The sequence below is a fragment of the Ideonella margarita genome (genome assembly GCF_038066635.1).
Classification (GTDB): Bacteria; Pseudomonadota; Gammaproteobacteria; order Burkholderiales; family Burkholderiaceae_C; genus Ideonella; species Ideonella margarita.
The window spans coordinates 57,321-113,626 of the sequence record NZ_JBBUTI010000014.1; the positions used below are offsets into that span (position 1 = coordinate 57,321).

Annotated in this window: 54 protein-coding genes (2 of these 54 cut by a window edge); 27 read left to right on the forward strand and 27 right to left on the reverse strand. The window is 66.1% G+C overall.

What is annotated here, in order from left to right; translation table 11 throughout:
* A protein-coding gene (gene pnp / locus AACH00_RS17630; RefSeq protein WP_341400488.1) for a polyribonucleotide nucleotidyltransferase crosses the window boundary here: on the reverse strand, positions 1-773 show its beginning. The gene continues 1,516 nt to the left of window position 1, outside the view; only the first 773 of its 2,289 coding nucleotides appear in the window; the start codon lies at positions 771-773; its stop codon lies beyond the left edge, outside the window.
* Positions 774-984: 211 nt separating this feature from the next.
* Complete coding sequence (gene rpsO, locus AACH00_RS17635; protein WP_423221956.1) at positions 985-1,248, reverse strand: 30S ribosomal protein S15; 264 nt, start codon at positions 1,246-1,248, stop codon at positions 985-987.
* A gap of 419 nt (positions 1,249-1,667) precedes the next feature.
* On the opposite strand from rpsO, the gene AACH00_RS17640 reads away from it, so the two are divergent.
* Complete coding sequence (locus AACH00_RS17640) at positions 1,668-2,549, forward strand: zinc metalloprotease (RefSeq protein WP_341400489.1); 882 nt, start codon at positions 1,668-1,670, stop codon at positions 2,547-2,549.
* Between the two features lie 69 nt (positions 2,550-2,618).
* Here the strand turns inward: AACH00_RS17640 and AACH00_RS17645 are convergent, their stop codons facing one another.
* Together AACH00_RS17645 and tsaD are read right to left on the reverse strand one after the other, a co-directional pair.
* Positions 2,619-3,932, reverse strand: a complete 1,314-nt coding sequence (locus AACH00_RS17645; protein WP_423221958.1) for a branched-chain amino acid ABC transporter substrate-binding protein — start codon at positions 3,930-3,932, stop codon at positions 2,619-2,621.
* Positions 3,933-3,985: 53 nt separating this feature from the next.
* Complete coding sequence (gene tsaD / locus AACH00_RS17650; protein ID WP_341400491.1) at positions 3,986-5,017, reverse strand: tRNA (adenosine(37)-N6)-threonylcarbamoyltransferase complex transferase subunit TsaD; 1,032 nt, start codon at positions 5,015-5,017, stop codon at positions 3,986-3,988.
* A 249-nt stretch (positions 5,018-5,266) separates the two neighbouring features.
* Between tsaD and AACH00_RS17655 the strand changes: the two genes are divergently transcribed.
* Positions 5,267-5,488, forward strand: a complete 222-nt coding sequence (locus tag AACH00_RS17655; RefSeq protein WP_341400492.1) for a hypothetical protein — start codon at positions 5,267-5,269, stop codon at positions 5,486-5,488.
* 27 nt (positions 5,489-5,515) lie between these two features.
* On the opposite strand, the gene fdx is transcribed toward AACH00_RS17655, so the two are convergent.
* The 10 genes from fdx to uvrB form a co-directional block, all read right to left on the reverse strand.
* A complete protein-coding gene (fdx, locus tag AACH00_RS17660; protein WP_341400493.1) occupies positions 5,516-5,854 on the reverse strand; it encodes an ISC system 2Fe-2S type ferredoxin in 339 nt (112 codons plus the stop codon).
* Positions 5,855-5,874: 20 nt separating this feature from the next.
* Positions 5,875-7,731, reverse strand: coding sequence for a Fe-S protein assembly chaperone HscA (hscA, locus tag AACH00_RS17665; RefSeq protein ID WP_341400494.1), 1,857 nt, complete (start codon positions 7,729-7,731; stop codon positions 5,875-5,877).
* Between the two features lie 7 nt (positions 7,732-7,738).
* Positions 7,739-8,257, reverse strand: coding sequence for a Fe-S protein assembly co-chaperone HscB (gene hscB, locus AACH00_RS17670; RefSeq protein ID WP_341400495.1), 519 nt, complete (start codon positions 8,255-8,257; stop codon positions 7,739-7,741).
* Positions 8,254-8,748, reverse strand: coding sequence for a GNAT family N-acetyltransferase (locus AACH00_RS17675; protein ID WP_341400496.1), 495 nt, complete (start codon positions 8,746-8,748; stop codon positions 8,254-8,256). The genes hscB and AACH00_RS17675 overlap by 4 nt, the downstream gene beginning before the upstream one ends.
* Before the next feature lie 96 nt (positions 8,749-8,844).
* Positions 8,845-9,168 (reverse strand): iron-sulfur cluster assembly protein IscA, encoded by a 324-nt coding sequence (iscA, locus tag AACH00_RS17680; protein WP_341400497.1) that lies wholly within the window; start codon positions 9,166-9,168, stop codon positions 8,845-8,847.
* Positions 9,169-9,171: 3 nt separating this feature from the next.
* The gene (gene iscU, locus AACH00_RS17685; RefSeq protein WP_341400498.1) at positions 9,172-9,579 is read right to left on the reverse strand and encodes a Fe-S cluster assembly scaffold IscU; all 408 of its coding nucleotides are present in this window, start codon (positions 9,577-9,579) and stop codon (positions 9,172-9,174) included.
* Positions 9,580-9,603: 24 nt separating this feature from the next.
* On the reverse strand, positions 9,604-10,824 hold the full coding sequence (locus AACH00_RS17690; protein ID WP_341400499.1) for an IscS subfamily cysteine desulfurase: 1,221 nt from the start codon (positions 10,822-10,824) through the stop codon (positions 9,604-9,606).
* 69 nt (positions 10,825-10,893) lie between these two features.
* Complete coding sequence (iscR, locus tag AACH00_RS17695) at positions 10,894-11,427, reverse strand: Fe-S cluster assembly transcriptional regulator IscR (protein WP_341400500.1); 534 nt, start codon at positions 11,425-11,427, stop codon at positions 10,894-10,896.
* Positions 11,428-11,640: 213 nt separating this feature from the next.
* The gene (locus tag AACH00_RS17700) at positions 11,641-12,129 is read right to left on the reverse strand and encodes a low molecular weight protein-tyrosine-phosphatase (RefSeq protein ID WP_341400501.1); all 489 of its coding nucleotides are present in this window, start codon (positions 12,127-12,129) and stop codon (positions 11,641-11,643) included.
* Complete coding sequence (uvrB, locus tag AACH00_RS17705) at positions 12,129-14,249, reverse strand: excinuclease ABC subunit UvrB (RefSeq protein WP_341400502.1); 2,121 nt, start codon at positions 14,247-14,249, stop codon at positions 12,129-12,131. The genes AACH00_RS17700 and uvrB overlap by 1 nt, the downstream gene beginning before the upstream one ends.
* Before the next feature lie 148 nt (positions 14,250-14,397).
* Here uvrB and AACH00_RS17710 point away from each other — a divergent pair, with 148 nt between their 5' ends.
* The 10 genes from AACH00_RS17710 to AACH00_RS17755 all read left to right on the forward strand — a co-directional run bounded on the left by AACH00_RS17710 (position 14,398) and on the right by AACH00_RS17755 (position 22,967).
* Positions 14,398-15,594: an amino acid aminotransferase gene (locus AACH00_RS17710; RefSeq protein WP_341400503.1), complete on the forward strand. Its 1,197-nt coding sequence runs from the start codon at positions 14,398-14,400 to the stop codon at positions 15,592-15,594.
* 203 nt (positions 15,595-15,797) lie between these two features.
* Positions 15,798-17,147 (forward strand): polyhydroxyalkanoate depolymerase, encoded by a 1,350-nt coding sequence (locus AACH00_RS17715; protein WP_341400504.1) that lies wholly within the window; start codon positions 15,798-15,800, stop codon positions 17,145-17,147.
* Between the two features lie 100 nt (positions 17,148-17,247).
* Complete coding sequence (rsxB, locus tag AACH00_RS17720) at positions 17,248-17,940, forward strand: electron transport complex subunit RsxB (RefSeq protein WP_341400543.1); 693 nt, start codon at positions 17,248-17,250, stop codon at positions 17,938-17,940.
* The gene (gene nth / locus AACH00_RS17725; RefSeq protein ID WP_341400505.1) at positions 17,937-18,575 is read left to right on the forward strand and encodes an endonuclease III; all 639 of its coding nucleotides are present in this window, start codon (positions 17,937-17,939) and stop codon (positions 18,573-18,575) included. Before rsxB ends, nth begins: the two co-directional genes overlap by 4 nt.
* Before the next feature lie 149 nt (positions 18,576-18,724).
* Complete coding sequence (locus AACH00_RS17730; protein ID WP_341400506.1) at positions 18,725-19,156, forward strand: hypothetical protein; 432 nt, start codon at positions 18,725-18,727, stop codon at positions 19,154-19,156.
* Complete coding sequence (locus AACH00_RS17735; RefSeq protein WP_341400507.1) at positions 19,149-19,601, forward strand: hypothetical protein; 453 nt, start codon at positions 19,149-19,151, stop codon at positions 19,599-19,601. Before AACH00_RS17730 ends, AACH00_RS17735 begins: the two co-directional genes overlap by 8 nt.
* A gap of 30 nt (positions 19,602-19,631) precedes the next feature.
* Positions 19,632-20,639, forward strand: coding sequence for a D-2-hydroxyacid dehydrogenase family protein (locus AACH00_RS17740; RefSeq protein WP_341400508.1), 1,008 nt, complete (start codon positions 19,632-19,634; stop codon positions 20,637-20,639).
* Positions 20,636-21,856, forward strand: a complete 1,221-nt coding sequence (locus AACH00_RS17745) for an MFS transporter (protein ID WP_341400509.1) — start codon at positions 20,636-20,638, stop codon at positions 21,854-21,856. Before AACH00_RS17740 ends, AACH00_RS17745 begins: the two co-directional genes overlap by 4 nt.
* A complete protein-coding gene (locus tag AACH00_RS17750) occupies positions 21,853-22,443 on the forward strand; it encodes a chromate transporter (RefSeq protein WP_341400510.1) in 591 nt (196 codons plus the stop codon). Before AACH00_RS17745 ends, AACH00_RS17750 begins: the two co-directional genes overlap by 4 nt.
* Positions 22,440-22,967, forward strand: a complete 528-nt coding sequence (locus AACH00_RS17755) for a chromate transporter (protein ID WP_341400511.1) — start codon at positions 22,440-22,442, stop codon at positions 22,965-22,967. The genes AACH00_RS17750 and AACH00_RS17755 overlap by 4 nt, the downstream gene beginning before the upstream one ends.
* 9 nt (positions 22,968-22,976) lie before the next feature.
* Here the strand turns inward: AACH00_RS17755 and AACH00_RS17760 are convergent, their stop codons facing one another.
* From AACH00_RS17760 to AACH00_RS17775, 4 genes are all read right to left on the reverse strand, one after another.
* The gene (locus AACH00_RS17760) at positions 22,977-23,303 is read right to left on the reverse strand and encodes a hypothetical protein (RefSeq protein ID WP_341400544.1); all 327 of its coding nucleotides are present in this window, start codon (positions 23,301-23,303) and stop codon (positions 22,977-22,979) included.
* An 8-nt stretch (positions 23,304-23,311) separates the two neighbouring features.
* Positions 23,312-23,953, reverse strand: coding sequence for a uracil phosphoribosyltransferase (gene upp, locus AACH00_RS17765; protein WP_341400512.1), 642 nt, complete (start codon positions 23,951-23,953; stop codon positions 23,312-23,314).
* A 61-nt stretch (positions 23,954-24,014) separates the two neighbouring features.
* On the reverse strand, positions 24,015-24,764 hold the full coding sequence (gene rlmB, locus AACH00_RS17770) for a 23S rRNA (guanosine(2251)-2'-O)-methyltransferase RlmB (RefSeq protein ID WP_341400513.1): 750 nt from the start codon (positions 24,762-24,764) through the stop codon (positions 24,015-24,017).
* Between the two features lie 111 nt (positions 24,765-24,875).
* Positions 24,876-25,679 (reverse strand): heparan-alpha-glucosaminide N-acetyltransferase, encoded by an 804-nt coding sequence (locus tag AACH00_RS17775; protein WP_341400514.1) that lies wholly within the window; start codon positions 25,677-25,679, stop codon positions 24,876-24,878.
* Between the two features lie 84 nt (positions 25,680-25,763).
* Between AACH00_RS17775 and AACH00_RS17780 the strand changes: the two genes are divergently transcribed.
* The 5 genes from AACH00_RS17780 (at position 25,764) to AACH00_RS17800 (ending at position 32,501) form a co-directional block, all read left to right on the forward strand.
* The gene (locus AACH00_RS17780; protein ID WP_341400515.1) at positions 25,764-26,699 is read left to right on the forward strand and encodes a DUF2167 domain-containing protein; all 936 of its coding nucleotides are present in this window, start codon (positions 25,764-25,766) and stop codon (positions 26,697-26,699) included.
* Between the two features lie 15 nt (positions 26,700-26,714).
* The gene (locus AACH00_RS17785) at positions 26,715-27,440 is read left to right on the forward strand and encodes a site-2 protease family protein (RefSeq protein WP_341400516.1); all 726 of its coding nucleotides are present in this window, start codon (positions 26,715-26,717) and stop codon (positions 27,438-27,440) included.
* A 106-nt stretch (positions 27,441-27,546) separates the two neighbouring features.
* On the forward strand, positions 27,547-28,035 hold the full coding sequence (locus AACH00_RS17790) for a thioesterase family protein (RefSeq protein WP_341400517.1): 489 nt from the start codon (positions 27,547-27,549) through the stop codon (positions 28,033-28,035).
* A gap of 92 nt (positions 28,036-28,127) precedes the next feature.
* Positions 28,128-30,473, forward strand: coding sequence for a molybdopterin-dependent oxidoreductase (locus tag AACH00_RS17795; protein ID WP_341400518.1), 2,346 nt, complete (start codon positions 28,128-28,130; stop codon positions 30,471-30,473).
* Between the two features lie 144 nt (positions 30,474-30,617).
* Positions 30,618-32,501 carry an ATP-binding protein gene (locus AACH00_RS17800; protein WP_341400519.1) on the forward strand — a complete coding sequence of 628 codons (1,884 nt, stop codon included), beginning with the start codon at positions 30,618-30,620 and terminating at the stop codon, positions 32,499-32,501.
* Positions 32,502-32,508: 7 nt separating this feature from the next.
* Here the strand turns inward: AACH00_RS17800 and AACH00_RS17805 are convergent, their stop codons facing one another.
* Both AACH00_RS17805 and AACH00_RS17810 read right to left on the reverse strand, forming a co-directional pair.
* Entirely contained in the window at positions 32,509-33,585 is a 1,077-nt protein-coding gene (locus AACH00_RS17805) for an NAD(P)H-dependent flavin oxidoreductase (RefSeq protein WP_341400520.1), read from the reverse strand.
* 43 nt (positions 33,586-33,628) lie between these two features.
* Positions 33,629-33,865: a SlyX family protein gene (locus AACH00_RS17810; protein WP_341400521.1), complete on the reverse strand. Its 237-nt coding sequence runs from the start codon at positions 33,863-33,865 to the stop codon at positions 33,629-33,631.
* Between the two features lie 137 nt (positions 33,866-34,002).
* On the opposite strand from AACH00_RS17810, the gene AACH00_RS17815 reads away from it, so the two are divergent.
* A complete protein-coding gene (locus AACH00_RS17815) occupies positions 34,003-36,036 on the forward strand; it encodes an oxidoreductase (protein WP_341400522.1) in 2,034 nt (677 codons plus the stop codon).
* Positions 36,037-36,929: 893 nt separating this feature from the next.
* Here AACH00_RS17815 and purL read toward each other — a convergent pair.
* A complete protein-coding gene (gene purL, locus AACH00_RS17820) occupies positions 36,930-40,940 on the reverse strand; it encodes a phosphoribosylformylglycinamidine synthase (protein ID WP_341400523.1) in 4,011 nt (1,336 codons plus the stop codon).
* Between the two features lie 192 nt (positions 40,941-41,132).
* Between purL and map the strand changes: the two genes are divergently transcribed.
* The 6 genes from map (at position 41,133) to AACH00_RS17850 (ending at position 47,429) form a co-directional block, all read left to right on the forward strand.
* Positions 41,133-41,936, forward strand: a complete 804-nt coding sequence (map, locus tag AACH00_RS17825; RefSeq protein WP_341400524.1) for a type I methionyl aminopeptidase — start codon at positions 41,133-41,135, stop codon at positions 41,934-41,936.
* 9 nt (positions 41,937-41,945) lie between these two features.
* On the forward strand, positions 41,946-44,564 hold the full coding sequence (locus tag AACH00_RS17830; RefSeq protein ID WP_341400525.1) for a [protein-PII] uridylyltransferase: 2,619 nt from the start codon (positions 41,946-41,948) through the stop codon (positions 44,562-44,564).
* Positions 44,561-45,616 (forward strand): tRNA 2-selenouridine(34) synthase MnmH, encoded by a 1,056-nt coding sequence (gene mnmH, locus AACH00_RS17835; RefSeq protein WP_341400526.1) that lies wholly within the window; start codon positions 44,561-44,563, stop codon positions 45,614-45,616. The genes AACH00_RS17830 and mnmH overlap by 4 nt, the downstream gene beginning before the upstream one ends.
* A gap of 164 nt (positions 45,617-45,780) precedes the next feature.
* Positions 45,781-46,578: a DUF2189 domain-containing protein gene (locus tag AACH00_RS17840; protein WP_341400527.1), complete on the forward strand. Its 798-nt coding sequence runs from the start codon at positions 45,781-45,783 to the stop codon at positions 46,576-46,578.
* Complete coding sequence (locus AACH00_RS17845; RefSeq protein ID WP_341400528.1) at positions 46,579-46,797, forward strand: DUF2788 domain-containing protein; 219 nt, start codon at positions 46,579-46,581, stop codon at positions 46,795-46,797. It begins immediately after the preceding gene.
* The gene (locus AACH00_RS17850; protein ID WP_341400529.1) at positions 46,794-47,429 is read left to right on the forward strand and encodes a YitT family protein; all 636 of its coding nucleotides are present in this window, start codon (positions 46,794-46,796) and stop codon (positions 47,427-47,429) included. The genes AACH00_RS17845 and AACH00_RS17850 overlap by 4 nt, the downstream gene beginning before the upstream one ends.
* Before the next feature lie 88 nt (positions 47,430-47,517).
* Here the strand turns inward: AACH00_RS17850 and phbB are convergent, their stop codons facing one another.
* The 3 genes from phbB to phaC all read right to left on the reverse strand — a co-directional run bounded on the left by phbB (position 47,518) and on the right by phaC (position 51,277).
* The gene (gene phbB / locus AACH00_RS17855) at positions 47,518-48,255 is read right to left on the reverse strand and encodes an acetoacetyl-CoA reductase (protein ID WP_341400530.1); all 738 of its coding nucleotides are present in this window, start codon (positions 48,253-48,255) and stop codon (positions 47,518-47,520) included.
* Between the two features lie 101 nt (positions 48,256-48,356).
* Positions 48,357-49,535 (reverse strand): acetyl-CoA C-acetyltransferase, encoded by a 1,179-nt coding sequence (locus AACH00_RS17860; protein ID WP_341400531.1) that lies wholly within the window; start codon positions 49,533-49,535, stop codon positions 48,357-48,359.
* 77 nt (positions 49,536-49,612) lie between these two features.
* Complete coding sequence (gene phaC, locus AACH00_RS17865; protein WP_423221959.1) at positions 49,613-51,277, reverse strand: class I poly(R)-hydroxyalkanoic acid synthase; 1,665 nt, start codon at positions 51,275-51,277, stop codon at positions 49,613-49,615.
* A 170-nt stretch (positions 51,278-51,447) separates the two neighbouring features.
* Here phaC and AACH00_RS17870 point away from each other — a divergent pair, with 170 nt between their 5' ends.
* Complete coding sequence (locus AACH00_RS17870; protein WP_341400532.1) at positions 51,448-51,702, forward strand: hypothetical protein; 255 nt, start codon at positions 51,448-51,450, stop codon at positions 51,700-51,702.
* A 25-nt stretch (positions 51,703-51,727) separates the two neighbouring features.
* Here the strand turns inward: AACH00_RS17870 and pgeF are convergent, their stop codons facing one another.
* The 3 genes from pgeF to AACH00_RS17885 are packed head-to-tail and all read right to left on the reverse strand — an operon-like array spanning position 51,728 to position 53,872.
* Complete coding sequence (gene pgeF / locus AACH00_RS17875) at positions 51,728-52,537, reverse strand: peptidoglycan editing factor PgeF (protein ID WP_341400533.1); 810 nt, start codon at positions 52,535-52,537, stop codon at positions 51,728-51,730.
* Positions 52,524-53,159, reverse strand: coding sequence for a maleylacetoacetate isomerase (maiA, locus tag AACH00_RS17880; RefSeq protein ID WP_341400546.1), 636 nt, complete (start codon positions 53,157-53,159; stop codon positions 52,524-52,526). Before maiA ends, pgeF begins: the two co-directional genes overlap by 14 nt.
* Positions 53,160-53,170: 11 nt before the next feature.
* Positions 53,171-53,872, reverse strand: a complete 702-nt coding sequence (locus tag AACH00_RS17885) for a fumarylacetoacetate hydrolase family protein (protein WP_341400534.1) — start codon at positions 53,870-53,872, stop codon at positions 53,171-53,173.
* 68 nt (positions 53,873-53,940) lie between these two features.
* Here AACH00_RS17885 and AACH00_RS17890 point away from each other — a divergent pair, with 68 nt between their 5' ends.
* Entirely contained in the window at positions 53,941-54,486 is a 546-nt protein-coding gene (locus AACH00_RS17890; protein ID WP_341400535.1) for an NUDIX hydrolase, read from the forward strand.
* Positions 54,487-54,531: 45 nt separating this feature from the next.
* Positions 54,532-56,306, forward strand: partial view of a type I secretion system permease/ATPase gene (locus AACH00_RS17895; protein WP_341400536.1) — the 5' portion only. The gene runs 454 nt beyond the window's last position; 1,775 of the gene's 2,229 nt are visible here — the first part of the coding sequence; its start codon is at positions 54,532-54,534; the stop codon falls past the right edge of the window.

Genomic DNA, 56,306 nt, shown 5'->3' on the forward strand with positions numbered 1-56,306 from the left:
GCGCGCAGCGGCTCTTCGGCCAGGGCGTTGACCTTGGCGATGAAGGCTTCGTCCTTGGCCGGGGCCTGCCAAGACCACACCGGCTTGCCGGCGTCGCGCACCAGCTCATGGATGGCGTTGATGGCGATCTTGCCTTGGTCGTGACCGAACACCACGGCGCCGAGCATCAGCTCTTCCGACAGCTGGTCAGCTTCGGACTCGACCATCAGCACGGCGGCTTCGGTACCGGCCACAACCAGGTCCATCTTGGAGTCGACCAGCTGGGTCTTGCCCGGGTTCAGCACGTACTCGCCGTTGATGTAGCCCACGCGAGCTGCACCGATCGGGCCGTTGAACGGAATGCCCGAGATGGACAGCGCTGCGGAGGTGGCGATCATCGCGGCGATGTCGGCCTGCACTTCCGGGTTCAGGCTCATCACGTGGACGACGACCTGGACTTCGTTGAAGAAGCCTTCCGGGAACAGCGGACGGATCGGGCGGTCGATCAGGCGGCTGGTCAGGGTTTCGAGTTCGCTCGGACGGCCTTCGCGCTTGAAGAAGCTGCCCGGGATCTTGCCGGCAGCGTACGTCTTCTCGATGTAGTCGACGGTCAGCGGGAAGAAATCTTGACCCGGCTTCGGGTCGTTCTTGGCAACCACGGTGGCCAGCACCACGGTGTCGTCGATGTTGACCAGCACGGCGCCGGTCGATTGGCGGGCGATTTCACCCGTTTCCATCGTGACCTGATGCGCGCCCCATTGGAACGACTTGGTAACCTTGTTGAACATGCTCATGGATAGAGTCTCCGGTTGATTTGATGCACTCGCGGTGGCACCTTGTGACCGGGAGTCAACAGTTTCGGGCGGTATGCCATTCCAGCGATTGGCGTTCAGCCAAGCGGTGGAATGACACGACAGTACCCCGAATCCCGTGCACTCCAAAGACAAAGAGCCTGTACTGGTGGCTTGACGCTCCAGACAGGCTCTTCAGATCATGCTTGGCAGCTTACTTGCGCAGGCCCAGCTTCTGGATCAGGGAGGTGTAACGATCAGCGTCCTTGGCCTTCAGGTACGACAGCAGACGCTTGCGAGCGTTGACCATCTTCAGCAGACCGCGGCGGCCGTGGTGGTCCTTGGCGTGGGTCTTGAAGTGAGGGGTCAGCGAGTTGATGCGTGCCGTCAGCAGAGCCACCTGGACTTCGGGCGAGCCCGTGTCAGCGGCGCCGCGTGCGTGGGCCTGGACGATGTCAGCTTTGTTCAGTTCAGCCATGATGGCGATTTCCTTGGGTTCTGGAAGCCGCCACACGCGCCCAGCCTGTGCTGACGCGTCGCAACGGTTTCCGGTTTTACTTGCGATCGCGGGTGAAACCGACCCGCGTCGTGCCTGCTGTCGTCTTGCACGCGCAACTTGCGCGGCTCGACTAAAGCCTGGTGAGTATAGCCTGAACTGGAGCGGCCGTCACTTTGGCTGAACCGCCCGTCCGGCAACTTCAGGAGCTGCCACCCGATCCAGCGCGTTTGTTGCTGGCGAGCCGCACGAAGGCGGGGACCCTAATTCAAGGGAAAGCAGGTGGAAAAGCTCTCAAATTCCACTCATATACTCAAATTTCACCCCCACAAGGTTGCCGTCAACGGCTTGGTCAAACGCCGGGCTGTGCAACTCGACATGTTGAACCGAGGAGAGACTTGATGACGATGAAACTGAAATCGCTGGCGCTCGCAATCTGCGCGCTGGCCGCCGCCGGCAACGTGCTGGCCGCCAAAGACGACGTGCTGAGCCACCGCTGCCAGACGGTCAGCCCCGAGAAGGTCGACCGCACGCGCATCGACGACAACCTCACCACCTTCCTGCGCGCCAAGAAGGCACGTGGTCAGGCGACGCTGCGTGAAACCGGCACGGTCGAGATCCCGGTGTGGTTCCATGTGATCAACAAGGGCAAGACGCTGGCCAAGGGCAACCTGCCTGACACCCAGATCGCCGACCAGATCGCCGTGCTGAATTCGGCCTATGCCGCAACGCCCTTCCGCTTCACGCTGGCTGGCGTCGACCGCACCACCAACAAGGCCTGGTTCAAGATGAAGCCGGGCTCGGCTGCGGAAACCGAAGCCAAGACCGCACTGCGCAAGGGCGGCCCTGAGACCCTGAACCTGTACAGCGCGGCACCGAATGGCGGCCTTCTCGGCTGGGCCACGTTCCCGTCGAGCTACAAGAACAAGCCGACCGCCGATGGCGTCGTCGTGCTGTTCTCGAGCGTTCCCGGCGGCACCGCATCGCCTTACAACGAAGGCGACACCGGCACCCACGAAGTGGGCCACTGGCTGGGTCTGTACCACACGTTCCAGGGCGGCTGCACCGCCCCTGGCGATGGCGTGGGCGACACCGCCTTCGAAGCTTCGCCGGCTTTCGGCTGCCCGGTGGGCCGCGACAGCTGCGCCACCCAGGCCGGCCTCGACCCGATCACGAACTTCATGGACTACACCGACGATTCGTGCATGAACGAGTTCACGGCAGAGCAGATCGCTCGCATGGACCAGATGCACCAGCAGTACCGCTCGCCCGTGCTGCCCTGATCTCTTCGGGTCAGCCATGTGAAAGGGCCGCCCATGGGCGGCCCTTTTTTCATGGTGAAGCGTTTGGAATCAATCCGGGCGCTGCATCTTGCAGCTCTGTGGCAAGGCCACCTCGGCCGCATCAAACCGGCGCACGCTGCGGAAGCCGTAGCCCGAGCCTTCGGCATCAAAGCGCACGCCGTCGCGCCCTGCCCGGTCCATCACGCTCACATACAGGGGCTGCAGGAACTGGTGGTCTTCGGCACGCATGCGGCCGCTGTGCACGCCACCCAGCACCTTGCCGTCGAACACCGCCTGCTCCATCGCCCGAGCCACCGCCGTTGCCTCGGTGCTGCGCGCACGCTCCATCGATGAGGCCAGCACCTCGATGATCGCCTGCATCCGGGCATGGAGGTAGTCCTCCTTCGGATCCGGAAAACGGGTGCGGAAGCTCTCGACGAAGCGGTCAGACGCGGCACCACCCGCATTCGGATGCCATTCGGCCACCGCCAGCACCGAACCGATGCCCGCATCACCAATCGTGGCCGGCACGCCGAGGGCATTGCCGTAGAAGGTGTAGAACTTGACGTTCAGGCCGAGGTCACGAACGGCCTTCACCAGCAGCGTCAGGTCATTGCCCCAGTTGCCGGTTATGACCGCCTGGGCACCACTGGCGCGGATCTTGGTGGCGTAGGGCAGGAAGTCTTTCACGCGGCCCATCGGGTGCAGTTCTTCCCCCACCACTTCAATATCCGGGCGCTTGGCCTGCAACATCTCGCGGCTGCGCTTGACGACCTGCTGACCAAAGCTGTAATCCTGCCCGATCAGGTAGACCTTCTTCAGGCGACTGTCGGCCTGCAGCACTTCGGTCAGGGCGTTCAGGCGCATGTCGGCGTGGGCGTCGAAACGGAAATGCCAGAAGCTGCATTTTTCGTTCGTCAGCGCAGGCTCCACCGCGGAGTAATTCAGGAACAGCGCGCGCTGGGCGGGCGACCGCTGGTTGTGCTTGTTCAAGGCATCGATCAGCGCGGCGGCGGTTGCGCTGCTGTTGCCCTGAAGCACATAGGCGATGCCTTGGTCAGTTGCCAGGCGGAGCTGGCCCAGCGCTTCTTCGGTATTGCCCTTGCTGTCCATGCGCACCAGTTGCAGCTGCCGCGCACCGCCCGGCAACTTCACGCCGCCGCGGGCGTTCACGCGCTCCACCGCCCACAGCAAGTTGCGAAACACCGCCTCACCCGCATTGGCAAACGGCCCTGAAAGGCCTTCGATCATGGCGAGGCGAATGGGCTCAGGCGCGTTGGCATTGGCTGAAGTGCTGGTTGAAGTGCTGGCAGAAGCACCGGCGGGCGGAGTCACGGCCATTGCGCACGTGGCATGAAGCGCGGCCACCAAACCAGCAGCCATCGCCCAACGGCGGGTCAGTTGAAACTTCATCACAGACACTTTCAGATCAGATTTCAGGCGCTGGCCAAATCCCAGCGCGGCTTCACTTCGAAGGTGTAGTCCAGCGCCGGCGAAGCCAGGCCCGCCTGGATGCGCATCGCGGCCGCCATGGCGATCATGGCGCCGTTGTCGGTGCACAGGTGCAGCTCCGGGTAGTGCACGCGACCGTGAAAGCGCGCCACCGCAACGTTGAGCTGCTCGCGAAGCGCACGGTTGGCACCCACGCCACCGGCCACCACCAGACGCTTGAGGCCGGTCGCCTTCATGGCGCGCAGCGACTTCTTGAGCACCACCTCCACGATAGCAGCCTGGGTGCTGGCCGCCAGATCAGCCTTCTGCTGGTCGGTGGGCTCCGGCCCCAGCTTGCGCAGCGCCGTGGCCACGGCCGTCTTCAGACCGGCGAACGAAAAATCAAGGTTCGGCTGATGCAGCAGCGGCCGCGGCAGATCAAACGCGGTGGGGTCGCCCTGCTCAGCCAGGCGCGCCAGCGCAGGCCCGCCCGGGTAGCCCAGTCCCAGCAGCTTGGCGGATTTGTCGAAGGCCTCGCCGGCGGCATCGTCGATCGTCTCGCCGAGCAGGGTATAGCTGCCAACGGCATCCACGCGCATCAGCTGCGTATGCCCACCCGATACAAGCAGTGCCACGAAAGGAAACTCTGGTGGATCGGGCGACAGGAACGGCGACAGCAAGTGCCCTTCGAGGTGATGCACACCCAGCGTGGGTTTGCCCAGCGCCGCAGCCAGTGCACACGCCACGCCTGCGCCCACCAGCAAGGCGCCAGCCAGGCCGGGGCCGCGGGTGAAGGCCACCACGTCCACGTCTTCAAGCCTGGCACCAGCCGCGTCCAAGGTTTCCCGGGTCAGCGGCAAGGCGCGGCGCACGTGGTCGCGCGAGGCCAGCTCGGGCACCACGCCGCCAAAAGCCTGGTGCATGCTGATCTGGCTGTGCAGCGCATGGGCGCGCAACACGGGTAGAGCCCCCTCCCGCGTCTGAACAAGCGCTACGCCGGTCTCGTCGCACGAGGATTCAAAGCCGAGGATGTTCATTGTCAGAGTGGCCTCGTGATACCGATGGAAACATGGACGGATGCTCCGCTGGCGCGCGCTGTGGCCGTTTGCGTACACGCACGACAAGATTTTGCCAACCCGGGTTTCAATGCGGGACGCCTCTGGATTCTCGGTGCAGAATGGCCCACAAATGTGCCAAAAAGCACACCAGCAGTTGATACGAATTCCATAAGGGGCGTTGGGGCCATGAAGGAATACAGGTTGAAGGCATGGCCGGAACTACCGGCCGTGTTCCGCCGCATTGTTTACCGACGCCTGCTCAGCGATTTGTCGCAGCGCGCGCTCTGTGAAGCAGAGATGCACCAGCGCAGTGGCTTGAGCAACGCCGATGTGCGTGCCCTGATCCACTTTCTCTCCGCCGAAGAACTGCTCGAGGTGACCGAGCGCCCCGAGGTCATCAGCCGGTGGCGTCTGCCCGCCCTGCTGCCCACCTGGCTGCGCCGGGCCTGAAGCCCGCACGCCCCAGGCGGCGTGTCTTCAGTGGTTTTCGCGAGCGTGGTTGATCGTGTACTTCGGGATCTCGATCGTCACGTCTTCATTGCTCAGCATCGCCTGACACGACAGGCGTGATGTTGGCGTCAGACCCCAGGCCTTGTCGAGCAGGTCTTCCTCGATCTCGTCGAGTTCACCCAGCGAATTGAAGCCTTGCTTGACCACGACGTGGCAGGTGGTGCAGGCCGCGCTCATCTCGCAGGCATGCTCGATGGCGATGCCGTTTTCCACCAGCGCCTCGCAGATCGAGGTGCCAGCCGGCGCTTCAATTTCATCGCCCTGGGGGCACAGTTCTGCGTGAGGCAGGATTCGGATCACAGGCATGGGTGTCAACTTTCAGATGTTCAGAGCGTGTCGAGGCTGCGGCCGGTCAGCGCGGCCTGGATGCCTCGGTTCATGCGGGCAGCCGCGAATGATTCCGTGCCCTTCGCCAGGGCTTCAACCGCGTCGTTGATGGCGTCGGCGGATTCGCCGGCAGCGGTGAGTTGCAGCTGCGTCAGCTGCGTGTGGATGGCGGCCAATTCGCCGTGCTCCAGCAGGTCGGCATCAGCCTGCAGGGCAGCGCGCGTGGCCAGGTCCATGCGCTGCGCCTCGACCCGGGCTTCGCGCAGCTTGCGCGCCTCCATGTCGGCTTCTGCGCTGGCAAAGCCGTCTTTCAACATGCGGGCGATGTCGTCATCGGCCAGGCCGTAACTGGGCTTGATCTGCACCGCAGCCTCGACGCCGGAGATCAACTCCTTGGCGGTGACGCCGAGCAAACCATCGGCATCAACCTGGAAGGTGACGCGGATGCGAGCGGCACCCGCCACCATCGGCGGAATGCCGCGCAACTCGAAGCGCGCGAGCGAGCGGCACTCGCTGACCAGCTCACGCTCGCCTTGCAGCACATGCACGGCCATCGCCGTCTGGCCGTCCTTGAAGGTGGTGAAGTCTTGCGCCTTGGCGACCGGGATGGTGGTGTTGCGCTCAATCACGCGCTCAACCAGTCCGCCCATCGTTTCCAGGCCCAGTGACAGCGGGATCACGTCGAGCAGCAGCAGCTCGCCGTCCACGGCATTGCCAGCCAGCGCATTGGCCTGGATGGCGGCGCCGATGGCCACCACCTCGTCCGGGTTCACATTGGTCAGCGGTTCGCGGCCAAAAAATTCACCCACGGCCAGGCGCACGGCCGGCATGCGGGTCGAGCCGCCCACCATCACCACACCCTGCACGTCGTCGCGGGTCACGCGGGCATCACGCAGGGCCTTGCGCACGGCCGACAGCGTGCGGTCCAGCAGCGGGCGGGTCAGTGCATCAAAACCGGCGCGGGTCACCGGCACACGCAATTCAGTGCCACCCACATGCGCGTGCAGCACCGTCTCGGGCTGGTCGGTCAGGGCTTCCTTGGCAGCGCGGGCGGCCACCAGCAGGCCGCGTTTGTCCTGCGGGCTGCTGATCACCACACCGGCCTGGGCCGCAGCCCAATCGGCCAGCGCGTGGTCGAAGTCGTCGCCGCCCAGTGCAGCATCACCGCCCGTGGCCACCACCTCGAACACGCCGCGCGCCAGGCGCAACAGCGAAATGTCGAAGGTGCCACCGCCGAGGTCATACACCGCGTACAGGCCTTCGCTGCCGTTCTCGAGGCCGTACGCCACCGCAGCGGCCGTCGGCTCATTGATCAGGCGCAGCACGTTCAGGCCCGCCAGCTGGGCGGCGTCCTTGGTGGCCTGGCGCTGTGCATCGTCGAAATAGGCCGGCACGGTGATCACGGCGCCGAAGACGTCATCATCAAACGTGTCTTCAGCCCGGAAGCGCAGCGTGGCGAGGATCTCGGCCGACACCTCCACCGGCGACTTCACGCCTTGCACCGTGTTGATCGCCACCATGCCTGGCTGATCAACGAATTGATAGGGCAAGCCGGCATGACCATGCACGTCAGCCAGTGCCCGCCCCATGAACCGCTTCACCGACACCAGCGTGTTCTCGGGGTCCTCCGCCTGCGCAGCCGCAGCGTCCCAGCCGATCTGGCGGCCCTGCCCTGCCAGGTAACGCACCACCGAAGGCAGCATCACGCGGGCTTGTGCATCGGGCAGGCACTCGGCCACACCGTGCCGCACCGAGGCCACCAGGGAGTTGGTGGTACCCAGGTCGATGCCGATCGCGATGCGACGTTGGTGCGGGTCCGGCGCCTGGCCGGGTTCTGAAATTTGAAGCAGTGCCATGGCGGATTCAGGTCTCGAAGGCATCCAGTCGACGTGCGAGGTCAGACCGGAAACGGTTCACGAACATCAGTGCGCGAACCTGTTGGGCGGCAGCTGCCGCGTTGTTGTGTTCGTCCAGCATCCGGCCGAGGTCGGCCTGCAACTGGCGCTCGAAGGCAGACACCTCGTCGTCCAGGGCCTCGACGGCGGGCAGTGTTCGAGCGTCGTCCAGCGCTTCGCGCCATTCCATCTGCTGGATCAGGAAGGCGGGCGGCATGGCGGTGTTGCTTTCGGCATCCACTGACGCCCCGCGCAACTCGCAGAGGTATTGTCCGCGGCTGAGCGGCTCTTTCAGGCGGCGGTAGGCCTCGTTCACCCGCACCGCCCACTGCATGGCCACACGTTGCGCAGCGGCACCTTCCGCAGCGAAGCGGTCGGGGTGAACCTTGCCCTGCAACTCGCGCCAGCGCGCGTCGAGCGCAGCACGGTCGAGTGCGAACTGCTGGGGCAGCCCGAAGAGCGTGAAGTCGTCGTCCTGGAGGTTCATGCCGACAAGTGCTTCTCAAGGAACAGGGAGAGGCCGTTGTCCGGATAGCCGCCAAAGGCCGCACGGCGCACATAGCCGCAGCGCTCATACAGGCGCACGGCTTCGAGCTGGTCCTTGCCGGTTTCCAGCGTGGCGAGGTGCACGCGGCGCTCAGCCAGGCGGTGTTCCAGCATCTGCAGCAGCTGCTCGGCGATGCGCTGGCCGCGTGCAGCCGGCTGAACGAACATGCGCTTGATCTCGCCGTAGGCCGCGCCGCCAGTGTCTACCTCGCCGGGCATGGTGCGCGACGCGCCACAGCCCACGATCACCCCGCCCTGCTCTGCCACCAGAAAATCGATGCCCGGCTGCAGCAGCGCCTGGACATCGAGGATGTGGTTGTCCTCGGGCGCGTAGAGGCTGGCAAGGTAGGCATCCAGCGCGCCCAGCATGGCCACCACCGCAGGGTGGTCAGCACGTTCGGGTCGGATCTGGACGGCAGGAAGCGACGACATGGCGGTTAGCTGTGAAATGCAAAGGGCGCGAGCCTGGTGCCCCGCGCCCTGTCGGCCCGCCTCAACGGGCGGCCGGTGTGGGTGTGACGTCTCGGCTCAGACGCGGAAAGATTCTCCGCAACCGCAGCGATCTTTCTCGCGCGGGTTGTGGAACTTGAAGCCTTCGTTCAGGCCTTCCCGCACGAAATCGAGCTCGGTACCGTCGAGGTAAGGCAGGCTCTTCGGGTCGATCAGGACCTTCACGCCCAGGTGTTCAAACACCACATCGTCAGGCGTCACGTCGTCGGCGTATTCCAGCTTGTACGCGAGACCCGAGCAACCCGTGGTCTTGACCCCCAGACGCACGCCCACCCCCTTGCCCCGGCGAGCCAGGTAGCGGGTGACATGGCGGGCAGCCGCCTCACTCAGGGTAACGGCCATGGGTCAGCCTGCCTTCGCCTGCTCGGTGGCGCCGTGGCGCGACTTGTAGTCATCCACGGCCGCCTTGATGGCGTCTTCAGCCAGGATGGAGCAGTGGATCTTCACCGGCGGCAGCGCCAGTTCTTCGGCGATGTGCGTGTTCTTGATGTCGAGCGCCTGGTCCAGGGTCTTGCCCTTGACCCACTCGGTCACCAGCGACGACGAGGCAATCGCCGAGCCGCAGCCGTAGGTCTTGAAGCGCGCGTCCTCGATCAGGCCGGTGGCCGGGTTGACCTTGATCTGCAGCTTCATCACGTCGCCGCAGGCCGGTGCGCCCACCATGCCGGTACCGACGTCGTCGTCGCCCTTTTCGAAGGCGCCGACGTTGCGGGGGTTTTCGTAGTGGTCAATGACCTTGTCGCTGTATGCCATGGTGTGTACTCCGAATTTTCGAGATCAGTGGGCGGCCCATTGGATGGTCGAGATGTCGATGCCATCCTTGAACATGTCCCACAGGGGCGAGAGTTCGCGCAGCTTGGCGACGCGGTCCTTCAGGGTCGCGATCGCATAGTCGATTTCCTCTTCGGTCGTGAAGCGGCCGATGGTCATGCGCAGGCTGGAGTGCGCCAGCTCGTCGCTGCGGCCCAGGGCGCGCAGCACATAGCTGGGTTCCAGGCTGGCCGAGGTGCAGGCGGAGCCGGAAGACACCGCCAGGCCCTTGACGCCCATGATCAGCGATTCACCTTCGACGAAGTTGAACGAGATGTTGAGGTTGTGCGGCACGCGGCGGGTGATGTCGCCGTTGATGAAGGTCTGCTCGATCTCCGACAGGCCCTTGACCAGACGATCGTGCAGTGCCTTGATGCGCACATGCTCATCGGCCATTTCAGCCTTGGCGATGCGGAAGGCTTCGCCCATGCCGACGATCTGGTGCGTGGCCAGCGAGCCCGAACGCATGCCGCGCTCATGGCCACCGCCGTGCATCTGGGCTTCCAGGCGCACACGCGGCTTGCGACGCACATACAGCGCGCCGATGCCCTTCGGACCGTACGTCTTGTGCGAGGCCAGGCTCATCAGGTCAACCGGCAGCTTGGACAGATCGATCGCGACCTTGCCCGTGGCTTGCGCTGCATCCACATGGAACAACACGCCACGTTCACGGCACAGGTTGCCCAGCGCTTCGATGTCTTGAATGACGCCGATCTCGTTGTTGACGAACAGCACCGACGCCAGGATGGTGTCGGGACGGATGGCCGCCTTGAACGACTCGAAATCCAGCAGGCCATCGGCTTGCACGTCGAGGTAGGTCACCTCGAAGCCCTGGCGCTCCAGCTCACGCATGCTGTCGAGCACAGCCTTGTGCTCGGTCTTCAGCGTGATGAGGTGCTTGCCCTTGCTCTGGTAGAAGTGCGCAGCGCCCTTGAGGGCCAGGTTGATCGACTCGGTGGCGCCGGAGGTCCAGACGATTTCACGCGGGTCAGCGCCCACCAGATCGGCCACTTGCACGCGGGCCTTCTCGACGGCTTCTTCGGCTTCCCAGCCCCAGGCATGGCTGCGCGATGCCGGATTGCCGAAGTGCTCACGCAGCCAGGGCACCATGGCGTCAACGACGCGCGGGTCGCACGGCGTGGTCGCGCCGTAGTCCATGTAGATCGGGAAGTGCGGGGTCATGTCCATGATGTGTTGCTCTCGAGGCCCAAAGCTGCGCCCAGCGGCGCCCTCGGGCCGTGTCCTCAAACGACAGGTTTACTTGGAAAAGGCGTTGCCGAGCGCGAACACCGAGTTCGGTGCCGTGATCTTGATCGGCTTGACCACCGGCGTGCTGGAGATGGCGCGCTTGACTGGCGCCTCCTCGATCGACACGCCCTTGGCCAGTTGGTCATCCACCAGCTTGCGCAGGGTGATGGAGTCCAGGTATTCGATCATCTTGGCGTTCAGGTTCGCCCAGAGTTCGTGGGTCATGCAGCGGCCGGCGTCGTCGCCCATGCAGTTTTCCTTGCCGCCGCAGCCGGTGGCGTCAATCGGCTCATCCACTGCCACGATGATGTCAGCGACGCTGATCTCATCGGCCTTGCGGCCCAGCGAATAACCGCCGCCGGGGCCGCGGGTGCTCTCCACCAGCTCGTGGCGACGCAATTTGCCGAACAGTTGTTCCAGGTAGGACAAGGAAATCTGCTGACGCTGGCTGATGGCGGCCAAAGCCACCGGCCCGTTGTTCGAGCGCAGGGCCAGATCAATCATCGCGGTGACCGCAAAGCGGCCTTTGGTCGTCAAACGCATGGGACTCTCCAGTCAACTCGGTGGACACCACCGCCGGAACCTACCGGCCATGGCCTACGTGTCGGGCTTGCTGAATTCAGCACCGGCCACTTGGCCGGGTTAACCCTCGGGCGTTCCCGAGTGAATTGCTCAATTATAGGCGAAGCCGAGTCTTTTAGTCGAGTATCCGCCAGGAAGGTTCCGTGGCGCTGACAAACAACGCGAAACGCACCACTAGAACTCTCGTTCCAGGAAGCCCTGACAGGCCACTTCCACCCGGTCGAGTACGTCCTCGAAGCCCGCCGCGCCGCCGTAATACGGGTCCGGCACTTCGCGTCCCATGTCGGGCGAGGCGTAGTCCATCAGCAGGCGAATGCGGGCCTGCCGGTCGGGTGGGCACTGGCGCTTGAGCTCGTCCAGATGGCCACGGTCCATGGCCAGCAGCACGTCAAACTCCTCGAAATCGGCTGCGCACACCTGCCGCGCCCGCCGCTTCGACAAGTCGTACCCCCGCTTCAGCGCATGGGACTGGCTGCGCCGGTCAGGGGCTTCGCCGACGTGATACGCACTCAAACCTGCGGAATCGACTTGCACACGGTGCGCCAGCCCGGCCTGCTCAGCCAGGCGCTGCAACACGCCCTCTGCAGTGGGCGACCGGCAAATGTTGCCGGTGCACACCATCAACACCTTCAGCACGGCCGGCGCCTTGAGCCGCCCGGTCATCAAGCGCCCCGCGTTCCGGTGAGCGGCACGACATTGCTGTCATGGCCGGCCGAGCCAAAGGCCTGCTCACGCAGCAAGGCCAGCTGGTCGCGAATGCGCGCGGCCTTCTCGAACTCCAGGCTGCGGGCGTGCTCCAGCATCTGCTTTTCGAGCGCCTTGATGCGCTTGCCCAGGTCCTTCTCGGACAAGGTCTCGACCTCGGCGGCCTGCTGAGCCAGGCGCAAGTCGTCCTTGCCTGACTTGTCGACGATGACCCCGTCGATCATCTCCTTGACCTTCTTGTGGATGCCGCGCGGCACGATGCCGTTGGCTTCATTGAAGGCGATCTGCTTGGCGCGGCGGCGGGCGGTTTCATCAATCGCCTTGCGCATGGAATCGGTGATGCGGTCACCATAAAGAATTGCCCGGCCGTTCACATTGCGGGCCGCGCGACCGATGGTCTGCACCAGGCTGCGCTCGGACCGCAGAAAGCCTTCCTTGTCGGCGTCCAGGATCGCCACGAGGGACACCTCGGGAATGTCCAGGCCCTCGCGCAGCAGGTTGATGCCAACCAGCACGTCGAAGGTGCCCAGCCGCAGGTCACGCAGGATTTCGACCCGCTCCACCGTGTCGATGTCGGAGTGCAGGTAGCGCACCTTCACGCCGTTCTCGGTCAGGTAGTCGGTCAGCTGCTCGGCCATGCGCTTGGTCAGCGTCGTGATCAACACGCGCTCACCCACCTCGGTGGTCAAGCGGATTTCCTGCAGCACGTCATCCACCTGGTGACCGGCCGGGCGCACTTCCACCAGCGGGTCAACCAGGCCGGTCGGACGCACCAGCTGCTCCACCACCTGGCCGGCGTGCGTCTTCTCGTAGTCGGCGGGCGTTGCCGAGACGAACACGCACTGGCGCATCTTGGTCTCGAACTCGGCGAACTTCAGCGGCCGGTTGTCCATCGCGCTCGGCAGGCGGAAACCGTATTCCACAAGCGTCGATTTGCGCGCGCGGTCACCGTTGTACATGCCGCCAAACTGGCCGATCAGCACATGGCTTTCGTCGAGGAACATCAGCGCGTCGCGCGGCATGTAGTCCACCATCGTGGGCGGCGGATCACCCGGAGCCGCACCCGACATGTGGCGCGTGTAGTTCTCGATGCCCTTGCAATGGCCCACCTCCTGCAGCATCTCGATGTCGAAGCGCGTGCGCTGCTCGATGCGCTGGGCTTCCACCAGCTTGCCGTCCTTCACGAACTGGTCGACCCGCTCGCGCAGCTCGGCCTTGATGCTTTCAAGCGCCGTCAGCACGCGTTCACGCGGCGTCACGTAATGGCTCGACGGGTAAATGGTGAAGCGCGGCACTTTCTGGCGCACGCGGCCGGTCAGCGGGTCGAGCAGCGAGAGTGTCTCCACCTCGTCGTCAAACAGCTCCAGGCGCACGGCCAGCTCGGAGTGCTCGGCAGGGAACACGTCGATGGTGTCGCCGCGCACCCGGAACGTGCCGCGCGAAAAGTCGGTTTCGTTGCGGGTGTACTGCATGCGGATGAGTTGCGCGATCACATCGCGCTGCCCCATCTTGTCGCCCACCCGCAGCATGAAGCGCATCTGGGTGTAATCCTCGGGCTTGCCGATGCCGTAGATGGCACTGACCGACGCCACGATGATGGTGTCGCGCCGCTCCAGCACGCTCTTGGTGGCCGAGAGCCGCATCTGTTCGATGTGCTCGTTGATCGCGCTGTCCTTCTCGATGAACAGGTCGCGCTGCGGCACATAGGCCTCGGGCTGGTAGTAGTCGTAGTAGCTGACGAAGTACTCCACGGCGTTCTTCGGAAAGAACTCGCGGAACTCCGAATACAACTGCGCCGCCAGGGTCTTGTTTGGCGCAAACACGATCGCCGGGCGCCCTGCCCTGGCGATGACATTGGCCATCGTGAAGGTCTTGCCCGAGCCCGTCACGCCCAGCAGGGTCTGGTAGGCCAGGCCGTCATCGATGCCCTCGACCAGCTGGTCGATCGCCGTGGGCTGATCACCTGCCGGCGGATAGGGCTGAAACAGCTGGAACGGTGAATCCGGAAAACTCACGAACTGGCCTTCGGCGGGTGCTGCCGCAGCCTCGTCCGTGTCCATCACTGTGAGATCTGACATGGGGTTATCCCTCGCGCCTCGTGGGCAATGCTTAAAATCCGCAGGCTCGGCCGCAATGCGCGCCGGGCGAACCTGACAGCGTAGCGCATCCTAGAGGATCGCGCCGACTGTCTCCCCGACTCGCACCAAGCACACACAGGACTTCCCCATGTCGCTCTTCGCCGCCGTCGAAATGGCCCCGCGTGACCCGATCCTCGGGCTCAACGAACAGTTCAACGCCGACCCCAACCCCGCCAAGGTCAACCTGGGCGTGGGCGTGTACACCGACGAGAACGGCAAGCTGCCGCTGCTGGCCTGCGTCAAGGCTGCCGAAGCCCAGCTGAACGAAGCTGCTCGCGCCCGTGGCTACCTGCCCATCGACGGCATCGCCGCGTATGACAAGGCCGTGCAAGGCCTGGTGTTCGGCGAAAGCAGCCCGCTGCTGGCGGCAGGCCGCGTGGCCACCGTGCAGGCCCTGGGCGGCACCGGCGGCCTGAAGGTCGGCGCGGACTTCCTGAAGAAGCTCAACCCGGGCGCCAAGGTGCTGATCAGCGACCCGAGCTGGGAAAACCACCGCGCGCTGTTCACCAACGCCGGCTTCACGGTGGAAACCTACCCGTACTACGACGCCGACAAGAAGGGCGTGAACTTCGACGCCATGCTGGCCTGCCTGAACGCAGCCGCCGCAGGCACCGTGGTCGTTCTGCACGCCTGCTGCCACAACCCGACCGGCTACGACATCACCGCGGCCCAGTGGGAACAGGTGATCGCCGCCGTCAAGTCGCGCAACCTGGTGGCCTTCCTCGACATGGCCTACCAGGGCTTCGGTGATGGCATCGCCGAAGACGGCGCCGTGATCGGCCAGTTCGTGGCTGCCGGCATCGACTTCTTCGTCTCGACCTCGTTCTCGAAGAGCTTCTCGCTCTACGGTGAGCGCGTCGGCGCCCTAAGCGTGGTCTGCGCCAGCAAGGAAGAAACCACCCGCGTGCTGAGCCAGCTGAAGATCGTCATCCGCACCAACTACTCCAACCCGCCGACGCATGGCGCCCAGGTCGTGGCCACCGTGCTGACGACCCCGGCCCTGCGCGCCCAGTGGGAAGAAGAGCTGGCCGGCATGCGCAACCGCATCAAGGCGATGCGCACGGCCCTGGTCGAGCGCCTGAAGCAAGCTGGCGTGACCAGCGACGTGAGCTTCATCACCACCCAGCGCGGCATGTTCAGCTATTCGGGTCTCAGCAAGCCCCAGATGGAGCGTCTGCGCAGCGAGTTCGGCGTGTACGGGGTTGATTCCGGCCGCATCTGCGTCGCCGCCTTGAACGAGAAGAACATCGGTTACGTGACCGAATCCATCGCCAAGGTGATGTGATGGCCCAGCCGGGCGGCGGCTGCGCTGGTCGCAGCCATCGCCCGGCCGAAGTTCTCAGGGTTGATGCTGTCAGCAGTCTCACGTACACCACAAAGTCATGTTGCAGTGCACAATGGCTGAAATCGTGTCAGCGCGTGATCAGCTTTTCAGGTGCATCATCGAACTGACTTGACCCCCGTCAAGCCCTTTCCGGAGTCTTCGCCATGCTGTATCAGCTCTATGAAACCCAACGCGCCCTGATGGCGCCGTTTTCCGAGTTCGCCAGCGCCACGGCCAAGCTGTACAGCCACCCGCTGTCGCCGTTCACGCACACCCCGATGGCCCAGCGCGTCTCCGCCGGCCTGGACCTGATGCACCGTCTGGCGAAGGACTACGAAAAACCGGAGTTCGGCATCAAGACCGTGCCGGTCAACGGCGTGAACGTGGCTGTTCAAGAGCAGGTCGCGATCGAGAAGCCCTTCTGCCGCCTGATCCGCTTCAAGCGTTTCACCGATGAAACCGAAGCCCTGGCCGACATGAAGAGCCAGCCGACCGTGCTGCTGGTCGCCCCGCTGTCGGGCCACCACTCCACGCTGCTGCGCGACACCGTGCGCATGCTGCTGCAGGACCACAAGGTCTACATCACCGACTGGACCGACGCACGCATGGTGCCGGAAGAGGTGGGTGCCTTCCACCTGAACGACTACGTGACCTATGTGCAGGAATTCATCCGGCACATCGGCCCGGAAGTGAACGTCATCTCGGTGTGCCAGCCGACGGTGCCGGTGCTGGCCGCCATTTCGGTGATGGCCACGCACGGCGAGTTCACGCCCCGCACGATGACGATGATGGGCGGCCCGATCGACGCCCGCAAGTCGCCGACCGCGGTGAACAACCTGGCGATGAACAAGAGCTACGAGTGGTTCGAGAACAACGTCATCTACCGTGTTCCGCAGAACTTCCCGGGCGCTGGCCGCACCGTGTATCCGGGCTTCCTGCAGCACACCGGCTTCGTGGCGATGAACCCCGACCGCCACATGACGTCGCACTACGACTACTTCCTGGACCTGGTGCGCGGTGACGACGACAGCGTCGACTCCCATCGCCAGTTCTACGACGAGTACAACGCCGTGCTCGACATGCCGTCCGAGTACTACCTCGAAACCATCAAGGCGGTGTTCCAGGACTTCGCGCTGGTCAACCGCACCTGGGACGTGAACGGCACCATCGTGGCGCCGGAAGACATCACCACCACGGCGCTGCTGACGGTGGAAGGCGAACTCGACGACATCTCTGGCGCCGGCCAGACACGCGCGGCGCACGGCCTGTGCACCGGCATTCCGAAGGAGCGCCAGTTCCATTACGACGTGGTCGGCGCCGGCCACTACGGCATCTTCTCGGGCCGTCGCTGGCGCGAGAAGGTGTACCCGGAAATCCGCGAGTTCATCCGCACCTACAACACCGACGAGCAGAAGATGGACCTCGGTGGCAAGGCGCCTGCCGTTGCCGTGAAGGCGGCCCCGCGCAAGGCTGCGCCCCGCAAGGCCGCTGCCCGCAAGACCGTCAAGTCTTGATGGACTAGCCCGCCGGCCCCTGCGCCGGCGGGATAATCAGGGCGTGACTGTTTCCGCCCCCTTCCCCCTGCCGCCCGAAGCTCCCCTGCCGGAGCTGACCCTGACCCCTGAAACGGCCGCCCTGGCCGCTCGGCTGGACGCGGCACTGCCCCAGACCCAGTGCACCCGCTGCGGCTACCCTGATTGCCAGGGCTATGCCCGCGCCATGGCGGCCGGCGCTGCCCCGATCAACCAGTGCCCACCCGGCGGCGCTGAAGGCATTCGCAGGCTGTCTGCATTGACCGGCCGCCCCGTCATTCCGCTCAACCCGGTGAATGGCCGTGAGGCGCCGCGTGCGGTGGCCGTGATCGACGAAAGCTGGTGCATCGGCTGCACCTTGTGCATCAAGGCCTGCCCGGTGGACACCATCGTCGGCGCGTCCAAGCTGATGCACACCGTGATCGAGGCCGACTGCACCGGCTGCGAGCTGTGCGTGCCCGCCTGCCCGGTCGATTGCATCAGCATGGTTTCGGTCACCGGTGAGGCCACCGGCTGGAACGCCTGGAGCCCGCTGCGCGCCGACGCCGCCCGCGAGCGTTACGCCTTCCACCGCATGCGCATTGAGCGCGACAAGCGCGACAACGATGAGCGCCTGGCTGCCAAGGCGGCGCACAAGCTGGCCGACCTGGAAAACCAGACCCTGCACACCGACCCGGCCATCATCGAGCGCAAGCGCGCGGTGATCGAAGCCGCCCTGCAGCGCGCCCGCGCCCAGCGCTCTGGCGCCGAGCCTGACGACGAGGTGGGCCAATGAAAGCCGCGGCCATCGAGCACTTCTTCGCCACCTTGCAAGCGGCCAACCCGCACCCGGAAACCGAGCTGCAGTTCACCAATGTGTTCGAACTGCTGGCCGCCGTGCTGCTGTCGGCACAGGCCACCGACGTGAGCGTCAACAAGGCCACCCGCGCCCTGTTCGCCCGTGCGCCCACACCAGAGAAGATGCTGGCGCTGGGTGTGGGCCAGGTGGAGCAGCACATCAAGACCATCGGCCTGTTCCGCACCAAGGCCAAGAACCTGGTGGCCACCTGCCAGATCCTGGTCGAGCAGCATGGCGGGCGCGTGCCGAATACCCGCGAGGCGCTGGAAGCCCTGCCCGGCGTTGGCCGCAAAACCGCGAATGTGGTGCTGAACGTGGCCTTCGGTGAGCCCACCATGGCCGTGGACACCCACATTTTCCGGGTCGGCAACCGCACCGGGCTGGCCCCAGGCAAGAACGTGGTCGAGGTGGAGCAGCAACTGCTCAAGCGCATCCCGAAGGCCTACATGGTGGATGCGCATCACTGGCTGATCCTGCACGGCCGCTACATCTGCCAGGCGCGCCAGCCGCGTTGCGCGGCCTGCCAGGTCAGCGCCTGGTGCGACTTCAAGCCGAAGACCAGCACCATCTGAGACTGGCCCCGGCCGGCAGGCCACCCACTCTCCATCCAGATCGCAGCACAAAACTGCGCTGCACCGGCCCTGCTTTTCGGGGCTTCGCAACCAAACGTGACGCCAACAATGGCCTCATGTTGCAAGCACTCCTGTCCGATGAAGCTCACATGAGCTCATCCCGCCTGATCCGCCGCCTCCTGCAAGGCCGTGGTCACAGCAGTGCCTTGCCTTCCCGCATTGATGTGCAGCCCCCAGCCCCCTGGCACGCCCCCGACTCGGTCTGGCGCAGTGTCTGGAACTGGCTGCACCACGACAAGCCGTCCTCGCCGAAGTCCCTGCGCACGCTGGATCTCGCCCGCGACGACTTCTGCAGCGCCCTCGAAGGACTGCCCTTCGACGACGCCATGGACCTGCGCCAGCGCGGGGCCCATGCACGCTCGCTGCGCGAGTTGTGGCATCTGCGCGCCGACCTCTACAACGTGGTGGCTCGCCACCGCAGCCAATCAGAAGCTGACCGCCGCCTGCAGGCGATCAACCGTCATTTTCCCCGCCGCGCCTCGGGCAACACGCCCACATCGCAGGACCTACGCCATGGATAAGCTGTCATTCCTCGCCGCCCCCCTGTCCGACGTCGACGCCGACATCGCCCAGATTGACCCAACCGCCGACTGGGCCGACAGCAGCCCCCATGGCGAACCGCAAGATCGCGCAGCGCGCCTGGCCGCACGTCGCGCCTTCGTCGACATGAAGCTGCTGTTCATGCGTGCAGTGGCTGATCTCGCCGGACCCAAAGGCCTGTGGCTGCAGCACCAGGTGCGGCAGGCCAACGACCCGAACGACCTGTGGGTGCTGCGTGGCGCACTGCTGGTGGCCCTGCATCAGCGCAGTGATCTCGCGGCCCGCAAGATGCGCGGCGAGATCTATCGCCAGCTCGACAGCGTCTTCCCGGACAGCCTGAGCGCAGGCCCGAGTTCGATGCCGCCGGTGCCCGAACCCTGGGCGCTGCCGGAATACCTGCAACCACAAGCTCGACTGCGTCGCTGAAAACCGTTCCGCCCGGTGCAAAATCCGGGTGTGAACATCATCATCCTCGACGACTATCAGGACGCGGTCCGCAAACTGCCCAGCGCGTCCAAGCTGAACGACCTCAACGCCAAGGTCTTCACCAACACGGTCAAGGGACTCGGACAACTGTCCGTGCGTCTTCGAGACGCCGAGGTGTTGGTCGCCATCCGCGAGCGCACCCACTTCAACCGGCAACTGCTGGAAAAGCTGCCCAAGCTGCGGCTCATCGCCCAGACAGGCCGCGTCGGCAACCACATCGACATTGACGCCTGCACAAGGCTCGGCATCGCCGTGGCCGAAGGCGTCGGATCACCCAATGCGCCAGCCGAGCTGACCTGGGCCCTGATCATGGCCGCCATGCGCCGCCTGCCGCAGTACATCGGCAACCTCAAGCACGGGGCCTGGCAGCAGTCGGGTCTGAAATCACAGTCGATGCCGCCCAACTTCGGCATTGGCATGCAGCTGCGCGGCAAGGTGCTGGGCATCTGGGGCTACGGCAAGATCGGCGCCATCGTCGCCGGCTACGGCAAGGCCTTCGGCATGGATGTGCGGGTGTGGGCCAGCGCGCCTTCACGCGCACGCGCCCTGGCCGATGGTTATTGCGTGTTCGAGAGCCGCGAAGAGCTGTTCACCCAGAGCGATGTGCTGAGTGTGCACCTGCGACTGGCCGATCACACCCGCCACCTGGTCACCCACGGCGATCTGTCGAGCATGAAGCCGACGGCCCTCTTCGTGAACACCTCGCGGGCCGAGCTGGTGGAAGACGCGGCCCTGGTCTCGGCGCTCAACCGCGGCCGGCCCGGCATGGCCGCGGTCGACGTGTTCGAGACCGAGCCGATCCTGCAGGGCCACCCCCTGCTGCGCCTGGAGAACGCCGTCTGCACGCCGCACATCGGCTACGTTGAGCAGGACAGCTACGAGATGTACTTCGGCGCGGCCTTCGACAACGTCGTGAATTTCGTCAACGGTACACCGACGAACATCGTCAACCCCGAAGCGCTGAAAGTGCTGCGGTGAGCCTGATCGCGGAGGCGCCCGCCGGCGCTCCGCCAGGGGCCGCCCGAGCCCTGCTGCTCGGCAATTTCGCCATCGGCTGCGGGGTGATGGTGGTGGCGGGCTCGCTCAACGACCTCACCCGCTCCCTTCAGGTCAGTGTGGCGGTGGCCGGCCAGCTGATAACCGCGGCCGCGCTGGCGATGTCGCTCGGCGCCCCGCTCTTGGCAGCCCTGCTGGCCGGGTTCGATCGGCGCAGGCTGTTGACCTTCGCCCTGCTCTGGTACGCCGTGGGGCATGCCATCAGCGCGCTGTCACCCGATTACGCCTGGCTGCTGCCGGTGCGGGCACTGACCATGCTGGCCGCCGCAGTGTTCACCCCGCAAGCCGCCGCCGCCATTGCCTGGCTGGCACCGCCGGCGGCGCGCGGCAAGGCCATCACCTACATCTTCCTGGGCTGGTCCGTGGCGTCGGTGTTCGGCATGCCGCTGCACAGCTTCATCGGTGAAGCGCTGGGCTGGCGCTATGCCTTCGCGCTGGTCAGCGCGCTCGCGCTGGCGGGTGCCTGGGCCGTCTGGCGTTCGGTGCCCGACGACATTCGCCCACCGCCCTTGCGGCTGGCCCAGTGGCGCGAGGTGCTGACCCACCCGGTGCTGATGGCCATGGTGGCGGTCACCGCCCTGTCGGGCTCGGGTCAGTTCACGCTTTTCGCCTATTTCGCGCCGATCTACCGCCAGGCCCTGGGCGCCACGCCGGTCGAGGTCAGCCTGCTGTTTTTCTGGTTCGGCGGCTTTGGCCTGCTGGGCAATGTGCTGCTGAGTCACCATGTTGATCGCTTTGGCGCCGGCCGTGCGGTGAACTGGCTGCTGGGCTTGATGGCGGTGTCGATCCTCTTCTGGCCGTTGGCCACCAGCGTCTGGATCATGCCGCTGGTGCTGCTGCCTTGGGCCTTCGCGGGCTTCGCCTCGAACTCGGCGCAGCAAGCCCGGCTGGGCAGCACGGCACCAGAACTGGCCCCGGCGCTGATGGCGCTCAACACCTCGGCCATCTACCTTGGCCAGGCCCTGGGGGCCGGCGGCGGCGGTGCCATGGTGGCCGCCAACCAGGCGCTGGGGCAGTCGCCTTATGCGGGCCTGCACTGGCCCGCGCTAGGCTGGATGCTGCTGGCGATTGCCCTGAGCTTGTGGGTGTCCCGGCAAGTGCGGCGCCAACGCGCAGCAGCCCACGAACAGCAGCCATGAACGCCGACCTGACGAAGCCCGCCCCCCGCTCCACCTTCGAGCTGTTCAAGGCCTTCACCCGCCTGGCCTTGATGGGCTTCGGCGGCGTGCTGCCGATTGCCCAGCGGGAACTGGTTGATCGCCTGCGTTGGCTGAGCCGTGAGGAGTTTGCCGAGCTCTTGTCGGTCGGCCAGGTGCTGCCCGGCCCCAACGTGGTGAATCTGTCCTTGATGGTGGGGGACCGGTTCTTCGGCCTGCGCGGTGCCCTGGCCGCAGTGGGTGGCATGTTGCTGATGCCTACCCTGCTGGTGCTGGTGCTGGCAGCGGCCTACCGCGGCCTCGCTGACGTGCCGGCCGTGGCGGGCGCCGTGCGCGGCATGGGCGCCGTCTCCGCCGGCCTGATCCTCGCCATGGGCTTGAAGCTGCTGCCGACGCTGACCCGCAACCCGCTCGGCCGGGTGCTGTGGGCGCCGCTGGCGCTGGTGGCCGCGCTGGGCGTAGGAGCCTTCCGCTGGCCGCTGATCACCGTGATCGCCGGCCTCGGCGGCTTGTCGTGGCTGCTGGCGTGGTGGCGACTTGGCGCATCCAGCAGCAAGGACCCGGCATGAACTGGGACGTGCTGTGGACGCTGTTCACCGACTGCCTGGCCATGTCGTTGCTGGCCATCGGCGGCGCCGTGGCCACGGTGCCGGAGCTGGAGCGTCGTGTCGTTCAGGCCCACCAGTGGCTGAGCAGTGCCGATTTCACCGCCTCCGTGGCGCTGGCCCAGGCCGCGCCGGGGCCGAACCTGCTGTTTGTCGCGGTGATTGGCTTCAACGTGCTCGGGCTGGCGGGCGCGGCAGCGGCCATGGCCGGCATGCTGCTGCCCAGTACGGTACTCACGCTGATGGTCACGCGCTGGGGCGCGCGGCGTCGCCAGAGCCGCACCGTGCAAGCCTTCGTGGCCGGCATGGCGCCGGTCACGCTGGGCCTGGTGGTGGCCAGCGGGTGGTTGCTGGCGCAGCCGGTCCGGGGCTCAGCCCTCGGGCTGGCGCTGGTGGCCGGCACGGTGCTGCTCACCTGGCGCACCCGCCTTCACCCCTTGTGGCTCATTCTGGCCGGCGCCGTTCTGGGGGCGCTGGGCCTGGTCTGACGGAACGCGTCAGTTCGGGTTCTCGAAGAACACGTAGTGCGTGTAGTCGCCGATCTCGAAGTAGACGCGCTTCTCGCCCGAATCCGCCTCGCCATTCATGTTGGCGTCCAGCACGCCGTAGCCGAAGCGGTAATGGCGCGGCAGGTTGTCGTCGGTGCCGAGTGCGGTCGAGAGCTTGTCGATCTTCAGGAAGCGCTTGACCACCTTGTCGCCGGCATAGACCTCCAGCACGCCGTTGGTGCCGGTCCAGTTCTGGATCTCGCGCTTGAGCTGGTTCTGCTTTTCCTGTGTGCAGGCAGCCAAAGCCACGGTGGCGACCAGCGCCAGCAAAGTCATCGTGCGCGTCACAGGGTGTCCTCGTCCTTGGTACCGAAGATCTTGTCGCCGGCATCGCCCAGGCCCGGGATGATGTAGCCCTGCTCGTTCAGGTGGCTGTCGATCGAGGCCGTCCAGCAACGCACATCCGGGTGGGCCTTGTCGAGGGCGGCAATGCCTTCAGGGGCGGCCACCAGCACGAGCGCGCGGATGTCCTTGCAGCCCCGGCGCTTGAGCAGATCGATGGTGGCGATCATCGAGCCAGCCGTGGCCAGCATGGGGTCGATGATGAGCGCGGTGCGCTGATCGAGGTGCGGCACGAACTTCTCGAAGTAGTTCACCGGCTGCAGAGTTTCGTGGTCACGGGCCAGGCCCACCACGCTGACCTTGGCGTTGGGCACCATGTCGAGCACGCCGTCCAGCATGCCCAGGCCTGCACGCAGGATGGGCACCACGGTGACCTTGCGACCCGCGATCTGCTCGATCTTGGTCGGGCCGCTCCAGCAGTCGATCGTCACTTCGGCCAGCGGGAAATCCGCCGTGGCTTCATAGGCCAGCAAGCGCGCCAGCTCGCCCGTCAGTTCACGGAACTTCTTGGTCGAGATATCGGTTTCGCGCAGCAGGCCCACCTTGTGGCGGACCAAGGGATGTGAAACGGCAAATACAGGCATCGGGGGGCACTCAAATCAGAATGCCCGAGTGTAGCGACCGAACGTGGCCGCTTGCCGCCCTTCAGCCCTTCGGCACGCGCTGGCGCAGCGCCTCATACAGGCACACACCCGCCGCCACCGACACGTTCAGGCTTTCCACCGCGCCAGCCATCGGAATGCTGATCAGCTCATCGCAGGTCTTGCGGGTGAGCTGGCGCATGCCGGCACCTTCGGCGCCCAGCACCAGGGCCACGGGGCCGCTCAGGTCGACGTCGTACAGCGTCTGCTCGGCATCGTCGCTGGTGCCGATGATGCGGATGCCACGCTCCTTCATCTCGCTCAAAGAGCGGGCGAGGTTCGTCACCATCAGGTAGGGCACGGTTTCCGCAGCGCCCGAGGCCACCTTGGCCACCGTGGCGTTCAAGCCCACCGCGTGGTCCTTCGGGGCCACCACGGCATGCGCACCGGCGCCATCGGCCACCCGCAGGCAGGCACCCAGGTTGTGGGGGTCGGTCACGCCGTCCAGCACCAGCACCAGCGGCGCGATCTGGCGGGCTTCAACGCCTTCAAGCAGTTCGTCCAGCGAATGGTGCTGCTTCAGCGCATTCACGCGGGCCACCACGCCCTGGTGACGCGGGCCACCCGAGAGCTTGCCCAGGCGCTCGTCATCGCTGTCGATGATCTTCATGCCGGCATCCCGGGCGCGCTCGGCAAACTGCCGCATGCGGGCGTCGCGGCGCGTGGCGTCGATGTGGATCTCGATGATGGATTCCGGCGCGGTTTTCAGGCGGACGGTGACGGCGTGGAAGCCGTAAAGAACTCGGGTGGACATGCGTGAAGGCCCTGGGCGGGGCAGGCAGACGGGCCACTGCACATGCAGTCGCCAACCCGCAAGCCTACCACTGGCGCCCCGGCGGCGGCCACCATCCAGCCAGGCACCAGCTCAGCCGCGCAGCTGCACCCACACGGTCAGCGCACCGATCAGCAAGGGCTGATGAACCATGTAGATGCTGAGCGACCAGCGCCCCACCACGGCCAGACGCTGCCCCAGGCGAGCCCAAGGCACCGGCGCGGTCAGCCAGGAACGACGGTGCGCCAGCAGCCACAGCCCCAGCGCCAGCCCCCACAGCACCGGTGCCAGCCAGGGCAAAACGGGCACATAGTCTTGGGTGAAGGGCAGCCGGGTGACGAGCCCTGTCCAGTTGCCCCACCGGCCATTGAACACCTCGCTGGCAGCGAAGCGTGGCGCCATCAGGGCAAGCGCCCCAGTACCCCAGAGCAGCGCCTGCATCTGCCAACTCCCGCCCGCCCAGCGGCGCAGCAAGGGCGGCACCAGCACACGCAGCAATAGCAGCATCACCGCAAGACCGTGCAGCACGCCGAAGCTGATCCAGCTCTCCGGAAACATGAACGCTGATCCGGCAGACACCAGCACCGCACAACCAGCCACCTGGCCCCAGCGGCGCCAGAAGCGCGACCAACCCAGGCCCGCCGACAAGGCCACCGCCTGCGACAGGCCGGCACACACCATGAACAGGCTGACGATGGCGGTGCGCTGCATCGTCCAGAAGGGATCAGACAGGAACCGCTGCGGCGGCGTCATCAGGCGGAAATGGTTCAGGTCGAAGCAGAAATGGAAAACCACCATCCACACCACCGCGACCGCGCGGAGCGCATCGAGGCGATCAAACCGGTCTTGGGGGCGCGCAGCCACAGCGGTGCGCAACTTGGTTTCAATGCGTGTCACCTTCTCAGGTTAGCGCATGAAGCGGCGCGTGCCGGTGTCAGAATCTTTTCAAAACAAAGGGCCCATCGGCCGAGGGAGCGTCACTTGTCATCACATCACTGCTTGATCAACGCGGGCTGCACGGGCTCAGCGCAAAACCGGACAACCGCCTTCAAGGCCCGCCTGCTGCTGGCCCTGGGCCTGCTGACGGCCTCACTGGCCTGGGCCGCACCGGCCGAAGCGCCCAACCCCGAAGCGGCCTGGGACGAGGCCCGCAAAGCCGCGAAGGCCGGCCCGGTTGAGCTGCCGATGGCCAAGCAGGCGGTGCTGAAGTTGCCCGCCGACCATGTGTTCATTCCGCAACCGCAGGCCACGAAGCTGCTGCAGGCGATGGGCAACCCGGGTGAAGACCCGCGCCTGCAGGGCGTGATCTTCCCGACCGGCGACCAAGGCTGGATGATGACGGTGCGCTTCGAGTCGTCGGGCTACATCAAGGACGACGACGCCAAGGAGTGGAACGCCGACGACCTGCTGAAAAGCTACCGGGAAGGCACCGAGGCGCAGAACGAGGAGCGCAGCAAGCTCGGCATGAAGCCGCTGGAAATCATCGGCTGGGCCGAGCGCCCGGCCTACGAAGCAGCCACGCACCGGCTGGTGTGGGCGATGGTCTCGCGCGAGAAGGGTGATGTCGGCTCCGAGCAGGGCGTGAACTACAACACCTACCTGCTGGGCCGCGAGGGCTACTTCAGCATGAACCTGGTGACCGAGCTGAAGAACCTGCCGGCCCACAAGCCCCAGGGCCAGGCAATGTTGACGGCCCTGGCCTTCGATGAGGGCAAGCGTTACGCCGACTTCAACGCCAACACCGACCGCGTGGCCGAATACGGCCTGGCCGCGCTGGTGCTGGGTGTGGGCGCGAAGAAGCTGGGCCTGCTGGCCGTGGCCGGTGCCTTCATCGCCAAGTTCGCGAAGGTGCTGCTGCTGGGCGCGGTGGGCCTGGGTGCGGTGGCCAAGCGCTGGTTCGGCCGCGACAAGGCCTGATCAGGAAGCGCCGACATGATCAAGTTGTTGATGCTGCTGTTGTCGGGCGCCAAGCTCGGCAAGCTGGCCGTGAGTGGCGGCAGCATGCTACTGGCCCTCGGCGTGTACGCGTGGGTGTACGGCTGGAAGTACGCGGCGGGCTTTGTGTGCCTGCTGCTGGTCCACGAGATGGGCCACTTCTGGGCGGCGCGGCAGCGGGGCCTGAACGTGGGTCTGCCCACCTTCATCCCGTTCCTCGGCGCCTGGGCGGAGCTGAAAGACCTGCCCCACGACGCAGAAGCCGAAGCCTGGGTGGGCCTGGGCGGGCCTCTGCTGGGCACCCTGGGCGCCCTGCTCTGCTATTTCGCGGCGCGGGACACCCAGGCCAACTGGCTGCTGGCCGTGTCATACGCGGGCTTTTTCATCAACCTGTTCAACCTGATCCCGGTGATGCCGCTCGATGGTGCTCGCATCACCGCCGTGCTGTCGCCCCGCATCTGGCTGCTGGGGGCGCCGATCCTGCTGGGCCTGTTCTGGTGGCGGCCCAGCCCGTCGCTGCTGCTGGTCAGCCTGCTGGCGGCACCGCAGGTATGGCGCGCGCTGAAGTGGCGCAGCGACAGCGACGAGGCCCGCACCTACTACGCGGTGTCCGCTGCTACCAAGGCAGAGTACGCGCTGATCTACCTCGCACTGCTCGGCTTCCTGGCCGTGATGACGCACGACGTGCATGAAATGCTCAGCGGCACGATGTCGCCCAGGTGACGCCCGGGCGCCCCGGTTGGCAAGCGGCGCCGCTGCTTCCTATCGGGGCATGCCCGTAGCCCCCGGCAATTGACGTGAACGTCAACCTGCCGCCCAATGAGCCACCATGCCTGATACGACTTTGCCCCGCCGCAGCGCGGAAGAACAGCAGCGACTCGACGCCGCGTTGACGGACTTGTTCGAACACAAGATCACCTTCAACCAGACGCTGGGCATGCGCATCAAGACGCTCGCCCTGCCCGCCCCCACCTGCCGCTTCGACATGCGCCCGGAACTGGTGGGCCACTACGTGTACGGGCGTCTGCATGGCGGCGTCATCTCTTCCGTGCTCGACGCCATGGGCGGCCTGGCCCTGATGGTGGCCATCGGCGAGAAGCACGCGGACGAAGCCACGCCGCAGATCCTGCACCGCTTCGCCCGGATGGGCACGATCGACCTGCGGGTCGATTTCCTGCGCCAGGGCATCGGCACGCACTTCTTCGCCAGCGCCGAGGTCACCCGCCTCGGTGGCCGCGTGGGCTCGACCCAGATGCGGATGACCACTGCTGACGGCACCTTGATTGCCACCGCCGCTGCGGCCTACATGGTCAGCTGACTGCGGGTAGATACCGAGGGGCCAGCGTCGCGGCGGTGACGCCATGGCCGCCCCCGTGCGGCGAAGATGCGGGCAGACCGAAGGAGACTGCCATGCCCCAAGCACACATCGCTGACGCCACTTCTGCCAACACGGCGGCCAACACGGCGGCCCACACCACCGACGCCACCCACCACTACCGCATCTGCCCGCTCTGCGAGGCCTGCTGCGGGCTGGATGTGGAAGTGAGCAGTGGCCGGATCGTGCGCATCAAGGGGGCGGAGCAGGACGTCTTCAGCCAGGGCTACATCTGCCCCAAGGGCTATGCCCTGAAAGACCTGCACGAAGACCCCGACCGCCTGCGCCAGCCCATGGTCAAGCGCAACGGTCAGCATGTGCCGGTGAGCTGGGAAGAAGCCTTCGAGGAGATCGAGCGTCGCCTGCCACCGCTGCTGGATGAACACGGGCGCGACAGCGTGGCCATCAGCCTGGGCAACCCGAACGTGCACAAGATGGGCCTGCTGCTGTATACGCCGCGGCTCATCAAGGCGCTGGGCACGAAGAACGTGGTGTCGGCCTCCACGCTCGACCAGATGCCCAAGCAGTTGTCGAGCGGGCTGATGTTTGGCCACTGGCTGAGCATCCCGGTGCCCGACATCGAGCGCTGCGACTTCCTGCTGATGCTCGGCGCCAACCCGATGGCCAGCAACGGCAGCCTCTGGACGGTGCCCGACTTCCGCGGCAAGGCCAAGGCGCTGCGCGCCCGTGGCGGCCGCCTGGTGGTGATTGACCCGCGCCGCACAGAAACCGCCGAGGTGGCCGATGCGCACCACTTCATCCGCCCGGGCACCGACGCGCAACTGCTGGCAGCGATGGTGCACACCTTGTTCGACGAGCAACTCGTGAAGCTCGGTGCACTCACCGACTGGGTGAACGGCGTTGAGGAGGTCCGCGCCGCCGTCGCCCCGTTCAGCCCCGAGGCCGTTGCCAAGCACTGCGCAGTGCCGGCCGCTGACATCCGGCAGCTGGCACGGGATCTGGCTGCTGCTGAGCGCGGTTGCGTGTATGGCCGCATCGGCACCTGCACCCAGCGGTTCGGCACGCTGGCCAGCTGGCTGATCGATGTGCTGAATGTTCTGACCGGGCATCTGGACCAACCAGGCGGCGCCATGTTCCCCCGCCCGGCTGCGTTCGCCGCCAACACGCTGGGTGCGGCCGGCAAAGGCCGTGGCGTGGTGATGGGCCGACACGCCAGCCGCGTGAGTGGCGCGCCCGAGGTGTATGGCGAGCTGCCGGCCACGGTGCTGGCCGAGGAAATCGAAACCGCCGGGCCGGGCCAGGTGCGCGCGCTCATCACGGTGGCCAGCAACCCGGTGCTCAGTGCGCCGGGCAGCACGCGGCTGGATGCGGCGCTGGGCCAGCTCGACTTCATGGTCAGCGTCGACATCTACCTGAACGAAACCACGCGGCATGCCGACGTCATCCTGCCGGGGTCGTCGCCGCTGGAGGACGGACATTACGACGTGGCCTTCCCGGCGCTGTCGCACCGCAACCATGCGCGCTATTCACCGCCGGTGCTGGCCCGCACGCATGGTCAGATGCCAGAGTGGCAGATCCTGCTGAAGCTGGGCGCCATTGCCCGCGGCCTGGGCGCGGCGGCCGACCCGCTGGCCCTGGACGGCGAGCACCTGAAAGCCGACCTCGACAAGCTGGCCGGTGCCCACGCGCCGGCCTTGCTGGCGGCCCTGGGCACGCAAGCCGGGCCGGAGCGCTGGCTGGACCTGGCCCTGCGCAGCGGCCCGTATGGCGATGCATTCGGCCGCCAACCCGGCGGGCTGACGCTGGCCAAGGTGGCGGCAGCACCGGGCGGGGTTGACCTTGGCGCGCTGCAGCCCCGGGTGCCTGAAGTGCTGCGCACGCCCAGCGGCCGCATCGAGCTGGCGCCGGCGCCCTGCCTGGCCGACCTGGTGCTGGCCGCGGAGGCCATCAACACGGCCGCCCGCACGGCCGACCACACAGCGCCCGACATCGCCAAGCCAGGCCGTTTCAGCCTGATCGGCCGCCGCGAAGTGCGCAGCAACAACAGCTGGATGCACAACCTGCCCACGCTTGCCAAGGGCCCGTTCCGCTGCACGTTGCTGATGCATCCGAGCGACGCGGAAAAACTGGGTGCGGCTGACGGACAAGTGGTGCGCATCCGCCTGGCGGGCCATGCCGAGCGTCGGGATATCGAGGTGCCCGTGGCCTTCAGCGAGGCCATGATGCCCGGCGTCGTCAGCTTGCCTCACGGCTGGGGCCACAACCTGCCCGGCACGCAGATGCAGGTGGCGGCAGAGCGCCCCGGCGCCAACCTGAATGCGGTGCTCGACGAAGCGCTGCGTGACCCCCTCTCGGGCAACGCCGTGCTCTCGGGCGTGGCGGTCGACATCACCGTGCTCGGCACGGCCGCCGTGGCCTGACGACGCAGCACCGTCGCACAACCCCACGCCCCGCAGGTCCCTCCGCCGACACCCTTGCGTTAGGATCAGCCGGGTGTGGCGGGCTTTCAACCCGCCGCTTTCACCCCCCGGGCTGCGGCCCGAACCGGAGTTGATCGATGCACGTTGTCTGCTGCGCTGAACTGCGCGCCCACCTCGGCGCGGCCCTCACCGGTGCCCACGCCTGTGCCTCAGCCAGCTGACGACGACCTGGAGGAGCGCGTTCAGCGCGAAGCGCTGTTCATGGTGCTGTCGCACGCCCCCAGCAGCGTGCCGCTGTTGTGGCTGGCCGTGGGGGTGCTGCTGCTCTACACCGTCCACCTGCCGGCGCTCTGGCCCGTCAGCATGCTGCTGGCGGGCATGGCCGTGGTGAGCGGCCTGTGGCGGCTGCGCATTCACTGGCAGGCGCGCCGCAGCGGTTTGCGCACCCGCAGCCTGCGCCTGGCCGCCATGCGGCAGGTGCGGGCCAACGCCATGCTGGCAGGGCTGCTGTGGCTGATCTCCACCCTGGCACTGTTTCCGGGCCTCGATCTGGAGGGGCGCGAGTTTCACATCATCCTGCTGGCGGGCACCGCTGCCATCACCAGCTTCTACATGGCCCTGATCGGGCGCTGCGCCGAGGTGCTGATCTGCGCCATGCTGCTGCCCTTGACGGGCATGCTGGCGCTGCACCCGGACCTGCGCTCGTGGCCGCTGGCCACGATGACGCTGGCCTTCTGCGCGGCCTTGCTGCGCAACGTCGGCTCGATGCGGCAAACCACCCTGGCTGCACTGCGCCTGAAGCACGAAGCGGAAGCCAACGCCGAGCAGCTGCGCCAGGCCATGCAGGCCGCGCAGGCCGGGGCGCAGGCCAAGGCCCGCTTTCTGGCCACGATGAGCCACGAGATCCGCACCCCGATGAACGGCGTGCTCGGCGCGCTGGACTTGCTGAATGAGGGCACGTTGTCGCCGTCGCAGCGGCATTTGCTGGATGTGGCGCGCAGCTCCGGCCAGGGCCTGCTGGCGGTGCTGAACGACACGCTCGACTTCTCGAAGATCGATGCTGGCCACGTCGATCTGCGTGCAGACCCGGTGTCGCTGCAAGCCCTGGTCATCGAGGTGCATGCCTTGTTCGCGGCCAGTGCCAGCGCGCGACAACTCAGCTTCCGGGCCGAGTTGGACCCCGCCCTGCCCGCCCAGGTGCTGGCCGACGCCCAGCGCCTGAAGCAGGTGCTCATCAACCTGGTCGCCAACGCCGTCAAGTTCACCCAGCGAGGGGAAGTGTGCGTGGCCGTCAAGGTACTGCCTTCCGTGCCTGCCGCTGATGCGCCTGTTGCCCCGGGAGGCTCACAGGCCTTGACCGTGCTGTTTGCGGTGACAGACACCGGCATCGGCATCGCGGCTGACCGCATCGACCAGCTCTTCACGCCGTTCCAGCAGATCGACCAGGGGCCGCAACGCAGCTTCGGCGGCAGCGGGCTCGGGCTGGCGATTTCTCATCGGCTGGTGGAGCGCATGGGCAGCCACATTGCCGTGAACAGCACGATCGGCGTGGGCAGCCGCTTCAGCTTCCACTTGATCCTTCCGGTTTGCCCTGCGACAGCAACGGCCGATGTGATTGCGGAAACCGCCGCCGCGCCCGAGAGCCTGCGCGGCAGCGTGCTGCTGGCAGAAGACAACTCGGTCAACAGCCTGATCGCGGTAGCCATGCTGCGCTCGCTGGGCTTGACCGTGACACAGGTGGCTGACGGTGCAGACGCGCTGGCGGCGCTGGCGCAGGAACGGCCTGACCTGGTGTTGATGGATGGACAGATGCCCGTGATGGACGGCTACGCGGCCACCCGCCGCTGGCGCGCCCTGGAAGCACAGCAAGCTGGCCTGCCGCGATTGCCGGTGATCGCCCTGACGGCCAACGCGCTGCCCGAAGACCACCTCGCCGCGCGCGAGGCGGGCATGGACGACCTGCTCGCCAAGCCCTACACGCGAGAGCAACTGGCCCGCATGCTGGCCCGCTGGCTGCCGCCTGCTTGAAGTTGGCTCAGCCCAGCAACGCCCCGGCCTGCTGCCAGGTGTGTCGCAGCCAGTCTTCCGCCGGCATGGCCTGGGCCAGGCCGGCAGACTGGCCCGCCCAGGCCTGCATGCGGTGCACATCGCCGGCCGACGTGGCATCGGCACGCATCGCCGTCGTCAAGCCGCGCTGGCGTGGATAAGGCGCGGGTTCAGGCGCCTCCGGCGCTGCAGCGGCGCGCACATAGTCGGTGGCCAGCGCGCGCCCCCAGCGCCCTGAAAACGCCCGCGTGAGCTGGGTGTCTTCCGGCGCCGTCACAGCCAGCAAACCGGCCCAGGCCGGGTGCACCGCGGCTTCGGGCGTGCGCAGCAGCGCCGTGCCCACCTGCACGGCACTGGCGCCCAGCAGCAAGGCCGCCGCCACACCCCGCGCATCACCAATGCCGCCTGCGGCCACCACCGGCACCTGCACGGCATCCACCACCTGGGGCAGCAGCGACATCAGGCCCACCGCATCACGCTGGGCATGGGCCGCCACAAACGCGCCGCGGTGCCCGCCCGCTTCGGCCCCTTGCGCCACGATGACGTCCGCCCCGGCGGCTTCAGCCAGCCGAGCCTCGGCCACCGTCGTCACCGTCGCCCACCAGGCCACACCGGCCGCGCGGGCCTGCGCCACGCGCTCGGGCGGCAGCAAACCCATGATCGTGGAGAGCACCGCCGGACGCAGCGCCAGGGCCATCTCCAGTTGCTCATTCACGTCGTGCAGCGGCGCATCAGCGGCGTGCGCCGGCACTTCCGGGCCGAAGCCGGCAAGAAAACCGCGCAGCGCGGCTTCGTGGTCCGGCTGCGGCACGGCAGGCGCGGGCTCAGGCATCCAGAGGTTCAGCAGCAAGGGACCGCCGCCCTGGCTGCGGAACTGCAGCACCCAGTCCTCCATCGCCGGGGCTGCATGCATCAGGGCACCAAAGGCCGCCATGCCGCCGGTGGCACTGAAGGCCAGGGGCAAGGCGTGGTGCGTCACGCCAGCCATCGGGGCCATCACCACCGGATGTTGAAGTTGGTACTGGCGGCAGAACTGCTCGACACGCAACAAGGCGGGGTGGGTCATGGGCGAATCCGGACAGACTGAACGGGGCGCTGGGTGGATGGGCTCAATAGTGCGGCGGCAATTCGTCGCGCAGGCTGCGGAAGGCAGCGCCGCCACCGCTGTCGGGGGCTTGCTGACGGAGCTGCAGCACCTCACGCGCGAGCAGGTCAATCTGCGCCTGCTGGCGCACGATGATCTGGTTGAGCGTTTCGAGCAGGTCGTCGGTGTAGCTGGCCTTGATTTCCAGGTCGGTCAGCCGCGCATCAATGCGCCCGGGATCGGCGGGGTCGGTGTCATGCATGCCGCTATTGGACATGCATTGCGTGAATCGCGGGTAATCCCGATGCAGATTTGAGGCATCTCGCCTAGCCGGAGCGAGCACACCCGGCCGCACCGGGCCCACAATCGAACGATCGTTCGTTTTCCATCGCTGATGCCATGACTGCCTACCCTCACCTGCTGCAGCCACTCGATCTGGGTTTCACCACCCTGAAGAACCGCGTGCTGATGGGCTCGATGCACACCGGCCTGGAAGAGGGCCGCGACCTGCGTAAGCTGGCCGCGTACTTTGCCGAACGCGCCCAGGGTGATGTCGGTCTGATGGTGACGGGTGGCTTCGCCCCGAACATCGAAGGCTGGGCCAAGCCGTTCGCCGGCATGCTGGTGACCCACGGTGGCGCCAAGCGACACAAGGTGGTGACGGATGCGGTGCACGCCGAGGGCGGCAAGATCGCGATGCAGATCCTGCACACCGGCCGCTACGCCTACCACCCGCTGGCGGTGGCGCCGTCGCGCATCAAATCGCCCATCTCGCCGTTCACGCCCCGCGCGCTGTCGGCCCGCGGTGTCGAGCGCCAGATCCGCGCGTTCGTGCGCTGCGCCGTGCTGGCCCGCGAGGCCGGCTACGACGGCGTCGAGATCATGGGCAGCGAGGGCTACTTCATCAACCAGTTCCTCGCCGCCCACACCAACCAGCGTGACGACGAATGGGGCGGCTCGTATGCCAACCGCATGCGCCTCGCCGTGGAAATCGTGCGCCGCACCCGCGAAGCCGTCGGCCCCGACTTCATCCTGATCTATCGCCTCTCCATGATCGACCTGGTGCCCGGCGGCTCCAGCTGGGAAGAGGTGGTGATGCTGGCCAAGGCGATCGAAGCCGCAGGTGCCACCATCATCAACACCGGCATCGGCTGGCACGAAGCCCGCGTGCCGACGATCGCCACCAGCGTGCCGCGTGGCGCCTTCGCTTGGCTGACCAAGAAGATGAAGGAAGAGGTGCGGATTCCGCTGGTCACCAGCAACCGCATCAACACGCCGGAGCTGGGTGACGTGCTGCTGGCCGAGGGCTACGCCGACATGATTTCAATGGCCCGCCCACTGCTGGCCGACGCACATTTCGTGAAGAAGGCTGCTGAAGGGCACGCGGCGGACATCAACACCTGCATCGCCTGCAACCAGGCCTGCCTTGATCACATCTTCGTCAACAAGTTGACCAGCTGCCTCGTGAACCCGCGGGCCTGCCACGAGACGGAAATCATCATCCAGCGCACTCCGGCGCGCAAGAAGATGGCCGTGGTTGGCGCCGGCCCGGCCGGCTTGTCGGTGGCCACCACACTGGCCGAGCGTGGCCATGAGGTGCACTTGTTTGACGCTGCAGCTGAGGTGGGTGGCCAGCTCAACCTGGCCAAGCAGGTGCCGGGCAAGGAAGAGTTCCATGAAACCCTGCGCTACTGGCGCCGCCGGGTTGACGCGACCGGTGTGCAACTGCACCTGTCCACCCGCGTTTCAGCCGCCAGCCTGCTGGCAGGCGGCTACACCGATGTGGTGCTGGCCACCGGCGTGGTTCCGCGAAACCCGCGCATCCCGGGCCAGGACCACCCGAAGGTACTGAGCTACATCGAGGTGCTCAAGGGCGCCAAGGTGGGTGACCGCGTCGCCGTGATTGGCGCCGGTGGCATTGGCTTCGACGTGGCGGAGTTCCTGGTGCACAGCGGTACCTCCACCGCGCTGGACCTGCCGGCCTGGCTGGCCGAATGGGGCGTGACGGACCCGGCACTGGCCCGCGGTGGCCTGGCCACCGAAAGCCCGGCACCGCTGCACGCCCCGGCGCGTGACGTGACGCTGCTGCAGCGCAAGGCCGGCAAACTCGGCGCCGGTCTGGGCAAGACGACAGGCTGGATCCACCGTGCCGCCCTGAAGCAGAAAAAGGTGCGGATGATTGGCGGCGTGAACTACGAGCGCATCGGCGACGAGGGCCTGCAGATCAGCGACGGCGAGCAACGCGAGAACTTGCGCTGGCTGCCCGTCGACACCATCGTGCTGTGCGCGGGCCAAGAGCCGCTGCGCGAGTTGCAGGTGCCGCTGGAAGCGGGCGGCGCCAAGGTCCACATCATCGGCGGCGCCTTCGAAGCCGGCGAGCTGGATGCCAAGCGGGCCATTGACCAAGGCGTGCGTTTGGGTAGCCGGCTCTGAGAAAAGTGGTGCTCGGCCAAGGTCGCCGGGTGAGTACCTGCGCTCATGTCCTCCGGGTCGGGCTGCGCCCGCCCCTCCCCCTTGACTTCGCTCCGGCACTCACCCGTCACCCTCGGCCCCTCCAGCCGATGAGCACTGCCACGCCCAAATACCCGGCTCGCAACGCACAGCACTGAACTCTGGAACGTGGACCCCATCGTTACCCCAGCCCCAGCCCCAGCCCCAGCCCCAGCCCCAGCCCCAGCCCCAGCCGTGGCCTGGGCGGGTGGGTGTTCGGGTCTGCGAAGCGAGGTAAAAGGAGGAGACGACAGCCACAGGCTGTCGGCGGGGGACACGAGCGCAGCAGACCCGGAGGCCCACCTGCCCGCGCGCCAACCGAAGATGAAACAGTACCGGCGCCGAAGTCACCCAGCCTCCAACGGAGCCTGCGGAAGGGATGGCGCTCGGCCGCGGTCGCCGAGTGAGTGCCTCCGCTCATGTCCTCCGGGTCGGGCTGCGCCCGCCCCTCCCCCTTGACTTCGCTCCGGCACTCACCCGTCACCCTCGGCCCCTCCAGCCGATGCGCACTGCCACGCGCAAACACTCGACACGCCATGCGCACTGAGTACGCACTGAGCCCAAGAAAAGCGTTGACCTCATCGTCACCCCAGCCCCAACCGTCGCCTGGGCAGGTGGGTGTTCGGGTCTGCGAAGCGAGGTAAAAGGAGGAGACGGCAGCCGCAGGCTGTCGGCGGGGGACACGAGCGCAGCAGACCCGGACACCCACCTGCCCGCGCTCCACCTGCCCACGCTCCACCCATCGCTCACCACCCAACAAGCCAGGTACAGACGAAAAAAAGGCCCGCATGAAGCGAGCCTTTCACCATCAGCGAACAGACGGAACTAGCGCTTCATCAGCCCACGAACTTGCGTGCGTTCTGGAACATGCGCATCCACGGGCTGTGAGCATTGATGTCGCCATCGGTCCAGCTCATCAACGCATTGCGGAACACACGCTCCGGATGCGGCATCAGCACCGTGAACCGACCATCGGCCGTGGTCACCGACGTCAGACCACCCGGGCTGCCGTTCGGATTCAGCGGATACGCCTCGGTCGGCAAACCTTGTCCATCGACAAAACGAACCGCCTGCTTCACCTTGGCTGCGTCACCACGCTGCGAGAAATCAGCGAAACCTTCGCCGTGCGCCACGGCGATCGGCAGACGCGTGCCGGCCATGCCCTGGAAGAAGATCGACGGGCTGTCCAGCACTTCCACCATCGCCAGGCGTGCCTCGAACTGCTCGCTCTTGTTGCGCGTGAACTTCGGCCAATCCTGCGCACCCGGGATGATCGGCGACAAGGCGGCCATCATCTGGCAGCCATTGCAGATACCCAGCGCGAACGTGTCCTGGCGGCCGAAGAAGCCAGCAAACTGCTCGGCCAGCTTCGGATTGAACATGATCGAACGGGCCCAGCCCTCGCCGGCACCCAGGGTGTCGCCGTAGCTGAAACCGCCGCAAGCCACAAAACCCTGGAACTGGTCCAGACGGGCGCGGCCGCTCTGCAGATCGCTCATGTGCACGTCGAACGCGTCGAAGCCCGCCTGGTCGAACACATAGCTGGTCTCGACATGGCTGTTCACGCCCTGCTCACGCAGGATCGCCACCTTCGGACGCGCCTTGCCGATGAACGGCGCAGCCACGTTCACGGCCGGGTCGAACGTCAGTGCGGTGTGCAGACCGCTGTCGGAGCCACCCGCCAGCGCATGTTCGCTGTCAGCGCATTCCGGGTTGTCGCGCAGGCGGGCGATGCGCCACGACACCTCGTCCCACACCTGATGCAGGTCTTGCAGCGGGGCGCTGAACTGGTTCTTGGCATCGCGCCAGACTTCCACGGTTTCCTTGTCGTTGGCCTTGCCGACGACATGGCTGATCTTGCTCAGGCCGTGCGCGCGCAGCGTGGCCAGCACGGCATCGCGGTCAGCGGTCTTCACCTGCAGCAGCGCGCCCAGCTCTTCGTTGAACAGCGCCTTCAGCGTCAGCTCGTCGCGACGGCCGCTGGTCTGTGCAGCCCAGTTCTTCGCGTCGCCCGTGTCGGCACGGCTGTCGGAAATGCCGTCGCCTTCGGTGACCAGCATGTCCACATTCAGGCTCAGGCCACGATGGCCGGCGAAGGCCATCTCGCACGCCGCTGCCCACAGGCCGCCGTCTGAGCGGTCGTGATACGCCTGCAGCTTGCCGGCGGCACGCAGCTCGTTCACTGCGGCCACCAGGGCCTTCAGCTGTGCCGGATCATCCAGATCAGGCACGGTGTCACCGAACTGCTGCAGCGTCTGGCCCAGGATCGAGCCGCCCATGCGGGACTTGCCATTGCCCAGATCCACCAGGATCAGCGTGCTGTCGCCGATCTGCAGCTGCGGCGTCAGCGTGCCGCGCACATCGTCCAGCGTGGCAAACGCGGTGACGATCAAGGACACCGGCGCCACCACTTGCTTGGTCTCGCCATCGTCTTGCCAGCGCGTGCGCATCGACAGGCTGTCCTTGCCCACCGGAATGCTGATGCCCAGTGCCGGGCACAGTTCCATGCCGACGGCCTTCACGGTGTCGTACAGCGCAGCGTCTTCACCGGGCTCACCGCAGGCGGCCATCCAGTTGGCGCTCAGCTTCACACGCTCCATCTGGAACGGCGCAGCCAGCAGGTTGGTGATGGCTTCACCCACCGCCATGCGGCCGGAGGCCGGGCCGTCGAGCGAGGCCAGCGGCGTGCGCTCGCCCATGCTCATGGCTTCGCCGCGGAAACCGGCGTAATCAGCCAGCGTCACCGCGCAGTCGGCCACCGGCACCTGCCACGGGCCGACCATCTGGTCGCGGTGGTTCATGCCGCCCACGGTGCGGTCACCGATCGAAATCAGGAAACGCTTGCTGGCCACGGTCGGGTGGCGCAGCACGTCCAGGGCGGCCTTGCCGAGCGACACGTCGGTCAGGTTCAGCGGGGCCAGCTTGCGCTCGACGCGCTTCACGTCGCGGTGCATCTTGGGCGGCTTGCCCAGCAGCACGTCCATCGGCATGTCGATCACGCGCTCGCCGCCCGGGCCGTCTTCCAGCACCAGCGACAGCTCGTCGGTGGTCACGCCAACGATGGCGAAGGGGCAACGCTCACGCTCGCACATCTGCTCGAACAGCGGCAGCAGATCCGGGTTCACTGCCAGGGTGTAGCGCTCCTGGCTCTCGTTGCACCAGATTTCCTTCGGTGCCAGGCCGGATTCTTCCAGCGGCACCTTGCGCAAGTCGAACCGCGCGCCCTTGCCTGCGCCGTCCACCAGCTCAGGGAAGGCGTTCGAGATGCCACCGGCGCCCACGTCGTGGATGGCGACGATGGGGTTGCCCTCGCCCAGCGACCAGCAATGGTTGATCACTTCCTGGGCACGACGCTCGATTTCAGGGTTGCCGCGCTGCACCGAGTCGAAGTCGAGCGACGCGGTGTTGGTGCCGGCCGCCATCGAGCTGGCAGCACCGCCGCCCATGCCGATGCGCATGCCCGGGCCGCCCAGCTGGATCAGCAGCGTGCCGGCGCCAAACGGCAGCTTGTGCGTCTGGTTGGCGCTGATGGTGCCCAGGCCACCGGCGATCATGATGGGCTTGTGATAGCCGCGGCGGATGGCATCCTCGCCCTCGCCCACGGTCTGCTCAAAGACGCGGAAGTAGCCCGCCAGGTTGGAGCGACCGAACTCGTTGTTGAAGGCCGCGCCACCGAGCGGGCCCTCGGTCATGATCTGCAGCGGGCTGGCGATGTGCTCGGGCTTGCCCACCGGGTTCTTTTCCCACGGCTCTTGCGTGCCGGGCAGGTGCAGGTTCGACACCGAGAAGCCAGTCAGGCCCACCTTCGGGCGCGAGCCACGGCCGGTCGCGCCTTCGTCACGGATTTCACCGCCAGCGCCAGTCGAGGCACCCGGGAACGGCGAAATGGCGGTCGGGTGGTTGTGCGTTTCCACCTTCATCAGCACGTGGGTGGTTTCCGTGCGGGCGCCGTATTGCGGCGCGTTGGTGAACCCCTGCGGCAGCCAGCGCTCAGTCGTGCCACCTTCCATCACGGCGGCGTTGTCGCTGTAGGCGACCACCGTGTGCTGCGGGTTCAGCTTTTCGGTGTTGCGGATCATGCCGAACATCGACAGCGGCTGCTTTTCGCCGTCGATGCTGAACTCGGCATTGAAGATCTTGTGGCGGCAGTGCTCGCTGTTGGCCTGCGCGAACATCATCAGCTCGACGTCCGACGGGTTGCGCTTCAAGCCGGTGAATGCCGCCACCAGATAGTCGATTTCGTCGCCCGACAGCGCCAGGCCAAACTCGACGTTGGCGGCTTCCAGCGCGGTACGGCCCTGGCCCAGCACGTCCACATGGGCCATCGGCTCGGCCGGCTTTTCATCAAACAGGTGCTGTGCCGCATCGCGCTCGAAAGCCACGCTTTCGGTCATGCGGTCGTGCAGCAGCAGGGCGCAGGCTGTCAGTTCATCGGCCGACAGCGGCTTGTTGCCACCGGTCAGGCTGCTCACCAGGCCGGTCTTGAGCGTCAGGCGGAATTCGGTGACGCGCTCGACGCGGTGGATACCCAGACCGCAGTTGTGGGCGATGTCAGTGGCCTTCGAGGCCCAGGGCGACACGGTGCCCAGGCGCGGCATCACCACGATCAGCGCGCCTTCGTCGGCCGAGCCTTCGTAGGCATCGCCGTAATTCAGCAGCGCGGCGAGCTTGTCCGCCTGGCCGGCGTCCAGTGCGTCATCGCTCAGGGCCCAGTGCACATGGCGGGCACTCACGCCGGTGATCCGTGGGCAGGCAGCTTGCAGGGCGGGCAGCAGGGCTGCGGCGCGGAAGGCTGACAAGGCGTTGCCGCCCTCGAAGTGCATCAGGTGCTTGGAAGCTTTGGACATGGAATCCCGTCGGTTGGCGGCGGTTTTGAGGGGGTCTGACCCGCGTTGTGAGCTCGGCCAATGCGGTGTTGGCGCTGTTGGCGCCGCTGAACGCGTGTTGCCGAACCCATGAAAACCCGGAATTTTACGATGCGATGGGACAATTGGGCACTTGGCCAGCGCGCCGCGACGGCCCTTGCGATAATTCCACCCATGACGATCACCCTGAAGACTGCCGCCGACATCGAGCGGATGCGCGTTGCCGGCCGCCTTGCGTCGGAAGTTCTCGACATGCTGACGCCCCATGTGAAGCCGGGCATCACCACCGAGCAACTCGACAAGCTGGCCCACGATCACATCGTGAAGGTGCAAAAGGCCATCCCGGCGCCGCTGAATTACCAGCCGCCCGGCTACACGCCGTACCCGAAGTCGATCTGCACCTCGGTGAACCACCAGATCTGCCACGGCATCCCGAACGAGCGCGCCCTGAAGAGCGGCGACATCGTCAACATCGACGTCACCGTCATCAAGGACGGCTGGCACGGTGACACCAGCCGCATGTTCATCGTCGGTGAAGGCTCGATCGCTGCCAAGCGCCTGTGCCAGATCACCTACGACGCCATGTGGAAGGGCATCCAGAAGGTCAAGCCGGGCGTCCGCCTGGGCGACATCGGCCACGCCATCCAGACCTTCACCGAGAACCAGGGCTTCTCGGTGGTGCGCGAGTTCTGCGGCCACGGCATTGGCTCGAAGTTCCATGAGGAACCGCAGGTGCTGCATTACGGCCGCCCCGGCACGCTGGAAGAGCTGGTGCCCGGCATGGTGTTCACGATCGAGCCGATGGTGAACGCCGGTCGCCGCGAGATCAAGGAAATGGGCGACGGCTGGACCATCGTCACCAAAGACCGCTCGCTGTCCGCACAGTGGGAACACACCATCGTCGTCACCGAAACCGGCTACGAGGTGCTGACCGTCTCCGAAGGCAGCCCGGCCCTGCCCGCCTTCATGACGGCCTGAGCTCCACGGATGCCCGCAGTACCCGCACCCGCCGCCGCCCCCTTGAACCTGGCCGAGTTGCGCCAGCAATTCCGCGACGGCAAGACCAAGCTGCTGGACCAGTTCCGCGACACCCGGGCCACGGCCACCAGCGCCACCCGCCTGATGCGCTCACTGGCCCGGCATGTCGACGGCATGCTGGCCAGCCTCTGGGCGCAGTCCGGGCTGCCGACCGGCGCTGCCCTGCTCGCCGTGGGCGGCTACGGGCGCGGGGAGCTCTTCCCCTACTCGGATGTGGACGTGCTGGTGCTGCTGCCTCCGGGCCAGGCCGACAGCGACGAGCTGCGCAGCGCGGTGTCGGGCTTCATCACCGGTTGCTGGGACATCGGGCTGGAGATCGGCTCATCCGTGCGCACGGTGGAAGACTGCATCGCCGAGGCCCGCAAGGACGTGACGGTGCAGACCTCGCTGCTGGAAAGCCGCTTTCTGTGCGGCAGCCGGCGCCTGTTCAACACCTTCCGCCATGCCAACACCGAGGCGATGGACGCCCCGGCGTTCCTGCAGGCCAAGATGCTGGAATTGCGCCAGCGCCATGTGAAGTACGAGGACACGCCCTACTCGCTGGAGCCGAATTGCAAGGAAAGCCCCGGCGGCCTGCGTGACCTGCAGGTGGTGATGTGGGTGGCCCGCGCCGCCGGCCTGGGCAAGACCTGGGGCGAGCTGGCCAGCAAGGGCCTGATCACGCCGTTCGAGGTGAAGCAGTTGCAACGCCATGAAGGCGTGCTGAAGGTCATCCGCTGCCGCCTGCATCAGGTGGCCGGTCGGCGAGAAGACCGGCTGGTATTTGACCTGCAGACCGCCGTGGCCGAGAGTTTTGGCTACCAGGGCAGCAAGTCCGAGCGTGCCTCCGAGGTGCTGATGCACCGCTACTACTGGGCAGCGAAGGCCGTCACCCAGCTCAACCAGATCCTGGTGTTGAACATCGAGGAACGCATCAACCGCACGGAAACCGTGCCGATGCGTCCGATCAATGCCCGCTTCCTGGACCGTGCCGGCATGCTGGAGGTGTCGCACGACGACCTCTACACCGAGAACCCGCACGCCATCCTCGAAAGCTTTCTGATTTATCAGCAGACGCCGGGCATCAAGGGTTTCTCGGCGCGCACCCTGCGGGCGCTCTACAACGCCCGCAACGTGATGGACGGCGCCTTCCGGCGTGACCCGGTGAACCGGGACCTGTTCATGGACATCCTGCGACAGCCCGAAGGCCAGACGCACGCCTTCCGCCTGATGAACCAGACCTCGGTGCTGGGTCGCTACCTGTGGGTGTTCCGCCGCATCGTCGGGCGCATGCAGCATGACCTGTTCCACGTCTACACGGTGGACCAGCACATCCTGATGGTGCTGCGCAATGTGCGCCGCTTCTTCATCCCCGAGCACACGCACGAATACGCGTTCTGCTCGCAGCTGGCCGCCGGTTTCGAGAAGCCCTGGCTGCTCTACATCGCCGCGCTCTTCCATGACGTGGCCAAGGGCCGGGGCGGAGATCACTCCGAGCTCGGCGGCGTGGAAGTACGGCGTTTCTGCCGCGACCACGGCCTGGCCAAGGACGAAACCCAGCTGGTCGAATTCCTGGTGCGACACCACCTGACGATGAGCCAGGTCGCGCAGAAGGAAGACCTGTCTGACCCCGACGTCATCCGCCACTTCGCCCAGCGCGTGGGCACCGCCCGCAACCTGACCGCGCTCTACCTGCTGACGGTGGCGGACATCCGCGGCACCAGCCCCAAGGTGTGGAACGCCTGGAAGAGCAAGCTGCTGGAAGACCTCTTCCGCCTGACGCTGCGCGCACTTGGCGGCGCTGAGCCCAATGCCGAGACCGAGATCGAGGCGCGCAAGCAGGAAGCCCAGCAGATCCTGGCCCTGCACAGCGCCTTGCCGGGCACCGAGCAACCGCTGTGGAAGACGCTGGAGCTGAGCTATTTCGCGCGGCACGACGCCACCGAAATCGCCTGGCATGCACGGGCCCTGTGGCGCCATCTGGAAACGGCGGTGCCCATCGTCCGGGCGCGTCCATCGCCCATCGGCGACGGCCTGCAGGTGCTGGTGTTTTCGCCCGACCGCCCTGACCTGTTCGCCCGCATCTGCGGCTACTTCGACGGCGCCGGTTTCTCCATTCAGGACGCCAAGGTTCACACCACGCGCGCGGGCTTTGCGCTCGACACCTTCCAGGTGGTGAGCCCGGCGGCCGAAGGCCATGGGGCCTCAGCCTACCGCGACATGATCTCGCTGGTCGAAACCCAAGCCATCCTCGCCTTGTCGAGCGACGGCCCGCTGCCGGCGCCGGGTCGCGGCCGTGTGTCGCGCCGCGTGCGCTCGTTCCCGGTCAAGCCGCGCGTGTTGTTGCGGCCTGACGAACGCGGCCAACGCTGGCTGCTGTCGGTCAGTGCCAGCGACCGCTCCGGCCTGCTGTACGCCATCGCCCGGGTGCTGGGCGCGCACGGCATCAGCCTGCAACTGGCCAAGGTGTCCACGCTGGGTGAGCGGGTGGAAGACACGTTCCTGGTGAGCGGCTCGGCCCTGCAGCAGCCCAAGTTGCAGTTGCAGATGGAGTCGGAATTGCTGGATGCGATCGGCGCTGCGCCATGAGCTTCAGCACGGTGAATGCCGCCGAATGGCTGGCCGACCCCAGCGCGTTCGACACGGTGATCGACGTGCGTTCGCCCTCGGAGTTTGCGGAGGACCACTTGCCGGGCTCGGTCAACTGGCCGGTGCTGGACGACCTGGAGCGCGCCCGCGTGGGCACGATCTACAAACAGGTGTCCACCTTCGAGGCGCGCAAGGTGGGGGGCGCGTTGGTGTCGCGCCGCATCGCCGACATCCTCGATCAATGGGTGGCTGACAAGCCGAAAGACTGGCGACCGCTGGTGGTGTGCTGGCGCGGTGGCCAACGCTCGGGCAGCCTGAGCCTGGTGCTGGCGCAGGTGGGTTTTCGCACCCGGCAACTGGCCGGCGGCTACAAGGGCTTCCGGGCCTGCGTGCGCGATGAGCTGACCACGCTGCCGGGGCAGTTCACCTGGCAGGTGATTTCCGGCCGCACCGGCAGTGGCAAGACGCGTCTGCTGCATGCGCTGCGTGATGCGGGCGCCCAGACGCTGGACCTGGAAGCACTGGCCGCCCACCGTGGTTCGGTGCTGGGCGGACTGCCCAACCAGCCCCAACCCAGCCAGAAGCGCTTTGAGTCCCTGGTGTGGGGTGCGTTGAAGCAGCTGGACCCGACACGTCCGGTGTTCGTTGAAAGCGAAAGCCGCAAGATCGGCCAGCGTCAGGTGCCTGAGGCCTTGCTGCAGTCGATGCGCAATCCGGCCACGCTGATCGAGGTCAGCATGCCCTTGCCCGGCCGGGTGGAGTTGCTGCTGGAAGAGTATCCAGAGTGCACCGAAGACGTGGCCGGCTTTTGCCAGCGCCTGGATGCATTGATCGAGCTGCGTGGCCGCGAGCTGGTGGGTGAGTGGCAGGGCCAGGCCCAGCGCGGCGACTGGCACCCCCTGCTGCACACGCTGCTTGGGCGGCACTACGACCCGCTCTACGACAAGTCGACCCAAGGGAACTTCCGCGCGACCTGCCTGCGCCGCGAGTTGGAACTGGTTGACGGCCGCTCTGCCAGCATGCTGGCCGCAGCCACTGCCTTGCTGGGCTGAGCCCACCCGGAGCCAGCCGAGGGCCAACGCGCAGCCGGGCGGTGCATGCAGTGAATCAACACCGCTTCACCGTTGCCGGCGCAGTCGCGGCATCATGTGCAAACGTGTTCGTGCTTGCTGTTTGTCAAGCGACGAGCCACCCGTCCCTGTCAGGATAGCGTCCCATGTCGAACCGTCTGGCCGAGAAGGCCTTGCAAGAATCCCGCAGCTTTGGCGTACGCCGCATTCCGGCGTTGCGCCCGCTGGGCTGGCTCGCGCGCGGGTGGTCAGACCTGATGAACTGCCCCGTGCCCGGCCTGTTGCACGGCTTGGTGCTGGCCGGCATCGGCGGTTTGCTCACGGCCTGGGCCAGGCACCAGTTCTGGCTGCTGGTCGGCGCGTTCTCTGCATTCCTGCTGGTGGCCCCCATTCTGGCCACGGGGCTGTACGCCGTCAGCCGCAGCCTCGAAAAAGGCGAGAAGCCCACGCTGCAGACGGCCATGAAGGCCTGGCAGCCGAATGACGGTCGCCTTGTGGTGTTTGGCCTGTTGCTCGCTTTCGCGGGCCTGGGCTGGGTGCTCACGTCCGCCTCGCTCATCACCGGCTTTGCACCCGTCCGCATCCAGACGCCGGTTGATTTCCTGCGCCATGTGGTGCTGGCGCCCACCGGGCACTTGTTCGAGATCTGGCTGGCCTTGGGTGCCCTGCTCGCCGCACCCGTATTCGCTTCCAGCGTGGTGGCCATCCCGCTGCTGCTCGACCGCCATGTCGGCGTGCTGGGGGCCGTGTTCACCAGCTGGCGCGTGGTGATGGAACATCCGGTGCCCATGGCTTTCTGGGCGGCCCTGCTGCTGTTGCTGACCGGCCTGGGCATGGCCTCGATGCTGTTCGGCCTGATCATCGTTGTGCCCTGGCTGGCCCATGCCAGCTGGCACGCCTATCGCGACGTCGTGGACACCTCCGGGCTGTCGGAGCGCAATTGAATGTTCGGATATTCCGAAGAACAGATCGCGTGGTTCGGCCTGACCTTCGGGGTCTCGGCCTTCATGCTGTACATGGTGTTCATCATCCTGCAGTTGGCCCGTGAGTCTCGCGCCGGCCGGTTCGGCACCTTCGTGCTGTTGCTGGGCCTGGGTGTTGGCCTGCTGGGCTTTGCGGCCAAAGGTCTGATCAAGTTCTTCATGGCCGGCATCGTCGAATGAGCTCAGGCGCACCTGCGGCTGAGGGCGCGTCTTCGCCCGTGCAGCGCCACGCCTGGTACGACGACGCCCAGGCCCTGCTCATCGGCACCTTGTTCGTCAGCCTGGGCCTTTTGATGTTCCGGCACGTCGGCTTGATGACGGGTGGCACCGTGGGCCTGGCGCTGCTCGTGAAGTTCGCCAGCGGCTGGGCCTTCGGTCCGGTCTTTTTTGCCATCAACCTGCCGTTTTACTGGCTGGCGTGGAAACGCATGGGGCTGCGTTTCACGGTGAAGACATTGACGGCCGTGAGCCTCTTGGCCCTGCTCAGCGAAACGCTGCCGCAGTGGATCAGCCTGCAGGCCATTCACCCGGTGTTCGCGGCACTGGTAGGCGGCCTGCTCATCGGCACCGGCTTCATCATCTTGTTCCGCCACAAGGCCAGCCTGGGTGGCCTCAACATGCTGGTGCTGTGGCTGCAGGACCGCTTTGGCTGGCGCGCTGGCGTGGTGCAGATGGCGCTGGACGCGCTGATCTTGCTGGCGGCCTGGCCGTGGGTTGATGCGCAGCGACTGGCGCTGTCGGTGCTGGCTGCGGTGGCCATGAACGTGGCGCTGGCCGTGAACCACAAGCCGGGCCGCTACATCGCGTTCTGACGTGCTCGGACGTGTTCTTACGCGTTTTGTTTGCCCATGAAAAAAGCGGCCCGAGGGCCGCTTCGCTTTTGGTTGAAGCCTTGCGGCGTCAGCCCATGTGCAAACCACCGTTGCAGGAAAAGTCTGCACCCGTGGTGAAGCCCGAATCCGGGCCGGCCAGCCAGGCCACCACCGAGCCGATTTCCTCAGGCGTGCCCAGACGCTTCACGGGAATGGTGGCAACGATCTTCTCCAGCACTTCCGGCTTGATGGCGCGGACCATGTCGGTGCCGATGTAGCCCGGGCTGACGGTGTTCACGGTCACGCCCTTGGCGGCCATTTCCTGGGCCAGGGCCATCGTGAAGCCGTGCATGCCGGCCTTGGCAGCCGAGTAGTTCGTCTGGCCCGCCTGGCCCTTTTCACCGTTCACCGACGAGATCTGGATGATCCGGCCAAAACCGCGCTCGACCATGTCCGGCACCACTTGCTTGGTGACGTTGAACATCGAGTTCAGGTTGGTGTCGATGACCGCGTGCCAGTCGTCCGGCGTCATCTTCAGGAACATGCGGTCCTTGGTGATGCCGGCGTTGTTCACCAGCACATCGATCGGGCCGTGCTCTTCCTTCGACTTCGCGAAGGCGGCCACGGTCGATTCCCAATCCGCCACGTTGCCCACGGAGGCGTGGAACTCATAGCCCAGGGCCTTCTGCTCATCGAGCCACTTCGTGTAATCGCGGCTCGGGCCACAACCGGCCACCACGGTGAAGCCTTCCTTGGCCAGGCGTTGGCAGATGGCGGTTCCGATACCACCCATGCCACCCGTCACGTATGCAACTTTCTTCGTCATCTTCATGCTCCTCTAACCAGATCCATTGAGCCGGCCAGACACACTATGGCGCCTGGCCCGCATGCGGGAAGTCCGTGCTTACCCGTTGATGTTGTCGCGCTTCAGCGCTCGACCGTCAGGGCCACGCCCATGCCGCCGCCGATGCACAGCGAGGCGATGCCCTTCTTGGCATCGCGGCGCAGCATCTCGTGCAGCAGCGTCACCAGGATGCGGCAGCCAGACGCGCCGATCGGGTGACCGATGGCGATGGCGCCACCGTTCACATTGACCTTGGACATGTCCCAGCCCATTTCCTTGTGCACGGCGCAAGCCTGCGCTGCGAAGGCTTCGTTGATTTCCAGCAGGTCCAGATCGGCGGCCTTCCAGCCAGCGCGCTCCAGCGCCTTGCGGGCGGCGGGCACCGGGCCCATGCCCATGTAGGCGGGGTCGAGGCCGGCGCTGGCGTAGCTGGCAATGCGGGCCAGCGGGGTCAGGCCCAGGGCGGCAGCCTTGGCAGCCGTCATCAGCATCACGCCGGCTGCGCCGTCGTTCAGTCCCGACGCGTTGCCGGCCGTCACCGAACCCGCCTTGTCGAACGCCGGGCGCAGGCCAGCCAGCGCTTCGGCGTTGGTCTTGCGATTCAGGAATTCGTCGGTGTCGAACACCAGCGCATCACCCTTCTTCTGGGGAATGCTCACGCCGACGATCTCGTCCTTGAACTTGCCGGCATCTTGCGCGGCTGCGGCCTTCTGCTGCGAGGCCAGGGCCAGTGCATCCTGCTGCTCGCGGGTGATGCCGTACTGCTTGGCCACGTTCTCGGCGGTGATGCCCATGTGGTACTGGTTGTACACGTCCCAAAGACCATCGTTGATCATGGTGTCGACCAGCTTCCAGTCGCCCATGCGCTGACCGTCACGGCTGTTGGGCAGCACGTGCGGGGCGGCGCTCATGTTTTCCTGGCCACCAGCGATGATGATCTCGCTGTCGCCATCACGGATGGCCTGTGCGCCGAGCATCACGGCCTTCAGGCCCGAGCCGCACACCTTGTTGATCGTCATGCCGGGCACGCCATGGGGCAGGCCTGCCTTGATCACCGACTGGCGCGCCGGGTTCTGGCCGGAACCGGCCGTCAGCACCTGGCCGAGGATGACCTCGCCGATCTGCTCACCCGACAGGCCGCTGCGCTGCAGCAAGGCCTGGATGACGGTGGCGCCCAGCTGGGGAGCCGCTACCTTGGCGAGGGTGCCGCCGAACTTGCCCACCGCGGTGCGGGCTGCTGCAACGATGACGATGTCTGTCATTTGGGGTCTCCTGGATGGTCGCGATGATGTGATCGGTACGGCGCTGCCCCCGGTGTGGCGGGCAGCACCAGGCCCGGTCAGGCCTTTTGCTTGACGTAGCGCCCGGGGGCGGGCTCGATGACCTTGTGGGCGCGGCTGCCGGGGGTCTTGGGCGCGGCAACCAGCTTGCCGGCATGGCCTCCCAGCCACTCCGACCAGTCGGTCCACCAGCTGCCCGGCACTTCCGTGGCCTTGGCCAGCCAGTCATCGGCCTTGGCCGGCAGCTGGTCGTTCAGCCAGTGGCTGCGCTTGTTGGCCTTGGGCGGGTTGATGACGCCGGCGATGTGGCCGGAGGCCCCGAGCACGAAGCGCTTCTTGCCGCTGAAGATGCCGGTGGACGCATAAGCGCCCTGCCACGGAACGATGTGATCTTCACGCGAGCCGTAGATATAGACCGGGGCCTTGATCTTGCCGAGGTCGAGCTTCTCGCCGCACACCGTGACCTTGCCCGGCACCTTGAGGTTGTTTTCAAGGTAGGTGTTACGCAGGTACCAGCAGTACATCGGCCCTGGCAGGTTGGTGGAGTCGCCGTTCCAGTACAGCAGGTCGAACGGCGGGGGCGATTCGCCCTTGAGGTAGTTGCCCACCACGTAGTTCCACACCAGATCGTTGGGCCGCAGGAAGCTGAAGGTCGTCGCCAGTTCCTGTCCCTTCAACAAGGCCGGGCCCTTGGGCGAATCTGCACCGAGCGTCATCTCGCGCATCTGCACCATCGCTTCGTCGATGAACAGATCCAGTACACCGGTGTCGGCAAAGTCGACAAAGGTGGTCAGCAAGGTGACCGACGCTGCGGGTTGCTCACCACGCGCAGCCAGCACGCCAAGCGCCGTGGCCAGGATGGTGCCGCCGACGCAGAAGCCCAGCGTGTTGATGGTGGGCGCGCCGGTGATCTCCTGCACCACGTTGATGGCGCGAATGGCGGCATCCTCGATGTAGTTGTCCCAGGTCTTGGCCACCACGCTGTCGTCGGCATTGCGCCAGCTGACCACGAACAGGCGGTGCCCCTGCTCCACCGTGTAGCGGATCAGCGAGTTCGTCGGTTGCAGATCGAGGATGTAGTACTTGTTGATGCAAGGCGGCACGAACAGCATCGGCTTGTCGTGCACCTTGGCGGTCAGCGGCTTGTACTCGATCAGCTGGAACAGCTCGTTCTCGAAGACCACCGAGCCTTCGGTGGTGGCGACGTTCTTGCCGACCTCGAAAACGCTCTCGTCGGTCTGAGACACGTGGCCCTGTTGCACGTCGTGCCACAGGTGCTGCAGGCCCTGGCTCAGACTTTCGCCCTTGGTCTCGAGCGCCTTGCGCTGCGCTTCAGGGTTCAGCGCCAGGAAGTTGCTCGGGCTGACCGCGTCAATCCATTGCTGCACCGCGAAGCGGACGCGGGCCTTGGTCTTGGGCTCACCCTGCACCTGCTCCGCCAACTGCATCATCGTGCGGGCGTTCAGCAGATACATCTGGGCGGTGAAGGCGGAAGCCGGTGTACCCAGCCAATCCTTGGCCGCAAACCGGCGGTCGGACAGCTTCGGCGCTTCCGCTTCGCCGGCATGCAGCGAGGCATTCCAGACCTCGGTGGCTTCCTTGAGATAGTCCGCCTGCAAACGGGACAGCCCATCCGCAGGCACACTGAGCCCGGACATGGACTTCCAGATCTCACCCACCGCTGAACCAAAGGCGTCTGCATGCGCCTGTGCCTGTGCGCCCATGTCTTCGATGGACGGAATTCCCTTGTGCTTCACCGTGTTGTCTCCTGGTGGCCTGCCGGGGCAGCGTTATCGTTTGGCCGATTGATTGGCCTGACGACGTTGTACGGAGGGTAGCTTACCCGATGATGACGATATTTTCCACCTTGTGATTTTCTGTTTCACCATTTGAAATGTATATCGTTGCAATCGCCTGGGTCTTTGTGGTCGTGCTGATGGCAGCCGCGGAGGCCACCTCCACACAGGGCACGCTGCTGGGGGCCTTTTTCACCCTGCTGCTGTATGGCGCGCTGCCGCTTTCCATCGTGCTGTATGTGATGGGAACACCTGCTCGCAGGCGCGCGCGCCAGCAGGCTGAGGCCGCCCAGCAAGCGGCGCTGACCCCCACGAAAAACAACCAAGACGCGTTGCCACCTGACAACGGCTGATCAACGGAAGCCCGAGGCGATCGGCTCAGCGGCGCCAGATGGCGGCGGCATGGCGCCCGGTCTGGCGGTCACGCCGATAGGAAAAGAAGCGCTCCGGGGCTGAGACGGTGCACCACTGCCCGCCGCTGATCAAACGCACGCCGGCCTGCTGCAGGCGCCACCGCGCCAGCCCGGGCAGATCAGCCATCCACTTGCCGGGCACCGGACCCAGCTTGAAGAACGCTTCGCAGGCCGGGCCGAAGGCCGCCCGAACGTCTTCACCCACCTCGAACTGCGTCGGGCCGATGCAGGCGCCCAGCCACGCATGCACCTGCGCAGGCACCTGCCCGGTCGCTTCACACAGGCGAGCCACAGTGGCTTCCAGCACGCCGTGAGCCAAACCGCGCCATCCGGCGTGGGCCGCCCCCACCCCGGCGCCATCGGTGGTGGCAAAGAGCACTGGCAGGCAATCGGCGACCAGCACCGTGCACGCCACACCGTGCTGTGTAGTGATGCTGGCATCGGCGACCGGCAATCCACCAGCCCCATCAGCCCCGCCTGGCGCAGCGCCTGCATCCAGCATCGATCCATCCAGCAGTTGCACCTGTGTGCCGTGCACCTGGTTCAGCCAAACCGGCATCGCCCCTTCCAGCGATGCTGTGAAGCGTTCGCGGTTGCGCAGCAAGGCGGTGGCGTCATCAGCGTCCTGGCCCGGCATCGGTGGCAACTCCACCGGACGCAGGTTGAGCCCGGCAAAACTTCCGGTGCTGTAACCGCCGGCGCGCGTGGCCATTAGGCCACCCACGTTGGCAGGCAAACCCTCCGGAACCAGCCAATCGGGATCAGGCTTGAGCATCCGGGCACTTCTCTGGTTTGGTGTCTTCAAAGGCCGGCAAGGCCATGCAGGCCTCGTACACACGCATCACCTGCGGCACGTGGTCCAGGCGGCACTTGAACCGGTGGGCGTTGAAAATCTGCGGCACCAGCACGCAGTCAGCCAGGCCAGGTGTGTCGCCATGGCAGAAGCGACCGGGTTGCAGCACCAGTTGCCGCTCCACCGCAGCCAGCCCGGTTTCCACCCAGTGGCGGTACCAGCGGTCGAGGGTGTCATCGTCAGCACCCAGCTGGTTCTTCAGATAGCCCAGCACCCGCAGGTTGTTCAAGGGGTGGATTTCGCAGGCGATGTCCAGCGCCAGGGCTCGCACACGAGCGCGCTCCGCCAGGTCCACCGGCAGCAGTGGCGGCTCCGGGCAGGCTTCTTCCAGGTATTCAAGAATCGCCAGCGACTGGTGAATGCTGTGCTCACCAGCGCGCAGCAGCGGCACCAGCCGGGTGGCAGACACGCCGGCATAGGACTCCGCCAGTTGCTCACCCTTGGCCAGGTGCACCGGACGATAGAGGTAATCGAGACCCTTCAACGCCAGGCCAATCCGCACGCGGTACGACGCCGACGAGCGGAAGTAATTGAACAGCTCCAGTGGCGCGTTCATCATGCCGCGGCGCCCACCGTGAGTCGCAATTCGCCCAAGCCCTGCACCGCGCAGACCATCAGGTCACCCGGAACCACCGGGCCCACCCCTGCGGGCGTGCCTGTGAAGATCAGGTCTCCCGGCGCCAGCACCCAGGCCCGGCTGATCACGGAGATCGTCTCGTTCACGCTCCAGATCAACTCTGACAGGTCACCCGTCTGCTTGCGCACGCCGTTCACGTCGATGTGAATGCTGCCGCTGGTCAACTCACCCGTGCTGGCCTTTGGATGCAGCGGCCCCATGGGCGCGGAGTGCTCGAACGCCTTCCCGATTTCCCAGGGGCGGCCCTGCTTTTTCATGTCGTTCTGCAAATCGCGCCGGGTCATGTCGAGACCGACGGCGTAACCCCAGATGTGCTCGGCAGCCCGCTCGGCCGGAATGTCACGGCCACCGGTGCCAATGGCCACCACCAGTTCCACCTCGTGGTGCAGGTTGCTGGTTTGCGTGGGGTACGGCAGCACACCGGTCTCACCATCGGCCACGCACCAGGCGGCATCCGCCGGTTTCATGAAGAAGAACGGTGGTTCGCGGCCGTCGTCACCCATTTCGCGGGCGTGCTCGGCGTAGTTGCGACCGACGCAATAAATGCGCCGGACCGGAAATTGGCGGCCGTCCGTAGTGGGCAGCAACGTGGCAGGCGTGGGCTGAAAGACGACAGTCATGGGAGGCTTCTCACGGGTTCATGGACGCGGCTCGATGATGCCATGGGGCCACCGCTACACTGCACCGCATGCTGCTTGCCCGATCCATCAAACACTGCCGGGCCTGCGGGGCGCCGACCGTCTACACCACACCGGCTGACGACAACCGTGAACGCGCTGTCTGCACGGCTTGCAACACCATCCACTACGAAAACCCTCTGAACGTGGTGGGCACGGTGCCGGTGTGGCAAGACCAGGTGCTGCTCTGCCGACGGGCGATCGAGCCCCGGCACGGTTTCTGGACGCTGCCCGCCGGCTTCATGGAGCTGGGTGAAAGCGTGGCCGAGGGCGCGCTGCGCGAAACCCGCGAAGAAGCCGGCGCGAACATCGAGATGGGCAGCCTCTTCACGATGCTGAACGTGGTGCGGGTCGGCCAGGTTCACTTCTTCTACCGGGCCCGCATGCTCGACACCGAGCTCGACCCTGGCCCGGAGACGCTCGAAGCGCGGCTGTTCCGGGAGGACGAGATTCCCTGGGACGAGCTGGCTTTCCGCACCGTGCGCGAAACCCTGCGCCTGCACTTTGCCGAGCGGCACCAGCTTCAGTCCACGGTGCACGTGGTCGATATTGCCTGAACAGGTCATTTCGTCGGCCCGACCTCGCCTGTTTCATCGAAATCCATGACAGAACCTTCAGTACCAGCAGCGGCCTCCGCAACAGCATCAGCAACTGCCGCCAGCGTGCCCGCCTCCAGTGCTTCGCAGGCCGCCGCCCCGGTGCGCAACCGCGAAGACCTGTTGCAGGCCGACCCGCTGCTGGACTGCCTGGTTGAAATCTGCCGCCTGCACGGCCACAGCGCCACACGCGCCTCCCTGTCGTCGGGCCTGCCTCTGGCCAATGGCCGCCTGCCACTGGACATGGCCGAGCGCGCGGCGTCGCGCGCAGGCATGGTCACGCGCCTGTCGCGCACCCCGCTTGACGCGATCGAGCCCGCGACCCTGCCCGCCGTGCTGCTGCTGAAGGAAGATCAAGCCTGCGTGCTGCTGGGCTGGGACGGTGACACCGCCCGCTTGCTGCTGCCGGAAACCGGGCAAGGCACCGTCACGCTGAGCCGGGAAGCACTGACCGCACGCAGCGCGGGCCTGGTGCTGCATGTCCGCCCTCATTTCCGCTTCGACAGCCGCACGCCCGAAGTCAAACCCACCCGTGAAGGCCACTGGTTCTGGAGCGCACTGCTCGGCCAGCGCTTTGTCTACAAGGACGTGCTCTGGGCCGCGGCGCTGGTGAACATCTTCGCGCTCGCCAGCCCGATGTTCTCGATGAACGTCTACGACCGGGTGGTGCCCAACGCAGCACTAGAAACGCTGTGGTCGCTGGCGGTGGGCATCCTCATCGTGATGGCAGCCGACCTGCTGCTGCGCAAGATGCGCAGCCGTTTCGTCGACGAGGCCAGCGCCCGCATCGACGTGCAGATTTCAGCCACGCTGATGGAACGCGTGCTGGGCATGCGGCTGGAGAACCGCCCGGAGTCGGTGGGCTCGTTCGCATCAAACCTGCGTGGTTTCGAGCAGGTGCGTGACCTGATCGCCTCCAGCACCGTCACCGCACTGATCGACCTGCCCTTCGCGTTGTTGTTCGTGCTGGTCATCTTCATCATCTCGCCCTGGATGGCCATTCCGGTGATCCTCGGCTTTGGTGGTGTTTTGCTGGCAGGCTGGGTCATCCAGGACAAGTTGCACGCGCTGGCCGAAACCACCTACCGGGCTTCGTCTGCCCGCAATGCCACGCTCATCGAAAGCCTGACCGGCATCGAAACCATCAAGACCCAGGGCGCTGAAGGCGCCATCCAGGCCAAGTGGGAACGCGCCAACGTGTTCCTGGCCAGCACCAACGTGAAGATGCGGTCGCTCTCTTCCGGCGCCTCCTACATGACGGCCACCGTGTCGCAACTGGTGAACGTGGTGATGATCGTGCTGGGCGTCTACCTGATCGGCGCCAAGCTGCTCACCATGGGCGGATTGATCGCCTGCGGCATGCTGGCTGGCCGTGCGCTGGCGCCTGCAGGCCAGATTGTGGCGCTGCTGATGCAGTACCAAGGCGCGCGCACCGCACTCGAAGGCCTGGAAAAGCTGATGGCCAAACCGGTGGAACGCCCGGAAGGCACGCATTACATCCACCGTGCGAAGCTGACCGGCGAGATCGAGTTCCGCGGCGTAAGCTTCCAGTACCCGAACCGCACCGACAACGCACTCGAGAACCTCAGCTTCAAGATCAAGCCGGGCGAACGCGTGGCCCTGATCGGCCGCGTCGGCTCGGGCAAGTCGACGATCCAGAAGCTGATGATGGGGCTCTACCAGCCCACCGAAGGCGCCGTGCTGGTCGACGGCATCGATCTGAGACAACTCGACCCCGCAGACCTGCGCAAGAACATGGGCTATGTGTCGCAAGACGTGAT

Coding starts and splice junctions, on each gene's coding strand:
- rpsO (WP_423221956.1), bottom strand. CDS start 1,248: ATGGCTGAACTGAACAAAGCTGACATCGTCCAGGCCCACGCACGCGGC.
- AACH00_RS17640 (WP_341400489.1), top strand. CDS start 1,668: ATGACGATGAAACTGAAATCGCTGGCGCTCGCAATCTGCGCGCTGGCC.
- AACH00_RS17645 (WP_423221958.1), bottom strand. CDS start 3,932: ATGGCTGCTGGTTTGGTGGCCGCGCTTCATGCCACGTGCGCAATGGCC.
- tsaD (WP_341400491.1), bottom strand. CDS start 5,017: ATGAACATCCTCGGCTTTGAATCCTCGTGCGACGAGACCGGCGTAGCG.
- fdx (WP_341400493.1), bottom strand. CDS start 5,854: ATGCCTGTGATCCGAATCCTGCCTCACGCAGAACTGTGCCCCCAGGGC.
- hscA (WP_341400494.1), bottom strand. CDS start 7,731: ATGGCACTGCTTCAAATTTCAGAACCCGGCCAGGCGCCGGACCCGCAC.
- hscB (WP_341400495.1), bottom strand. CDS start 8,257: ATGAACCTCCAGGACGACGACTTCACGCTCTTCGGGCTGCCCCAGCAG.
- AACH00_RS17675 (WP_341400496.1), bottom strand. CDS start 8,748: ATGTCGTCGCTTCCTGCCGTCCAGATCCGACCCGAACGTGCTGACCAC.
- iscA (WP_341400497.1), bottom strand. CDS start 9,168: ATGGCCGTTACCCTGAGTGAGGCGGCTGCCCGCCATGTCACCCGCTAC.
- iscU (WP_341400498.1), bottom strand. CDS start 9,579: ATGGCATACAGCGACAAGGTCATTGACCACTACGAAAACCCCCGCAAC.
- AACH00_RS17690 (WP_341400499.1), bottom strand. CDS start 10,824: ATGGACATGACCCCGCACTTCCCGATCTACATGGACTACGGCGCGACC.
- iscR (WP_341400500.1), bottom strand. CDS start 11,427: ATGCGTTTGACGACCAAAGGCCGCTTTGCGGTCACCGCGATGATTGAT.
- AACH00_RS17700 (WP_341400501.1), bottom strand. CDS start 12,129: ATGACCGGGCGGCTCAAGGCGCCGGCCGTGCTGAAGGTGTTGATGGTG.
- uvrB (WP_341400502.1), bottom strand. CDS start 14,249: ATGTCAGATCTCACAGTGATGGACACGGACGAGGCTGCGGCAGCACCC.
- AACH00_RS17710 (WP_341400503.1), top strand. CDS start 14,398: ATGTCGCTCTTCGCCGCCGTCGAAATGGCCCCGCGTGACCCGATCCTC.
- AACH00_RS17715 (WP_341400504.1), top strand. CDS start 15,798: ATGCTGTATCAGCTCTATGAAACCCAACGCGCCCTGATGGCGCCGTTT.
- nth (WP_341400505.1), top strand. CDS start 17,937: ATGAAAGCCGCGGCCATCGAGCACTTCTTCGCCACCTTGCAAGCGGCC.
- AACH00_RS17730 (WP_341400506.1), top strand. CDS start 18,725: ATGAGCTCATCCCGCCTGATCCGCCGCCTCCTGCAAGGCCGTGGTCAC.
- AACH00_RS17735 (WP_341400507.1), top strand. CDS start 19,149: ATGGATAAGCTGTCATTCCTCGCCGCCCCCCTGTCCGACGTCGACGCC.
- AACH00_RS17750 (WP_341400510.1), top strand. CDS start 21,853: ATGAACGCCGACCTGACGAAGCCCGCCCCCCGCTCCACCTTCGAGCTG.
- AACH00_RS17755 (WP_341400511.1), top strand. CDS start 22,440: ATGAACTGGGACGTGCTGTGGACGCTGTTCACCGACTGCCTGGCCATG.
- AACH00_RS17760 (WP_341400544.1), bottom strand. CDS start 23,303: ATGACTTTGCTGGCGCTGGTCGCCACCGTGGCTTTGGCTGCCTGCACA.
- upp (WP_341400512.1), bottom strand. CDS start 23,953: ATGCCTGTATTTGCCGTTTCACATCCCTTGGTCCGCCACAAGGTGGGC.
- rlmB (WP_341400513.1), bottom strand. CDS start 24,764: ATGTCCACCCGAGTTCTTTACGGCTTCCACGCCGTCACCGTCCGCCTG.
- AACH00_RS17785 (WP_341400516.1), top strand. CDS start 26,715: ATGATCAAGTTGTTGATGCTGCTGTTGTCGGGCGCCAAGCTCGGCAAG.
- AACH00_RS17790 (WP_341400517.1), top strand. CDS start 27,547: ATGCCTGATACGACTTTGCCCCGCCGCAGCGCGGAAGAACAGCAGCGA.
- AACH00_RS17795 (WP_341400518.1), top strand. CDS start 28,128: ATGCCCCAAGCACACATCGCTGACGCCACTTCTGCCAACACGGCGGCC.
- AACH00_RS17805 (WP_341400520.1), bottom strand. CDS start 33,585: ATGACCCACCCCGCCTTGTTGCGTGTCGAGCAGTTCTGCCGCCAGTAC.
- AACH00_RS17810 (WP_341400521.1), bottom strand. CDS start 33,865: ATGCATGACACCGACCCCGCCGATCCCGGGCGCATTGATGCGCGGCTG.
- AACH00_RS17815 (WP_341400522.1), top strand. CDS start 34,003: ATGACTGCCTACCCTCACCTGCTGCAGCCACTCGATCTGGGTTTCACC.
- purL (WP_341400523.1), bottom strand. CDS start 40,940: ATGTCCAAAGCTTCCAAGCACCTGATGCACTTCGAGGGCGGCAACGCC.
- map (WP_341400524.1), top strand. CDS start 41,133: ATGACGATCACCCTGAAGACTGCCGCCGACATCGAGCGGATGCGCGTT.
- AACH00_RS17830 (WP_341400525.1), top strand. CDS start 41,946: ATGCCCGCAGTACCCGCACCCGCCGCCGCCCCCTTGAACCTGGCCGAG.
- mnmH (WP_341400526.1), top strand. CDS start 44,561: ATGAGCTTCAGCACGGTGAATGCCGCCGAATGGCTGGCCGACCCCAGC.
- AACH00_RS17840 (WP_341400527.1), top strand. CDS start 45,781: ATGTCGAACCGTCTGGCCGAGAAGGCCTTGCAAGAATCCCGCAGCTTT.
- AACH00_RS17845 (WP_341400528.1), top strand. CDS start 46,579: ATGTTCGGATATTCCGAAGAACAGATCGCGTGGTTCGGCCTGACCTTC.
- AACH00_RS17850 (WP_341400529.1), top strand. CDS start 46,794: ATGAGCTCAGGCGCACCTGCGGCTGAGGGCGCGTCTTCGCCCGTGCAG.
- phbB (WP_341400530.1), bottom strand. CDS start 48,255: ATGACGAAGAAAGTTGCATACGTGACGGGTGGCATGGGTGGTATCGGA.
- AACH00_RS17860 (WP_341400531.1), bottom strand. CDS start 49,535: ATGACAGACATCGTCATCGTTGCAGCAGCCCGCACCGCGGTGGGCAAG.
- phaC (WP_423221959.1), bottom strand. CDS start 51,277: ATGGGCGCACAGGCACAGGCGCATGCAGACGCCTTTGGTTCAGCGGTG.
- AACH00_RS17870 (WP_341400532.1), top strand. CDS start 51,448: ATGTATATCGTTGCAATCGCCTGGGTCTTTGTGGTCGTGCTGATGGCA.
- pgeF (WP_341400533.1), bottom strand. CDS start 52,537: ATGCTCAAGCCTGATCCCGATTGGCTGGTTCCGGAGGGTTTGCCTGCC.
- AACH00_RS17885 (WP_341400534.1), bottom strand. CDS start 53,872: ATGACTGTCGTCTTTCAGCCCACGCCTGCCACGTTGCTGCCCACTACG.
- AACH00_RS17890 (WP_341400535.1), top strand. CDS start 53,941: ATGCTGCTTGCCCGATCCATCAAACACTGCCGGGCCTGCGGGGCGCCG.